This is a genomic window from Planococcus sp. VCh962 (assembly GCF_057748275.1).
The window spans coordinates 442,545-500,215 of the sequence record NZ_JBYLHS010000002.1 but is presented as its reverse complement, the minus strand read 5'-3'; the positions used below and the strand labels follow the sequence as shown (position 1 = coordinate 500,215).

General features: G+C 44.0%; 57 protein-coding genes and 1 other annotated feature (1 of these 58 only partly in view). Of the genes, 44 read left to right on the top strand and 13 right to left on the bottom strand.

Features of this window, described 5'->3' with window-relative positions; translation table 11 throughout:
• Window positions 1–280: 280 nt before the first annotated feature.
• The 4 genes from AC3AQ9_RS09810 to AC3AQ9_RS09795 all read left to right on the top strand — a co-directional run bounded on the left by AC3AQ9_RS09810 (window position 281) and on the right by AC3AQ9_RS09795 (window position 4,590).
• A complete protein-coding gene (locus AC3AQ9_RS09810; RefSeq protein WP_488307287.1) occupies window positions 281–961 on the top strand; it encodes a response regulator transcription factor in 681 nt (226 codons plus the stop codon).
• The gene (locus AC3AQ9_RS09805; RefSeq protein WP_488307286.1) at window positions 942–2,372 is read left to right on the top strand and encodes an ATP-binding protein; all 1,431 of its coding nucleotides are present in this window, start codon (window positions 942–944) and stop codon (window positions 2,370–2,372) included. The genes AC3AQ9_RS09810 and AC3AQ9_RS09805 overlap by 20 nt, the downstream gene beginning before the upstream one ends.
• A gap of 153 nt (window positions 2,373–2,525) precedes the next feature.
• Complete coding sequence (locus AC3AQ9_RS09800; RefSeq protein WP_488307285.1) at window positions 2,526–3,389, top strand: peptidylprolyl isomerase; 864 nt, start codon at window positions 2,526–2,528, stop codon at window positions 3,387–3,389.
• A gap of 13 nt (window positions 3,390–3,402) precedes the next feature.
• Complete coding sequence (locus AC3AQ9_RS09795) at window positions 3,403–4,590, top strand: S1C family serine protease (RefSeq protein WP_488307284.1); 1,188 nt, start codon at window positions 3,403–3,405, stop codon at window positions 4,588–4,590.
• A 74-nt stretch (window positions 4,591–4,664) separates the two neighbouring features.
• Here AC3AQ9_RS09795 and AC3AQ9_RS09790 read toward each other — a convergent pair whose 3' ends face one another.
• Window positions 4,665–4,871 carry a hypothetical protein gene (locus tag AC3AQ9_RS09790; RefSeq protein WP_488307283.1) on the bottom strand — a complete coding sequence of 69 codons (207 nt, stop codon included), beginning with the start codon at window positions 4,869–4,871 and terminating at the stop codon, window positions 4,665–4,667.
• A 54-nt stretch (window positions 4,872–4,925) separates the two neighbouring features.
• Window positions 4,926–5,630, bottom strand: coding sequence for a type 1 glutamine amidotransferase domain-containing protein (locus tag AC3AQ9_RS09785; protein ID WP_488307282.1), 705 nt, complete (start codon window positions 5,628–5,630; stop codon window positions 4,926–4,928).
• Between the two features lie 199 nt (window positions 5,631–5,829).
• On the opposite strand from AC3AQ9_RS09785, the gene AC3AQ9_RS09780 reads away from it, so the two are divergent.
• The 4 genes from AC3AQ9_RS09780 to AC3AQ9_RS09765 all read left to right on the top strand — a co-directional run bounded on the left by AC3AQ9_RS09780 (window position 5,830) and on the right by AC3AQ9_RS09765 (window position 8,311).
• On the top strand, window positions 5,830–6,246 hold the full coding sequence (locus tag AC3AQ9_RS09780) for an organic hydroperoxide resistance protein (RefSeq protein WP_488307281.1): 417 nt from the start codon (window positions 5,830–5,832) through the stop codon (window positions 6,244–6,246).
• Between the two features lie 170 nt (window positions 6,247–6,416).
• Window positions 6,417–6,647 carry a hypothetical protein gene (locus AC3AQ9_RS09775; protein WP_488307280.1) on the top strand — a complete coding sequence of 77 codons (231 nt, stop codon included), beginning with the start codon at window positions 6,417–6,419 and terminating at the stop codon, window positions 6,645–6,647.
• A gap of 86 nt (window positions 6,648–6,733) precedes the next feature.
• Window positions 6,734–7,558 carry a manganese catalase gene (locus AC3AQ9_RS09770; protein ID WP_488307279.1) on the top strand — a complete coding sequence of 275 codons (825 nt, stop codon included), beginning with the start codon at window positions 6,734–6,736 and terminating at the stop codon, window positions 7,556–7,558.
• A gap of 57 nt (window positions 7,559–7,615) precedes the next feature.
• Window positions 7,616–8,311: a YqjF family protein gene (locus AC3AQ9_RS09765; RefSeq protein ID WP_488307278.1), complete on the top strand. Its 696-nt coding sequence runs from the start codon at window positions 7,616–7,618 to the stop codon at window positions 8,309–8,311.
• A 49-nt stretch (window positions 8,312–8,360) separates the two neighbouring features.
• On the opposite strand, the gene AC3AQ9_RS09760 is transcribed toward AC3AQ9_RS09765, so the two are convergent.
• The 6 genes from AC3AQ9_RS09760 to AC3AQ9_RS09735 all read right to left on the bottom strand — a co-directional run bounded on the left by AC3AQ9_RS09760 (window position 8,361) and on the right by AC3AQ9_RS09735 (window position 14,533).
• The gene (locus tag AC3AQ9_RS09760; protein ID WP_488307277.1) at window positions 8,361–8,753 is read right to left on the bottom strand and encodes a DUF2512 family protein; all 393 of its coding nucleotides are present in this window, start codon (window positions 8,751–8,753) and stop codon (window positions 8,361–8,363) included.
• Window positions 8,754–8,892: 139 nt separating this feature from the next.
• Window positions 8,893–9,771, bottom strand: a complete 879-nt coding sequence (locus AC3AQ9_RS09755) for an SDR family oxidoreductase (RefSeq protein WP_488307276.1) — start codon at window positions 9,769–9,771, stop codon at window positions 8,893–8,895.
• A gap of 138 nt (window positions 9,772–9,909) precedes the next feature.
• Window positions 9,910–10,485 carry a superoxide dismutase family protein gene (locus AC3AQ9_RS09750; RefSeq protein ID WP_488307275.1) on the bottom strand — a complete coding sequence of 192 codons (576 nt, stop codon included), beginning with the start codon at window positions 10,483–10,485 and terminating at the stop codon, window positions 9,910–9,912.
• 128 nt (window positions 10,486–10,613) lie between these two features.
• Complete coding sequence (locus AC3AQ9_RS09745; RefSeq protein WP_488307274.1) at window positions 10,614–13,190, bottom strand: YfhO family protein; 2,577 nt, start codon at window positions 13,188–13,190, stop codon at window positions 10,614–10,616.
• 4 nt (window positions 13,191–13,194) lie between these two features.
• Entirely contained in the window at window positions 13,195–13,605 is a 411-nt protein-coding gene (locus AC3AQ9_RS09740; RefSeq protein WP_488307273.1) for a GtrA family protein, read from the bottom strand.
• Entirely contained in the window at window positions 13,595–14,533 is a 939-nt protein-coding gene (locus tag AC3AQ9_RS09735) for a glycosyltransferase family 2 protein (protein ID WP_488307272.1), read from the bottom strand. Before AC3AQ9_RS09735 ends, AC3AQ9_RS09740 begins: the two co-directional genes overlap by 11 nt.
• 343 nt (window positions 14,534–14,876) lie before the next feature.
• Here AC3AQ9_RS09735 and AC3AQ9_RS09730 point away from each other — a divergent pair, with 343 nt between their 5' ends.
• The 12 genes from AC3AQ9_RS09730 to AC3AQ9_RS09675 all read left to right on the top strand — a co-directional run bounded on the left by AC3AQ9_RS09730 (window position 14,877) and on the right by AC3AQ9_RS09675 (window position 28,300).
• A complete protein-coding gene (locus tag AC3AQ9_RS09730) occupies window positions 14,877–15,491 on the top strand; it encodes a TerD family protein (protein ID WP_488307271.1) in 615 nt (204 codons plus the stop codon).
• A gap of 14 nt (window positions 15,492–15,505) precedes the next feature.
• The gene (locus AC3AQ9_RS09725; RefSeq protein WP_488307270.1) at window positions 15,506–16,084 is read left to right on the top strand and encodes a TerD family protein; all 579 of its coding nucleotides are present in this window, start codon (window positions 15,506–15,508) and stop codon (window positions 16,082–16,084) included.
• Window positions 16,085–16,197: 113 nt separating this feature from the next.
• Window positions 16,198–17,343: an HpcH/HpaI aldolase/citrate lyase family protein gene (locus AC3AQ9_RS09720; protein ID WP_488307269.1), complete on the top strand. Its 1,146-nt coding sequence runs from the start codon at window positions 16,198–16,200 to the stop codon at window positions 17,341–17,343.
• A complete protein-coding gene (locus AC3AQ9_RS09715) occupies window positions 17,276–18,652 on the top strand; it encodes a phosphoribosyltransferase family protein (protein ID WP_488307268.1) in 1,377 nt (458 codons plus the stop codon). The genes AC3AQ9_RS09720 and AC3AQ9_RS09715 overlap by 68 nt, the downstream gene beginning before the upstream one ends.
• On the top strand, window positions 18,649–19,758 hold the full coding sequence (locus AC3AQ9_RS09710) for a cysteine protease StiP family protein (protein WP_488307267.1): 1,110 nt from the start codon (window positions 18,649–18,651) through the stop codon (window positions 19,756–19,758). The genes AC3AQ9_RS09715 and AC3AQ9_RS09710 overlap by 4 nt, the downstream gene beginning before the upstream one ends.
• A complete protein-coding gene (locus tag AC3AQ9_RS09705) occupies window positions 19,755–20,570 on the top strand; it encodes an HAD family hydrolase (RefSeq protein WP_488307266.1) in 816 nt (271 codons plus the stop codon). Before AC3AQ9_RS09710 ends, AC3AQ9_RS09705 begins: the two co-directional genes overlap by 4 nt.
• A 12-nt stretch (window positions 20,571–20,582) precedes the next feature.
• Window positions 20,583–22,196, top strand: a complete 1,614-nt coding sequence (locus AC3AQ9_RS09700) for a YceG family protein (protein WP_488307265.1) — start codon at window positions 20,583–20,585, stop codon at window positions 22,194–22,196.
• Between the two features lie 20 nt (window positions 22,197–22,216).
• Complete coding sequence (locus AC3AQ9_RS09695; RefSeq protein WP_488307264.1) at window positions 22,217–23,299, top strand: toxic anion resistance protein; 1,083 nt, start codon at window positions 22,217–22,219, stop codon at window positions 23,297–23,299.
• 18 nt (window positions 23,300–23,317) lie between these two features.
• A complete protein-coding gene (locus AC3AQ9_RS09690) occupies window positions 23,318–23,896 on the top strand; it encodes a TerD family protein (protein WP_488307263.1) in 579 nt (192 codons plus the stop codon).
• Window positions 23,897–24,153: 257 nt separating this feature from the next.
• A complete protein-coding gene (locus AC3AQ9_RS09685) occupies window positions 24,154–25,326 on the top strand; it encodes a M20 metallopeptidase family protein (protein WP_488307262.1) in 1,173 nt (390 codons plus the stop codon).
• A 117-nt stretch (window positions 25,327–25,443) separates the two neighbouring features.
• The gene (locus AC3AQ9_RS09680) at window positions 25,444–26,973 is read left to right on the top strand and encodes an AbgT family transporter (protein ID WP_488307261.1); all 1,530 of its coding nucleotides are present in this window, start codon (window positions 25,444–25,446) and stop codon (window positions 26,971–26,973) included.
• A 28-nt stretch (window positions 26,974–27,001) separates the two neighbouring features.
• Window positions 27,002–28,300 (top strand): amidohydrolase, encoded by a 1,299-nt coding sequence (locus tag AC3AQ9_RS09675; protein ID WP_488307260.1) that lies wholly within the window; start codon window positions 27,002–27,004, stop codon window positions 28,298–28,300.
• Between the two features lie 53 nt (window positions 28,301–28,353).
• On the opposite strand, the gene AC3AQ9_RS09670 is transcribed toward AC3AQ9_RS09675, so the two are convergent.
• Both AC3AQ9_RS09670 and AC3AQ9_RS09665 read right to left on the bottom strand, forming a co-directional pair.
• A complete protein-coding gene (locus AC3AQ9_RS09670) occupies window positions 28,354–29,616 on the bottom strand; it encodes a TRAP transporter large permease (protein WP_488307259.1) in 1,263 nt (420 codons plus the stop codon).
• Window positions 29,604–30,110: a TRAP transporter small permease gene (locus tag AC3AQ9_RS09665; RefSeq protein ID WP_488307258.1), complete on the bottom strand. Its 507-nt coding sequence runs from the start codon at window positions 30,108–30,110 to the stop codon at window positions 29,604–29,606. The genes AC3AQ9_RS09670 and AC3AQ9_RS09665 overlap by 13 nt, the downstream gene beginning before the upstream one ends.
• A 407-nt stretch (window positions 30,111–30,517) precedes the next feature.
• Between AC3AQ9_RS09665 and AC3AQ9_RS09660 the strand changes: the two genes are divergently transcribed.
• The 15 genes from AC3AQ9_RS09660 (at window position 30,518) to AC3AQ9_RS09590 (ending at window position 45,288) form a co-directional block, all read left to right on the top strand.
• Window positions 30,518–31,546 carry a DctP family TRAP transporter solute-binding subunit gene (locus tag AC3AQ9_RS09660; protein WP_488307257.1) on the top strand — a complete coding sequence of 343 codons (1,029 nt, stop codon included), beginning with the start codon at window positions 30,518–30,520 and terminating at the stop codon, window positions 31,544–31,546.
• Window positions 31,547–31,668: 122 nt separating this feature from the next.
• Window positions 31,669–32,064 (top strand): 4-carboxymuconolactone decarboxylase, encoded by a 396-nt coding sequence (gene pcaC, locus AC3AQ9_RS09655; protein ID WP_488307256.1) that lies wholly within the window; start codon window positions 31,669–31,671, stop codon window positions 32,062–32,064.
• A 266-nt stretch (window positions 32,065–32,330) separates the two neighbouring features.
• Window positions 32,331–33,257, top strand: a complete 927-nt coding sequence (locus AC3AQ9_RS09650; protein WP_488307255.1) for a hydroxymethylglutaryl-CoA lyase — start codon at window positions 32,331–32,333, stop codon at window positions 33,255–33,257.
• 53 nt (window positions 33,258–33,310) lie between these two features.
• The gene (locus AC3AQ9_RS09645) at window positions 33,311–34,105 is read left to right on the top strand and encodes an enoyl-CoA hydratase/isomerase family protein (RefSeq protein ID WP_488307254.1); all 795 of its coding nucleotides are present in this window, start codon (window positions 33,311–33,313) and stop codon (window positions 34,103–34,105) included.
• 116 nt (window positions 34,106–34,221) lie between these two features.
• Window positions 34,222–35,562 (top strand): MmgE/PrpD family protein, encoded by a 1,341-nt coding sequence (locus AC3AQ9_RS09640; protein WP_488307253.1) that lies wholly within the window; start codon window positions 34,222–34,224, stop codon window positions 35,560–35,562.
• Between the two features lie 29 nt (window positions 35,563–35,591).
• Window positions 35,592–36,119 carry a PaaI family thioesterase gene (locus tag AC3AQ9_RS09635; RefSeq protein WP_488307252.1) on the top strand — a complete coding sequence of 176 codons (528 nt, stop codon included), beginning with the start codon at window positions 35,592–35,594 and terminating at the stop codon, window positions 36,117–36,119.
• Window positions 36,116–36,961, top strand: a complete 846-nt coding sequence (locus AC3AQ9_RS09630) for a fumarate hydratase (RefSeq protein ID WP_488307251.1) — start codon at window positions 36,116–36,118, stop codon at window positions 36,959–36,961. Before AC3AQ9_RS09635 ends, AC3AQ9_RS09630 begins: the two co-directional genes overlap by 4 nt.
• Window positions 36,962–36,973: 12 nt before the next feature.
• Window positions 36,974–37,528: a Fe-S-containing hydro-lyase gene (locus AC3AQ9_RS09625; protein ID WP_488307250.1), complete on the top strand. Its 555-nt coding sequence runs from the start codon at window positions 36,974–36,976 to the stop codon at window positions 37,526–37,528.
• 35 nt (window positions 37,529–37,563) lie between these two features.
• Window positions 37,564–38,451 (top strand): NAD(P)-dependent oxidoreductase, encoded by an 888-nt coding sequence (locus tag AC3AQ9_RS09620; protein WP_488307249.1) that lies wholly within the window; start codon window positions 37,564–37,566, stop codon window positions 38,449–38,451.
• 88 nt (window positions 38,452–38,539) lie between these two features.
• Window positions 38,540–39,205, top strand: a complete 666-nt coding sequence (locus AC3AQ9_RS09615; protein ID WP_488307248.1) for a GntR family transcriptional regulator — start codon at window positions 38,540–38,542, stop codon at window positions 39,203–39,205.
• Window positions 39,206–39,247: 42 nt separating this feature from the next.
• Window positions 39,248–40,315: a tartrate dehydrogenase gene (locus tag AC3AQ9_RS09610; RefSeq protein ID WP_488307247.1), complete on the top strand. Its 1,068-nt coding sequence runs from the start codon at window positions 39,248–39,250 to the stop codon at window positions 40,313–40,315.
• A 293-nt stretch (window positions 40,316–40,608) separates the two neighbouring features.
• Window positions 40,609–41,301 (top strand): class I SAM-dependent methyltransferase, encoded by a 693-nt coding sequence (locus tag AC3AQ9_RS09605; RefSeq protein ID WP_488307246.1) that lies wholly within the window; start codon window positions 40,609–40,611, stop codon window positions 41,299–41,301.
• Between the two features lie 111 nt (window positions 41,302–41,412).
• A complete protein-coding gene (locus tag AC3AQ9_RS09600; RefSeq protein WP_488307245.1) occupies window positions 41,413–42,834 on the top strand; it encodes an SLC13 family permease in 1,422 nt (473 codons plus the stop codon).
• A 41-nt stretch (window positions 42,835–42,875) separates the two neighbouring features.
• On the top strand, window positions 42,876–44,066 hold the full coding sequence (locus AC3AQ9_RS09595) for a CaiB/BaiF CoA transferase family protein (RefSeq protein WP_488307244.1): 1,191 nt from the start codon (window positions 42,876–42,878) through the stop codon (window positions 44,064–44,066).
• Between the two features lie 46 nt (window positions 44,067–44,112).
• Window positions 44,113–45,288 carry an acyl-CoA dehydrogenase family protein gene (locus AC3AQ9_RS09590; RefSeq protein WP_488307243.1) on the top strand — a complete coding sequence of 392 codons (1,176 nt, stop codon included), beginning with the start codon at window positions 44,113–44,115 and terminating at the stop codon, window positions 45,286–45,288.
• Between the two features lie 63 nt (window positions 45,289–45,351).
• Here AC3AQ9_RS09590 and AC3AQ9_RS09585 read toward each other — a convergent pair whose 3' ends face one another.
• Window positions 45,352–46,785 carry a M20 family metallopeptidase gene (locus tag AC3AQ9_RS09585; protein WP_488307242.1) on the bottom strand — a complete coding sequence of 478 codons (1,434 nt, stop codon included), beginning with the start codon at window positions 46,783–46,785 and terminating at the stop codon, window positions 45,352–45,354.
• A gap of 237 nt (window positions 46,786–47,022) precedes the next feature.
• Window positions 47,023–47,252: a binding site (T-box leader), on the top strand.
• 69 nt (window positions 47,253–47,321) lie between these two features.
• On the opposite strand from AC3AQ9_RS09585, the gene AC3AQ9_RS09580 reads away from it, so the two are divergent.
• Window positions 47,322–48,476 (top strand): pyridoxal-phosphate-dependent aminotransferase family protein, encoded by a 1,155-nt coding sequence (locus AC3AQ9_RS09580; RefSeq protein ID WP_488307241.1) that lies wholly within the window; start codon window positions 47,322–47,324, stop codon window positions 48,474–48,476.
• Window positions 48,477–48,481: 5 nt separating this feature from the next.
• Entirely contained in the window at window positions 48,482–50,068 is a 1,587-nt protein-coding gene (gene serA / locus AC3AQ9_RS09575; protein ID WP_488307240.1) for a phosphoglycerate dehydrogenase, read from the top strand.
• Between the two features lie 22 nt (window positions 50,069–50,090).
• Here serA and AC3AQ9_RS09570 read toward each other — a convergent pair whose 3' ends face one another.
• Entirely contained in the window at window positions 50,091–50,897 is an 807-nt protein-coding gene (locus tag AC3AQ9_RS09570; RefSeq protein WP_488307239.1) for an HAD family hydrolase, read from the bottom strand.
• A gap of 136 nt (window positions 50,898–51,033) precedes the next feature.
• Here AC3AQ9_RS09570 and AC3AQ9_RS09565 point away from each other — a divergent pair, with 136 nt between their 5' ends.
• Both AC3AQ9_RS09565 and AC3AQ9_RS09560 read left to right on the top strand, forming a co-directional pair.
• A complete protein-coding gene (locus AC3AQ9_RS09565) occupies window positions 51,034–52,137 on the top strand; it encodes a nitric oxide synthase oxygenase (RefSeq protein ID WP_488307238.1) in 1,104 nt (367 codons plus the stop codon).
• A 13-nt stretch (window positions 52,138–52,150) separates the two neighbouring features.
• Window positions 52,151–52,390: a hypothetical protein gene (locus tag AC3AQ9_RS09560; RefSeq protein WP_488307237.1), complete on the top strand. Its 240-nt coding sequence runs from the start codon at window positions 52,151–52,153 to the stop codon at window positions 52,388–52,390.
• 28 nt (window positions 52,391–52,418) lie between these two features.
• Here AC3AQ9_RS09560 and AC3AQ9_RS09555 read toward each other — a convergent pair whose 3' ends face one another.
• Complete coding sequence (locus AC3AQ9_RS09555; RefSeq protein ID WP_488307236.1) at window positions 52,419–53,162, bottom strand: SDR family NAD(P)-dependent oxidoreductase; 744 nt, start codon at window positions 53,160–53,162, stop codon at window positions 52,419–52,421.
• 183 nt (window positions 53,163–53,345) lie between these two features.
• Between AC3AQ9_RS09555 and AC3AQ9_RS09550 the strand changes: the two genes are divergently transcribed.
• The 5 genes from AC3AQ9_RS09550 to rbsK all read left to right on the top strand — a co-directional run.
• Window positions 53,346–54,065 carry a YebC/PmpR family DNA-binding transcriptional regulator gene (locus tag AC3AQ9_RS09550; RefSeq protein WP_488307235.1) on the top strand — a complete coding sequence of 240 codons (720 nt, stop codon included), beginning with the start codon at window positions 53,346–53,348 and terminating at the stop codon, window positions 54,063–54,065.
• Between the two features lie 146 nt (window positions 54,066–54,211).
• Window positions 54,212–54,796, top strand: a complete 585-nt coding sequence (locus tag AC3AQ9_RS09545) for a TetR/AcrR family transcriptional regulator (protein ID WP_488307234.1) — start codon at window positions 54,212–54,214, stop codon at window positions 54,794–54,796.
• 20 nt (window positions 54,797–54,816) lie between these two features.
• Window positions 54,817–55,803, top strand: a complete 987-nt coding sequence (locus AC3AQ9_RS09540; RefSeq protein WP_488307233.1) for a quinone oxidoreductase family protein — start codon at window positions 54,817–54,819, stop codon at window positions 55,801–55,803.
• Window positions 55,804–56,044: 241 nt separating this feature from the next.
• Window positions 56,045–57,289 (top strand): dicarboxylate/amino acid:cation symporter, encoded by a 1,245-nt coding sequence (locus AC3AQ9_RS09535; RefSeq protein WP_488307232.1) that lies wholly within the window; start codon window positions 56,045–56,047, stop codon window positions 57,287–57,289.
• Between the two features lie 223 nt (window positions 57,290–57,512).
• Window positions 57,513–57,671, top strand: partial view of a ribokinase gene (rbsK, locus tag AC3AQ9_RS09530; protein WP_488307231.1) — the 5' portion only. The gene runs 723 nt beyond the window's last position; only the first 159 of its 882 coding nucleotides appear in the window; it begins with the start codon at window positions 57,513–57,515; its stop codon lies beyond the right edge, outside the window.

Here is a 57,671-nt window from a genome sequence, read left to right as displayed (position 1 = left end):
AGTGAATGATTGGAGACCGCTCTTTTTAAAGAGCGGTTTTTTATTTTCCTTGAATCCAGCGCTTGTCGGGGCTATACGGGCACTTGCGCTTTTCCTATGTCCAGCTCCAGTGCCCAGATTCTAGGGTCATAAGCCAACCCATCTGTACGGCAGAAACACGCCGTTTCGATGGGCCGTCTTATGCCCGTCGAATCTACATGGGCACTTGCGCTTTTCCTAATGGCTTGCGTCTTATTAAGATGTGTTTTACTTTTATAGAAAGAAGAGACGGAGGTTGGATATGAAAATTTTGGTGGTGGAAGACAACCCGAGTGTAAGTTCAATGCTGGAATTGTTTTTCTCGAAAGAAGGAATAACGGGAGATTTCGCTGCAGATGGACTTGAAGGATATAAGAAATACCAGCAGGGGGATTATGATTTGCTGATTCTTGACTGGATGCTGCCAGGAATGGATGGCATCACGCTTTGCAGGAAAATAAGAGAAGAAGAAAGTTCCGTACCCATCATTATGCTGACAGCCAAAGACAGTGAATCAGATCAAGTGATCGGTTTTGAAATGGGAGCGGATGATTATGTCACAAAACCGTTCAGTCCGTTGACTTTAATGGCTCGCATTAAAGCGGTCATGCGGAGATCCCAAAAAACAGAACCGGTATCGGATACGATTCAAACAAAGCATTTTTTGGTCAATAAAGAAACAAGAGATGTGCAGAAAGATGGCGAACAGGTTCAAAGTCTGACACCGAAAGAATTTGATCTGCTTGTATTTTTCCTGCAGCATCCAAAGCAGGTTTTTAGCCGTGAACAGTTGCTTGAACAAGTATGGGGCTATCAATTTTATGGAGATGAACGGACAGTCGATGTCCATATCAAGCGGCTCCGCAAGAAAATATCCGGCGGCGACACGTTGTTCCATACCGTTTGGGGAGTAGGGTATAAATTTGAAGAACACACGGATTAAATATTTCTATCAGCTTATTGCCAGCCATTTGAGCATTCTGCTCATTGCTTTTTTGATTTTGAGTTTATTGTTTGTCCAGTACGTCGAAGAATTTGCCTATGAGGAAAAAGCGGAAGAGCTCGAAAGCTATGGACAAAAGATTCTTGAAGAGCTTGAAAGCCCGCGGCCGGGTTCAGGACTGCAATCATATGTGTCGATTTTGGAGGCAAGAAACATCAATTTCATTGTCTTTGATCAGCAAAGCCGGATTCTTTACCCCTCTTCCGGAAATTTTCCGCCGGTCGTACTGACGCAGGAAGAATGGAACGTTATTGAGCAAGGAGAAACTTTGGTCGTCAACCGTGATGTCCAGCGTTTTGAATATACCGTTACCTTTGTGGCGTTGCCCTATGTAGAAAATGGCCGGTTGATTGGAGGCGTGCTTTTGGCATCGCCAATCAGCGGTACAAGTGAAATGATTTCAGAACTCAATAAATCGCTTCTGACCACCATTCTTATTGCACTAGCGGTAGCACTGCTGCTCAGCTTATTGCTGTCAAAACTGCATGTCAGCCGTCTTCAGCGCATGCAAAAAGCCGTGGCTATGATCAGTGAAGGCAATTATGCAGTCAACTTGCCGGAATCCCATTTTGATGAATTCGGCGATTTGGCAAAAGATTTCAATAAAATGGCGAATAAGTTGCAGCGATCCAATGAAGAAATAGAGCGGCTGGAAAACAGACGGCGCCAATTCATGGCAGACGTCTCCCATGAGATGCGCACACCTCTGACAACGATTGCCGGAGTGATTGAAGGACTTCGCAACAATATGATCAAGGAAGACCAGCGGGAAAAAGGCATCCGGCTCGTGAGCGATGAAACGAAACGCCTGATGCGCCTGGTTAATGAAAATCTGGATTATGAAAAGATTCGCTCAAACCAAGTAACGCTGGCGAAAGAAGAAATCGAAGCAGATGAACTTCTGGAAATCATCCAGGAACAGCTGCAGATGCAGGCAGCTGAGAAAGGCAACGTCATTGAAGTAGAAACAGAGCCGGACCAAATGATCTACGGCGATATGGATCGCCTTATTCAAATACTGACGAATATCGTGAAAAACAGTATTCAATTTACAGAAAATGGCCGGATTTTATTGAAGGCATTCCATGAACCGCAATTTATGGTCATCGAAGTGCAGGATAGCGGTGCTGGGATTGATGTGGAAGAAATCGATATGATTTGGCGGCGCTTCTACAAATCTGATTTATCAAGGGGGAGCGGCCAGTTCGGGCTTGGGCTTTCGATTGTCAAACAGTTAGTCGCATTGCACGACGGAGACATTCGGGTGGAAAGTGAAAAAGGCAAAGGCACAAAGTTTACCATTCACCTGCCGCATAAAGAAAAATCTGCAGCTCTGCCAGAAATAGAGTGAATCATCGAAAGACCTGAAAGCATTGTGCTTTCAGGTCTTTTCTAATTGACTTTTATTTGTGCAAACTTTACATATCTCTTAAAAGTTTGGTCATAGTTTATTCATAATTGCTTGTTAAGCTTTATTTAACGAGATGAAGGAAGAGGGTTGAGGATGAAAAAAGCATTATATATAGCAATCGGCGCAGTGATTGCCTCAGCGGTTTTTCTGGTAGCAAGTTCTGCACCGAGCGAAGCGGTGGCAACAGTGAACGGGCAAGAGATTGGACGGGATGCACTTTATGGAGAAATGGTGAAAACGTCAGGTGCTGAAACGCTCAATGCTATGATCACAAACGAAATTGTTAACCAAGAAGCTGAAAAAGCGGATATTGAAGTGACGCAGGAAGAACTCAAGAAAGAGATGGCAGTTTATGAGGAAGCTTATGGCGGAAAAGAAGCTCTTACTTCCGTATTGAAATCAAGCGGATTGACAAAGGATGATTTGATAAAGGAAATAGAAATGTATATGAAAATCGAAAAGCTGATTGGACCGGAGATTAAAATAACGGATGAGCAAATCAAAGCCTTTTTTGAAGAAAACAAAGATAGCCTTGATCAGCCGGCTCAAGTCGAAGCGAGCCACATCTTAGTGGAGACAAAAGAAAAAGCCGATGAAGTTGCGGCGAAGTTAGCAGATGGCGGAGATTTTGCTGCTTTGGCAAAAGAATATTCAGTTGATGCTGCTACTGCAGACAGCGGCGGTGAACTCGGTTGGTTTAGTACAGGGAAAATGGCACCTGAATTCGAAAAAGCGGCTTTTGCCATGGACGTGGATGAAATCAGTGAACCGGTAGAAACAGAATTCGGCTTCCATATCATTAAGGTGACGGATAAAAAAGAAGCGCAAGAAGCGACTTTAGAAAACAGCAAAGAAAAGATCAAAGAGACTTTGTTTAATGAAGCCTTAAATACCAAATTTGCTTCTTGGCTGACTGAGAAAAAAGAGACATATGAAATCGAAAACAAACTAACTTAAGGAGAGAGAAGATATGGGATATTATAATTCAAGTGAACCAAAGAAAAAACGGTCCGGCTATTTTGCTTCCAGTTTTACCGGATTGATTGCCGGGGCATTGCTGGTCGGGGTAGTGATTCCAGAATATACAGATGCGGATGTGTCAGCTGAAAATCAGCCGAGAACCGTAGAAACCGCTAATGGCGTCCAAAACGTTTCGGATATTGTGACAACGGATGTCACGGAAATTGTGGAAGCTACTTCGGGAGCAGTAGTTGGAGTGACCAATATGAAAACAGCCCAGCCGAACCCATTTATGCCAACCGCTGGATCAGAAGCGAAAGAAGCGGGAACTGGGTCTGGTGTAATCTATAAAAAAGATGGCGGAGCGGCGTATATCGTTACCAATAATCATGTGGTTGAAGGCGCGGAAAAAGTGAAGGTTACTTTAGCAGATGAAACTGAACTGGATGCAGAAGTGCTTGGAACTGATGTCTGGACAGATTTGGCAGTATTGAAAGTTGATGGCGATAGCATTTCAACAGTCGCGGAATTTGGAGACTCTTCGGTGCTGAAAGCGGGGGAACCCGTCATTGCCATAGGTAATCCACTCGGTCTTCAATTCTCAGGATCGGTAACAACCGGTGTCATTTCCGGAACTGAACGTTTGGTTCCAATCGATATCAATGGCGATGGAACGGAAGACTGGCAGGCTGAAGTCCTGCAAACTGACGCAGCAATCAACCCCGGGAATAGTGGTGGTGCATTGATCAACAGCCAAGGCCAAGTAATAGGGATCAACTCGATGAAAATAGCCCAAGATGCGGTAGAAGGGATCGGCTTCTCAATTCCAATCAATACAGCTATTCCGATCATCGAAGATTTGGAAACCAAAGGAGAAGTGGAGCGCCCGTCTATCGGAGTGAGCATCATGGACTTATCAGCTGTTCCACAGGAATACCGGAATGGCCAGTTATCGCTGCCGGCTGACGTGACAGAAGGCGTGGTCGTGAGTGAAGTGGCACAAGGTTCGGGTGCTGACAAAGCTGGAATTCAGCCATATGATGTAATTGTCGAAATGGATGGAGAACCGGTGAACTCGGTATTGGAACTTCGCCAGCATTTATATAATGAAACCGAAATCGGCGACACGTTGAAAGTAAAAGTTTACCGTGGCGGAGAATTGGTGGAAGCTGAAATTGAATTAACAGAAAGCCTGTAAAAAAAGCTTTTCGCATCGATGCGAAAAGCTTTTTGCTTGCAGCTGAAAATAGAAAACCAATTGAATGAAAGCAGTCAGCCAAAAAGTCCCCACATATTCGAACTGATGCCGATGATTACGATAATCAACACAATAATAACAAAAATGACGATGCCGATTTGAATGGGCTTATAGCCTGTGACTCTCGGTTCTTCCAAGCCTTCTTTCTTTTCGGGCGGGTGTTTTAACGTTTCCTTGCTGGCTTTCATATATTCTTTTTCTTTTGGCTCTTTATCGCTCATGCTACAACCTCCCCATTTTACTCTATATAAAATACATACCCTAAAGTTATCGGGTTAATCAAAAAATTTCTCTTCCTCCTTTTTCTCGATGCTTGTCAGCTTTTTCGCCAGTTCCTTGCCAAATAATGGGGAGGACTGAGGGTCCCGGCCGGTCAAGATTTGTTCACTGCCCCAGACGACGTACTCCTTTTCATGGGTTTCAGCTTTATAATTAGCGATTTTGCGCAGTTCATCTTCCAGGCTGAATGGAAGCAAGCCGCGCACTTCTTCCGGTTCCATGCTGTTTGGATAGCCAGTGACATCTAAGCCCTCCAGAATGCCGCGGCCATTTGGAAGTTTTGTATTGACCAGGGGAGCGGGTCCATGGCAGACTGCTCCTACAATACCACCCTGTCCGTAAACAATATTGATAATAGCATGCAGATCTTCATTATGGGCCAAATCGAACATGGCTCCATGCCCGCCAACGATAAAAATGGCGTCATAATCACTCGCTTTAACATCTACAATAGGTGTGGTTTTATCGGCAATGCCGGATTCGTACAGTTTTTTATATTTGCCTTCCGGATCATAATCTTCACTGAGACTTATTGGATCCACAACCGGTTTCCCGCCTTTAGGCGAAGCAAGACCCACTATATGCCCTTCTTCCTGCAAGGCAAGGACAGGTGCAAATAACTCCTCAGCCCACCAGCCTGTTACATAATTGTTTTCTTCGTCTGCGTATCCACTTGATAGAACTGCCATCACTTTTGCCATCGTATCTTCCTCCTCAGAGTATCTAATTGTCTATTTGTTCATTTACCCTCTCCGATAAACCTGAAACTTAGAAGGAGGAACGCTTCTTTTGGACTAAATTTCCAGCAGATAATCAAAACTATTGACTAGTTGATCTAAAACTAGTACGTTTGAATTGTTCGTCTAATTATTTGAAAATTAAAAATAAGGAGATGGTAAAATGACAGAATTATTCAAGACATCAGCAATAGCTACCGGGGGACGAGAAGGAAGAGTGGTTTCGGAAGATAATATGATTGATATTAAACTTGAAACGCCGAAAGAAATGGGAGGTCCTGGAGGAGGGACAAATCCTGAACAGCTTTTTGCAGCTGGATACGCCGCCTGTTTCGATGGCATGTTAAACGCTATCGCCAAAAAGGAAAAAACAGAGCTGACTAGCACTTCAGTCAAAGCGGACGTTAGCTTTCTGAAGGATGAAGCCGATAACGGCTTTAAACTTGCCGCTGTTCTAAATGTTTCAGTAAAGGGAGTGGACGAAGAGAAGGCCAGAGAGTTGGTAGAGAAAGCTCATGAAGCATGCCCTTACTCGAAAGCGACAAAAGGAAACATCGAGGTAGAATTGAAAGTGGATTAATTCAATAACAAACAAGAAGGTTGTTCATTTACCTTCTTGTTTTTTTATGGCAATAAAATCACAAGACTTTTGTACGATTCAGTTAGCGATAGACAGAAAATGGTTTTAAGTGAAAATGGCGGGGTATTCAGATAATATGCATTTCAATCGAAAGGAAGGAGGTTGACAACGTGGATAAGGAACAAAGAGAACATGAAGCAAAAATGAAAAGAATGGAAGATGACAGAAGAGAGTCAGGAGAGAACAGATATAGTTCTGAGGCTGACAAAACTAATTCCGGGAAAAATGGAGAACAACCAATAAATACTTCCTCTAAAGAAACCGTGAACGAGAAAACAAGCAATAAAAAATTCAATGCCGGTGGAAATGATTCTGACTACGACGGTGGTCATCCGGGATAAAAGGGATCTGACTGCGATGGCTGCATCGACTCCGACTCAACGAATTTCAAAGATAATTAAAAAAATCCATTCAGGAGGTTATGTCTATGTTTTTTCACAGAAGCGAACTTCAATATCATGCTAAACCGGAAGCTCCGGATCCGGTATTCGCCAAGCAAGTACAGGAATTGATCGGTGGACAGTTTGGTGAAATGACAGTAGCGATGCAATACTTATTCCAGGGGTGGAGCACAAGAGGAAACGAGAAATACAGAGATTTGCTGATGGATACCGGGACACAGGAGCTCGGCCATATCGAGCTCTTAGCCACTTTAGTTGCCCGCCTGCTTGAGGGGGCTCCAGTCTATGAACAGGAAAAAGCTGCAGCTGATCCGATTGTCGGTGCCATCATGGGCGGCATGAATCCTCAGCACGCAATCGTGCACGGACTTGGAGCTTCTCCAAAGGACAGCAATGGAGTTCCGTGGAATGCTGGATATATTGTAGCAAGCGGCAACTTATTGGCTGACTTCCGGGCCAACGTCAACGCTGAATCGCAAGGGCGCCTGCAAGTAGCACGCTTGTACAGCATGACGGATGACCGTGGCGTAAAAGATCTCTTCTCTTTCCTTTTAGCGCGCGATACAATGCACCAGAACCAGTGGCTTGCGGCAATTAAAGACATGGAAGCCAAAGAAGGGCCGATTGTACCGTCAACGCTGCCGCCTGAATGGGAAGCGACGGAATTCTCACATATTCTTTACACAAATACTGAAACGAGCACCGCTTCACAATTGCCATGGGTAAACCAGCCGGCTCCGGATGGCCACCCAATTACAGTTCAAAAACCTGAACCATTAAGTGAAAGACCTATTTTAAAACCAGCTCCACCGGAAGCCCATAATACGATTCCGGAAGAAGAGTTAAAATAAACAAAAACAAGCCTCTTCCAGTAAGAGGCTTGTTTCTTTTGCGGATGAGGTGATGTAGTGGAAAAAAAGCCATGGGCAATGACTCAAGAATGGCATGACGTGGTGTTTTTGCATTGGCCAGTAGAGAAGGAGTGGGTGCGTGCGCATCTTCCTGCTGAACTGGAACTTGATTTATATGACGGTTTTGCCTGGATTGGCGTCGTCTTATTTGAAGCAAAAGGAACTCGTCTGCGATTCACTCCGCCTATTCCAGGCGTCCGGTCTTATTTGGAGCTGAATGTAAGGACGTATGTAAAATACAAAGATCATCCAGGAGTTTACTTTTTTTCTTTGGATGCAGACAGCATGCTAGCCGTAAAAACAGCAAATACAGGAAGTTTTCTGCCGTACCGCCATGCACAAATGAAAATGCACAAGCAAAACGGAAAAACTGTTTTTAAAAGCAGAAGAACCCATAAAAATTCATTTCCTGAATCTTTGAGCTTAACTTATGAAATAGCATCCGGGTCCATCCGACGGACTTTCATTGAGAAATGGCTGACGGAACGTTATTGTTTGTGGACCAAACCTGTAAGCCGATTGATTCGAGTGGATATTGAACACTTACCTTGGAAGCTTCAATACATCAACGGGGAAATTTATAAAAATTCAATGGCCAGCTTTTTACCGAAAAACCTCCATCTTGAGCGTCCGATTGCTCATTATGGAGGAAATCAGAAGGTTCGTTTTTTCCCGCCGGTGCCAGAAGATTAAAAAGCAAAAAGAAGTGCGGAAGCTAAAATCTCTGCACTTCTTTTTAAAACTATTTACGATTCGGCTCCTGTTTCAGTGTGTGGGATGTCTCTTTATGTTCCCATAAGCGTTTAGTCAGATAAATATGGTAGAACCATTCTCCGGCTGCAAGAAGGACTGCCGAATAGATAGAGGCCATTACAATCGAAAAATCGGGATTCTCAATCCACAGCGCTGCCAAGAGCCAGATCAGGACGAAATCGAGAACTAAATCACCGGCAGTTGCAATTTTGTTGGAAGTCCGTGGGTAGACGATTAAATCACCAACAAATCCAACAGCTGTGACAACAAGGCTGATTAGGAAAATATCAAAAACTCCTGTGCCATAGGTAAGCCCGAAAATCATAAATAATACAGCGAATACCATCGCGAATTTCATGAGTAATACTTCAATAAATTTCATTTTGCCCACCTCCTTGTGTATAGATTTATATCTAATCTATACCCGAATTCAAACGGCAAAACCGCAAAAAATGGAAGAAAACATGGGAATTGTCATTAAAAAACCAGAACCTGAAAATCAGTTCTGGTTTTTTGTACGATTAAGATGAAATGAAATCCCCGCCATTGACATGAATTGCTTGCCCTGTGACATAAGTAGAATCTTTTGAAGCAAAATAGACATATGCAGGAGCCACTTCTGAAGGCTGTCCGCGCCGTTCCATAGGAGTATCGCCACCATGTTTGCCAACTTTTTCAGCGTCAAAGGTGGAAGGGATCAGCGGTGTCCAAATTGGCCCCGGTGCAACTGAATTGACCCGGATGCCTTTCTCGATCAAGCTTTGTGAAAGCGAGCGGGTGAATGAAGTAATGGCACCTTTGGTCGATGAATAATCAATAAGTGAAGACGAACCTCTATACGCTGTTACAGAAGAGGTATTGATAATAGAATCTCCTTTTTGCATATGCGGAACAGCTGCTTGCGATAAATAGAACATGCTAAAAATATTTGTTGTGAATGTCTCCATCAATTGATCGGGAGTGATGTCCAAGAAATCCTTTTGCGGAAATTGCTTTCCAGCATTATTTACCAGTATGTTCAGCTGGCCAAATTCTGAAATCACATCAACAATCAGCTGATTGCAATTTTCTACTTCGCTGATATCAACAGCGGATTTAAAACCTTTCACTCCGTAAGATTCAACCGCTCGGATAGTTTCCTCAGCGTCTTCGTGCTCATCAAGATAAGCAATCGCCACATTGGCACCTTCTTTAGCATAGGCCACTGCCACTGCCCGGCCTATTCCACTGTCGCCTCCGGTAATTAAAGCCACTTTGCCTTCCAGCTTGCCGGAACCTTTATATTCCTTGTCGTCATAAATCGGTTCAGGAGCCATTTCAGACTCATGGCCCGGCTGTTCAGGCTGCTCTTGAGGTTCTACTTGTTCATCAATTTTCTCGAATTTGTCTTCATTTGACATCGTATCGTCCTCCTTCTAAATAGTGTCTAAGGGTTTTATTCCCGATAGGGCAGTGACTAAACTTAGAAGACGGCGAGGGCCGCTGTGAAAAACGAAAATGCATAAAAAAGAAGCGGGCATCTGCCCGCTTTGATGCTGTTATTGCTGTGCGGTGATAACACCGCATGCCACAGACTCATTGTTGTCAGTTCCTTGAATGAAAAGGGAGGCTCCGCCTTCTTTCAGCAGAGAGTTTTCTTCTCCTGTTTTCAATGTAACACCTTCCACGACGAATTCTTCGGCAGCGGTTCCGTCATCTCCGACTTCAATATCCGGTATATCCCCACCGAAAGGCTCTCCAGTAGTTTCAAAATCCGGAGCTTCACATTTACCGGCATCCCGGAATTCAACAGAATGAGGACCGGTTTCAAGTCCTTCCAGGTTGAGGGCTACTCCGACACCGCTGCTTTCTGTGCTCAATTCTGCTGTGCCTGTAGCATTGCCATCGCTGTCCATCATTTCTACAGTAACAAACATAAGGTCTTCACTTGAGCCTTCATCCGAGTTGTCTTCCGCTTCTTCACCGTTTGGAGGATCTTCTCCGCCTTCATTTACGTTTTCATCTTCCACTTCTGTAGCGCCATCGGTTTCTGTGGGTGGATCTTCGGCATTGCCGCAAGCAGCAAGTATTAGAAGTAAGACAAGTGCAAATAAAAGCATGGGCCATCGCTTCATCAGTATCAACTCCCCATCTGAATTTATCGTTATTCTCTCATTACACATTTTAAACTGAAAATAAACGCAATTCAGACAAAGAGCAACTTTTGTAGGAGTTCTTTTCAAGAAACCATCCAAATTAATCCTTATCGCTTGATCCTGAAAACAAATAGCATGCCAATGATCAACGACAAGACGCTCACAATCAGTGTAACCTTGAAAAATGGAGGGCGGTACGTGAACGTTATTTCATTGATGCCTTCTGCTATCGGAACAGCTGTAAAAGCATAATTTGCTTTCAGCACATCCACTTCTTTGTTATTGACAGAAGCTTCCCAACCACGTTCGAATGGGATGTTCACCGCCAGGTAATCTTCTTTTTCTATATTGTCATATTCCAATTGCACGCGGCTGCCATCGATATTCAATTTTTTCAAGCCAGTATGTTTTTCACTTTGTTGTTCGAGAACTCGATATGGCTCCTCAAACACTTGAATTTCGGTAAGATGGTATTTACCTTTTGGCATACGAATTCTTACTGTGTCTTCTGCCGGAATCCGGACGGTAATATCGTCAACATAGGTTCTATAAATGGATGTGTTTGATTTTCGGGTAGTGTAATAATCATTGACGGTCAAAGGGAAGCCTTCATCCGGTTCAATATGTTCGAGGTGGAACGATACATATAAGTCACCCTCGGTAAAAGATGAATCATGCCGGACCAGATCAATGCCGCCGCTTTCCCCGTAGACCGTCAATAATCCGTCTTCATAAGAAGCTCCGGATTGCTGAACTTCAAATGCTTTGGTCTGCTCTTCAACAGAAGGAAGGGGATGGGCAGCTTCACTGCCATCAAGCACGAGTCCCGTGAGCATAGCATGTTCCCTGACAATCGCAGGCTGTCCGGACAATTGCTGTTCTTGGTAAACAGTTGAAGCAGCACGTGCGAAAGGCAAAGTGTTTTGATTCTCATAGACAATGTAATTTTCAGAAGACAAAATCTCGGTAAAACCGAACGGCACGTTCGAGTCTCCTTTTTCTTTTATGGAATATTTACCCTGCAGCAAGCCATGGAGATTGGCGCGGTTGCCCAAAGTCGCATAACGGCTGACGCTCTCGCGCCCCATGTCGATTTCTAAATCGTATAAGTAAAAGTACAGCAAATTTTTATTTAGAATACTGGAGTACGCACTTAAGCCGCGGAAGTCCTGTACAATCGGAGTGTTGTTCCGCACGCCCTCCATCCAATCGATGCGATAGGAAACTCCGTCTTCCTGTTTATGGATTTCTTCAATAAGCGCTTGTACTTCAGGGTCATTATATCCAGCGCTAGTCAGGAGTTCTTCATTTACATACTCAATTCGGCCAGCTTTCAGGAGTTTTTCAACTTGATAAAAGTTAACAAAAACAAGAATTGAAACGATTAAAAATCCGGTAAGCAGTAATTTAAAGCGGGTCTGCTTAAATTGCAGAACAGCCAGTACAAGCAACCAGGTAATCAGCAAACTGCTGATAGTGAACAGTGAAGACAGCGACTTCAATTCGAAAGTCTTGTCCATCATCGCCGCAATCCAATAGGCAACCGCAGTCAAAACTCCTGCAGCTGCAAATTGGCGGCGCGACAGCTTATGGAGATGATCCATGCCGACCGCCACCGCTCCTCCGGCAACCAGTGACAGAAAGTATTCCCAGCGGTACTGGGGAGCTGAAAAGCCGTTAAAGATGCTGCCTGCTACTGGGCTGTAGTGCAGCAGGATTCCGATAACTCCCAATGCCGCAAACAGCTGGAAGCCCTTATGGCGGTATAGGGAAACTGAAAAGAGAAATAATATAAAAATGGCTGGAAGCACAATGAACCGGCTTGTAAATAAAATATTGTCGGATAAATCTATCCAAGGAATTTCCTGCTCAAATGAAGGCCGGTGATTATTCAAAAACGCATAAACTGCGGGAACAAATGAGACGGCACTGATGCCGAACCCGATTATGCCAGTCATCAAAAAAGTGGTGACGGCTTTCAACCAGCCGGTTTCTTCAGGAGACAACCTTATAATTAATCGGACGAGTATGTATATTCCTGCCAAAAGAAAATTGATATAGGAAAAGTAGAAATTATCGATCAAAGAAATCGATACGGCAAACAGAAACCAGCCGGGTTTCTGTTCCCGCATGATTTTCTCAACGCCAAAAATCAGGAGCGGCAGCCAAAGAAACGCATCCGCGAAAAATTCCCAATAGACGGTATGCCGAAAATACATGCCTGATATTCCGTAGATGCTGGCTCCAAGAAGAGCGGAAAGCCGGGAAATCTTCATATACATAAACAAGTGGGCAGTGATGAACAATACCAAACTCAAACGGATTATGCTGATGAAGACAGCGGCATTTGCCCAGAACAGTACATCGGCTGATTGAATGGCGTTCAACGATTCTAAGATAAAAACAACCATCACGCTTAACAGAAATACGATAGAGGTAGAAAAATAATAGGAAAGCTCACTGAAAGTCCCGGCGCCAAGGCCGAAGTCGAACGAATAGAAAAATTCTCCGTTCGTGTACTGTTCATACAGCAAATGTTTAAACGGCAGCATTTGTGAGCTGCCGTCGTCGATTCCGACCATATAATGTTGTCGGGTCCATTGATAGAGAAAAACAAAATGGGCTAATGCAGATAAAACAAAACAAGAAAGAAACAATATGATATTTGGAGATTTCCTGCTCATAAATTCACCGTCTTTTGGCTTCAGCCGTTCTGACCGAGCCTTTTAAAATTTTGCTGGAGATAATAAATGTAATCGGGATTGTAAACAAAACCGCTGCAAACGGGGCGATATTGCTGTTGATGCGCAAATATTCCACGAAAATAAAAATCAGCGCAGTGGATACAGACATATTGACTACTTGGGTCAAAGGAAAATATAAATATTTTTTTAATGTCGGTTTAGTCCTGTACGTTACGTAACAGTTCAAGAAAAACGAAATGTTCAAAGAAATGATAAATCCAATGATGTGGGCAAATAAATAAGGCAGCGAGAATAGATTGTGTAAAACCAGATAAATGGAATAATAGGTCGCTGTGTTGACAACACCGACAAAGATGAAACGGGTAAACTCTGTGTTCAAAGCTTTAAGATTCATCGTAATCATCCGCATTGCTGATATCTATTAGAAAGTTAGGGCGCCTTTTCGTTTCATTGTATATCCGCCCTATATATTCCCCTATGACACCCAAGCTGATCAATTGAATTCCCCCTAAAAATAAAATAGCTGTGATGGTGGTGAAGTATCCTGGCGCGCCTACACCTTCTTTTAATATTTCGTAAAAAGTCACACCGATGTAAATAAGTGAGAGAAATAAAACGAGAAACCCTGTATAGAAGCAGACACGCAGCGGTTTTAAGTTAAATGAAATGATGCCGTCAATCCCATAATTGACGAGACTCCAGAATGACCATTTGGATGTTCCGGCAGCACGCTGGACATTTTCATAGCTAATGATCTTTTTGCTTAAGCCAATCCAGGAGTAAAGGCCTTTTGAAAAGCGGTTGCTTTCGCTAAGAAGCAAAATGGAATTGATGGCTTTCCTGCTAAGCAATCTAAAATCGCCTTCGCCATCCACAAAATCTACGTCGGTAACAGAATTCACAAACTTATAATATAAGGAAGATAAAAAGCTGCGTAATTTTGAATCCCCTGTCCGGGACCGTTTGGCCACTACTTGATGGAAGCCTTCCTCAAAGCCGAGGATCAGCTGGCCAATAAGTTCGGGGGGATGCTGCAAGTCGCTGTCCATTAAAATAGCCGCATCGCCTTTGATGCGGTGGAGTCCTGCCAGGATAGCGGATTCTTTGCCGAAATTACGGGTCAGGGAAATATATTTGACGTCAGCATGGTTTTCGGCAAGCTTCAAAATTTCCTGCAAAGTGCCATCACTGCTGCCGTCATTGATAAACATAATCTCATACTGGTATGGAAGCGGGTGAAGTTCCTGGACCAGCTTTTCATACATATAGGAGATATTCGCCTCTTCGTTGTAAGCCGGAACAACAATTGAAATCAGCTTCATCTATTACTTCACCTCCATGTTTACTTGTCGCACGGTCAAAAAAGGCTATTTGGATTTGTTTACCCTGCCTATTGCTGAAATATGCTGGAACAGCATGCTAAATACTGAAGAAATGTATCTTCTGTGACAAACGAAACTTATTGGAACATTAATCGTATATATTTATATCAGGATTTTTTCAATATTTCCACGGTTAGGGTTCTCCTATTCATGATAGGACGTTAAAAGAGACAGCGGGGTTCCGCATCACAGCTGTCGGCTATAGCCCTTAATGATTGAAATTTTCCGGATTTACAAATACTATTAAAACTAAGTACATAACGATGAATGGAGAGTGCGAAGAATGGCTATCAATCTTGTAAAAGGTCAGAAAATCGATTTAACTAAAGGACGTTCATCGCTTTCAAGCTTAATGGTCGGCCTCGGATGGGATCCGGTTGCTGCTAAAAAAAGCGGCGGTTTCCTTAGCGGATTGCTTGGCGGAGGCGGCGGCGGAGCTGACGTTGACTGTGACGCATCAGTCCTTCTGCTTGATGAAAACGGCAAATTGAGAGGGAAAGAAAACCTCATCTACTTCGGCAACAAGAAAAGCAAAGACGGCAGCGTTGTTCACTCAGGGGATAACCTGACTGGCGCAGGTGAAGGAGACGATGAGACGATTCAAATCAATTTGAAAAATATCTCTCCATCAGTCCACCGGCTGGTGTTTGTTGTAAACATTTACAATGCAAAACAGAAGAAGCAGGATTTTGGCATGATTCAAAATGCTTTTATCCGTTTGGTGGACAATCAATCCAAAGAAGAACTGATTCATTATAACCTGACTGACAACTATGCGGGCAAAATGTCGCTGATTCTTGGCGAACTCTACCGCCAGGGAACTGAGTGGAAATTCTCAGCTGTCGGTGAAGGCACTATCGATCCTGATATCGGTTCAATCGCAAACAAATACGCATAAGGAGTGAAGGAAGAATGGCAATCAATTTATCTAAAGGACAAAAAGTGGACTTAACAAAATCAAACCCAGGATTATCCAATGTAATCGTTGGTCTTGGCTGGGATACAAATAAGTACGATGGAGGGCAAGATTTTGACCTTGATTCTTCAGTATTCTTATTGAACTCAAGCGGCAAAGCATCGTCTGAAGCAGATTTTGTTTTCTATAACAACACTATTGGAGCTGCTGGTGCAGTTGAGCATACGGGCGACAACAAAACAGGCGAAGGTGAAGGCGACGATGAGCAAGTCAAAGTGAACCTGTCATCAGTTCCTTCGTCAATCGAACGCGTAACATTTGCTATTACAATCCATGATGCAGAAACACGCGGCCAAAACTTCGGCCAAGTCAGCAACTCCTATGTACGTATCGTAAATGGTGATACCAATGAAGAGTTGATCCGTTATGATTTAGGAGAAGATTTCTCAATTGAAACAGCGATTGTGGTAGGGGAACTTTACCGCCACAACAATGAATGGAAATTTAATGCTATTGGCAGTGGTTATCAAGGTGGGCTAGGCGCACTTGTTAAGGACTTTGGCTTAGACAGCTAATTACAAGGAAAAAAGCAAGGAGCACATCTCCTTGCTTTTTTAGCCTTTATTTACTCGAATAATGCTATCAATTTTTAGGGCTTGCTTTTTTAGCGGTGCCGGGAGGAACAATGATGAGACATTTTGACGTATTAACCGATTCTGAGCTAAAAACTTTTTTTAAATATTCCCCGGCAGAATTCAATCGGGATACGGAACGGGAAACTTTGGGATTGGCGCTGGGTGCGGCTCTTTATACCCCCGGTTCCAGACCGGATTTCGGGAAAAAGATTCTATCAGGACAGTATAGACGCGGTGCTTTTTCAGGATTGGCCACGCTAATCATTTGCCTGGAAGATGCAGTGGCCGATTCAGAACTGCCGCAGGCGGAAGCGAATGTGATCAAGCAGCTGAAACTGTTGGAAAGAGCCGAAATCTTTCAGCCGGATGCCGGACCAGCGCTTTTTTTGCGTATCCGCAATGCTGCCCAACTTGATAAATTGATCGAAGCTGCCGGGACCGCTTTAGGTGTATTAACCGGAATTGTCTTTCCAAAAAGCCGACCTGAAAATCTGCCTTCTTTTTTTGCGGCATTAGACCGGGCAAGCGAAGCCGCAGGGCGAAACCTCTTTGCCTTGCCTCTGCTTGAAACAAAGGAAGTGCTGTATTCAGAACTGCGTGAACAGACGCTTCGGGAAATCCATCAGATTCTGCTGGCGGAAGTGAACCGGGTTTTGACTGTACGGGTTGGAGCTACTGATTTCTCCAGTCTTTATGGTTTGCGGCGTCCTGCAGAGCGGACGATTTATGATGTCCATGTCATCCGGGATGGATTAACTGCCATTCTGAATCGATTCGGCAGAGCAGAAGACGGCTTTATCGTCTCTGGTCCAGTATATGAACATTTTACTTCGGGACGAGGAAATGCGCTGCTATCGAAACCGGAACAAGTATTGTGGCAGGAAGTACAGCTGGATGTCTTAAACGGCTTTAAAGGGAAAACATGCATCCATCCTTCCCAAATCCCGATTGTCAATGCAGGTTACATCGTTTCTCTTGAAGCTTTTGAAGATGCATCGCTAATCGTGTCAGAAAGCTTTGAACGCAACGGCGTTCTGCAAAGCCCGAAACGCAATAAAATGAATGAAGTAAAACCGCATTTAAGCTGGGCAAAGAAAGTGCTCGCCCAGGCGGAAGTATATGGGGTGCTGAATGAAAACTATAAACCGATCGATGTCCTCAACTATATTGGATCAACCCAATTATCAAATCAACTATAAATTGTGGCAGCAGCTGGATCTTTCGATTGCTGTCAATCACACATATAAAGGGCTTCCAGTGGAATCCCTTTTCTCTATGGCTCTCCGCGTGAACAAAAAGCGCCAGTTTTTATTTGTCAGCCCTTTGATTGCTAAACATTTAGCTGTAAATCCAGCCGTTGCGCTTGGTACAGGTACTTTACTGGCTTATTTATTGATGGAAGATGCCGGAATCGACTTTCCTTCGCATGCAGAAGAACTGGTTCAACTTATAAAAACTGGAGAAGCAGATTCAGAAAACATCAAGGAAACTTTTGCTTTTAAAACAGCACTTCCTGATAAAACGATTTTTATTGGAATGGCTGAAACGGCTACCGGTCTTGGGCATGCAGTGTTCCAGCATTTTGAAAAGGCGGCATATATCCATACAACCCGTGAAAAAGTCAGCGGGTTGACCCCTTCTTTTGTCTTCGAAGAAGAACATTCCCACGCGACTTCCCATATTGTATATGCTCCGAAAGGAATGTTGGAAGAAGCGGAAGTCATCGTGCTGGTTGATGATGAAATTTCGACCGGCAATACTTTTGTGAATTTAATCAAATCACTGGATGATCAGTTTCCTGGAAAGAAATACAAAGCATTGTCCATTTTGGATTGGCGAAGCGAAGAGCAGCAGGAAAAATTTAAAGAACTGGAAGCGAGCAGGGAAATTCAAGTGGATGTACTGGCTTTGGTGAAAGGACAATTCAAACTGCACCATAGCGAGTCGCCAAATGAAGCAGCAATCGATTACTTGACCGGCAGCGGTGCCGCTCCGCTTCAGGAACCAGTAAAAATCCGACAGCTTCCGCATAAATCAGCAAGCGGTCAAAGCTATCTTTCATTAACGGGGAGATTTGGCCTGGCGAGCAGTGAACATGCGGAAATCAGTCGATGGGCCGAGCAAATGGTCCAAGCAGTCGGAGGAACCAAAGTGGATGAAAAACCTCTGGTGATTGGCATCGGGGAAAATATGTATTTGCCGATCCGCTTTGCTTTTGCTTTGAGCAGCAATGCGCTTGTACAGACCACTACAAGAAGCCCGATTTTCGCCTCAACAAATGAAGATTACCCCATAAAGGAAAAAGTGAAATTCCAGTTGCCTGATGCAGAAGGGGTCGACCAGTTCTTGTACAATTTGAAAAAATTGGACATCGACAAAATTTACTTGATTGTTGAATCTGTAGTTGATGAAACTGCTTGGCAGCCGCTCATCGCCTATCTCGAGGAAAAAGCACCTGTTGAATGGATATCGTTGACGACAGCGAAAAGGAGAGACTCAGCTCAATGATTGCAACCGGATTGGTGAAAACAAGTTATCCAGAAGAAGATATCATATTTTTGTTAAAAGATGTCACGGAAGAATTTACGGAAAGTACATTGGAAGAACGTGAAAAAGCGGTGCGGACAGGCGGCCATTATGCAGAACGACTGCCAATGGAATATCGTCCATCCGTGGAATATACACAACTGTATCATGCAACGGTTGCAAAAACGAAACAGCGGCTGGGCTTTTTAATCGGTCTTCTGACACGCCGGATTGCAATGAATGCCGGCACTGAGGATATTGTTCTTGTTTCTTTAGCCCGGGCTGGCAGCCCTATCGGCATTTTAATCCGCAGGTACGCTTTACAAGTTTTGAAGATAGACTGGCCTCATTACAGTGTTTCAATTCTGCGGGGGAAAGGCATCGATGAAAACGCCATTAAAGCCATTCGCAGATTGCATCCGACAAGCCGTATCCAATTTGTCGATGGCTGGACCGGGAAAGGGGCCATTCAAGGAGAGCTGACTCAATCAGTCCGCAAATTGAATGCCCTTGATGGGATGAACCTGCATGATGATATGGCGGTGCTTGCAGACCCCGGGGCATGTGCGGTTTTATTCGGGACTCGTGAAGATTTTCTGATTCCGAGCGCTTGTTTAAATGCCACTGTGTCCGGTCTTATAAGCAGAACGATCTTAAATGGACAATTTATCAGCAAAGATGATTTCCACGGGGCGAAATTTTACGGCGATTTGCTTGAAGAAGACTTGTCCAATGATTTTGTCGACCAAGTCACGTCCTGTTTTATGGATACTGAAGAGGAAGTGCAAAAAGCCGCTTTGGCAGCTCCGGCAACAGCAGAACGGACATGGCAAGGCATGAAAGAAGTGGAAGAAATAGGTCAAAAGATGTATAATGAAAGCGACTATACATTAATCAAACCGGGTGTCGGGGAAACTACGCGTGTATTGCTTCGGCGAAGCCCTTGGAAAGTGCTTGTAAACGATTTGGAACATCCGGATGTTCAGCATTTGCTTGTTTTAGCCAAGGAAAAAAACGTGCCTGTAGAACTTGTGCCGGAATTATTTTACCGCGCAATCGGGCTGATCAGATCGGGGAAAGAAATATGACGATTTTATTTGCCAGTGACTTGGATCAGACATTAATTTATTCGCGCAGAACGATGGGCACTGAAGTTTCAGAAGCAGAATTGGTGGAAGTGGAGCGCATTGATGGCAAGCCGCAGTCGTATATGACGGAAAAAAGCCAGTCCGCTTTGTGGAACCTTGACTCTTCAATTTGTTTTTTGCCGGTGACCACCAGAACCCAGGCGCAGTATGAACGTGTAACCGGCATTTATGAAGGGAATGAACGTCCTCGATTCGCGATTGTTTCTAACGGCGCAGTTATTTTGGAAAATGGACGACCTATTCCAGAATGGTCGGATAATATCCGCCAGCAATGTGTCAGCCGGAAAACGATTGTCCATGAATTGCTTCCAGAAATTGAACGCCATTTTTTGGAAGACTGGGTACTTAGCGTTCGGGAAGCAGACGATTGGTTTGTCTATATGATTGTGGACCGGGAGCATTTTCCGGAAGAGAAACTCGATTTTTATACCCATACATTTCGGGAAATCGGCTGGTCGCTATCGCTTCAGGGAAGAAAGCTTTATTTCATGCCGGAAAGCATCACCAAAGCCGGTGCCATGGAATATGTGAAAAATCGCATCAACGCGGAATATGTAGTAGCAGCAGGAGATTCACTTCTGGATCTTGGATTGCTTGAAAAGGCGGATCTTGGTTTATTGGCTGCGCATGGAGAAGCGGTTAAAAGTAAAATTCCCGTATCCGAACATATTCAAATCACGGATCAAAAAGGAATAAAAGCCGGGGAAGAAATACTGAAAAAGGTTTCTAGTGTTTCCCTGCAGCATCGATGAGGAGGGAGTCCCATGGTTCAATTGCATCCGGTACGCGTGAGAACGTGGGATCCGGAAAAATTGACAGAATGGCTGACAAAGCCGATTGTTAATCATCCAGAAACAAAAATCGAAGAAGAAACCATTACGTATCCGCAGCTGCTTGGCCAATTTGTCGGAATGCCACTGGATGCTGATGATTATTTTGCTTCGATATATGATTTGATGGAAGAAGCGGAAGGCAGGCTGATCCGTCTTTCCGGCTATTTGAATAAACATATTACGCCAGACCGCCTGCGGCATTTGCAGGATTTGTTTGATATGAATAATAAAGAGCGGGGATTGTCTCCTAACCGGATCGTCGCTTTTCTGGATGGCAAAGGATTGTTGCCGCGATTGAAAGATGCAGGGTTGAATCGCCGCATTCGCCTGGTAATGATTGATATTCTAAAAGAATTCCAAACGAAAACGGGAGGAAGCACGACTCATTCTTCTTTCCGGCGCATTGCGACAGATTTGGTTAAATGGACTTTTAATCATATCGAACCGGAGCTTGAGAAACTGAATCTTGAAAAAGGGCTGCCGGCATTTTTATGGTACGGGAATACAACTGAAAGTGAAAAATGGTTCTTAAAATTTTCTGCTGCTTTCGGGTTTCATCTCGTCGTGTTTGATCCGACCGGAAAGCATTGGCTGGAGACGATACTGGAAGAGAAAGACTTGCCGACCCATAGTTTTCAAGTGACCGGGGAAGCAGTCCTGCCGTTTCCGGAAGAAAAGCCGGAGCGTGTCGGAACAGTGGCATACCGGGCGACCCAGGAAGTGGACCGGTTATTGCACCATGATGATTCCGGACTTTACAAGCCGTATCAATTCAAGTCGTATTTGACAAAATCAATCCGATTGAAGACGACCATTGATGAAGCGTTTATGCTGGCTAAAGAACGGGCAATGGTACGGCCTTCATTCGGAGTGGAACGTGGAAGCGTCATCATTCCGGTGGTTTTTGCCAAAGTGATGGGAATTGAAAAAGACCGGAAGCGTTTTTGGGACAATATCCACAACCTGACCGAACGGGAAGATACACTGTTGATCCGAAGTTTCCCATTTATAGAAGAGCGAAAAGGAAACCAGCAGTTCCATTACCGGGGGGCGCTTGGAAAAGACGGGCGCCTCGATCCGGAGAAAATGAAAGCGGCCAATTGGTGGAAATACAGCAAATTGCCGGATGGCTTGCAGACAGCCCTTTGTGAAGCCATCGCACGCCATGTGGAAAAGCCGATGCTAACTCCACAGGCCGGTGAATCTTTCGACGACTTGCAGCTTTATCAATTTTCCCAGTCGATGTCGATGCCTGATGCGGTCATTCAATTGATCCAGCAATTCGATTATCCGCAATTTGTGCCGACTCTGCTGTTCTACAATGAGGAAAAGGACGGCGAACTGAGCAGAGCAGATGCGAATGCCATCGCATTGATTCATACATTCGGGCTGGATGTCATCATCATCAACCCGCAGGGGCATCAGGATATTGAACGATGGATTGACGCAGAATCGATCGATACTCACTGGCTGGATGACAGAAGCTATAATGAGCCGTACCGGGAACCGTCAGTGGTCAAGAAATTGTTTAGAAAATGGCTTTAACCATTAAGGGAGGGATATCGATGAGCACAATGCCAAATCAAATCGAACAGCAAGAACTGGTCATGCAAGATGAAAATAACTTGAAAGTCCAGCTGAAGAAAGACCCTGAAGTGCTAAAACTGGCTTCCAGCATCAATCCGAAAAACCAGATTGAATTACTGGAATTCGGGCGCGAACCTGCCAATGAAATCTCGGCTTTTACAGGGAAAGTCCTAAGCTCTGTCCAGGCGAATAGCATGGAAGAATCCAGTGAACTCTTGAAACAGCTCGGCAAAATCATGGATAAATTTGATAAAAAGGATTTTGTTGAAAAGAAAGGCTTCCTCAATAAAATCTTCAATAAAGGCAATAAAGTGATTGAGCAATTGTTCAATAAGTACCAGACAATGGGAACGGAAATTGACAAAGTATATGTTGAAATCACGAAATACGAAACAGAAATGAAAAAATCGACATCGACCTTGGAAGAGTTGTACGATCAGAATTTCCATTATTTCATGGAACTTGAAAAGTACATCGCTGCAGGCGACATCAAGGTTCAGGAGCTGAAAGCGCAGGAACCGGAAGTGCGCAAAAGAGCGGAATCCGGCAACCAGATGGCTTTGATGGAGTTGAATTCCTTGCAGAATGCCATCGAATTGCTTGAACAGCGGGTTTATGACCTGGAAATGGCAAAACAAGTTTCTTATCAGGCAGCGCCGCAAATCCGTATGCTTCAGCGGGGCAACACAAAGCTGATTGGAAAAATCAATTCCGCTTTTGTTACGACCATACCTATCTTTAAGACAGGATTAATCAACGCCATCGCTGCCAAACGCCAGAATTTAGTGGCAGAAGGCATGAATGAACTGGATCGGCGCACCAATGAAATGCTGCTGAATAATGCCAATGATATTTCGCGCCAAAGCGTCGATATCGCCCGGATGTCAGGGCAGCCAAGCATCAAGATTGAAACCATTGAACAAACATGGGAGACTATTATGCAGGGCATGAATGACACGCGTGAAATCGAAGCGGAAAACCGCAAGATGCGTGAGCAAGGCCGTCTGCGTATTGAAGAATTGCAGAAGAAATACGAAGATACTCAACGAAAAGCGAATTAGTCGGGGGAGGAAATTAGTATGTCTACTATCAATTTAAAAAAAGGTCAGAAAATCGATTTAACAAAAACAAATCCAGGGCTGACAAAAGTGCTTGTCGGACTTGGCTGGGATACGAATAAGTACAGCGGCGGCGGAGATTTCGACTTGGATGCTTCCATTTTCCTGGTAGCTGAAAACGGTAAATCACGCGGCCCTGAAGATTTTGTGTTCTACAATAACCTGACAGGCGGCAATGGATCTGTTGTGCATGCAGGGGATAACCTGACAGGGGAAGGCGACGGAGACGATGAACAAGTGGTCGTCGACTTGCCGAATGTGCCTGCAGATATCCATAAAGTTGTCTTTACGGTAACCATTCATGAAGGTGAAAGCCGAGGACAGAACTTCGGCCAAGTATCAAATGCATTCATCCGTGTATTGAACGAAAGCACAAACGAGGAAATTTTGCGCTACGATTTAGGCGAAGATTTCTCAATTGAAACAGCACTTGTGGTAGGAGAGTTGTACCGCCACGGGGGCCAGTGGAAATTCAATGCCATCGGAAGCGGTTATCAAGGCGGCTTAGCGGCACTTGTCAGCGATTTTGGCTTGAGTTAAAAGATTAATAATGTTTAAAACGTCCATCAGGAATTGATGGGCGTTTTTTTATGGATTCCTATGAATTTTGCTGAAAGTTTAATTCTTAACAGCTGTTATTAAACGCTCTTTGTAAATTTTTAAATGTAATCTCCTTTTTTTCTTCATTTAAACCCTGATATCACAATTTTTTATTAATTGAAATTATTCGACATGAAATATTTAATTTATGCTAAGCTCAAAAAGAAGCTTAATCAGCAAGGAAAGGGTGTATAGGTATGACCTTCATAGAACGCGTAAAAGAAATCCGAAGAGATCTGCATAAAAAACCGGAACTCGGCGGCGAGGAATGGGAAACTTCCAAGCGTATACAAGAAGAGCTGGAAAAAGCAGGTATTCCTTACAAGACTGGCTATGCAAAAACAGGAGTGCTTGGCATTATCGAAGGAAACGGAAGCGGTGGGACGGTTGCGCTGCGTGCCGATATCGATGCGCTTCCAATCACTGAAAAAACCGATATCGAATTCAAATCTACTGTGGCAGGAAAGATGCACGCCTGTGGCCACGACGCCCATACATCGATGCTGCTAGGCACAGGGTTTAAGCTCCAGCAAATGAAAGAGCAATTGCCTGGCCGTGTGCTCCTAGTATTCCAGCCAAATGAAGAATCCACACCCATTGGCGGAGCTCGCCCAATGATGGAAGATGGCCTTTTCGATGAATACAAACCGGATGTCATTTTCGGACAGCATGTATGGCCGGACTTGCCGGTTGGCCAAATCGGAATACGGGACAAAGAAATGATGGCGGCATCGGACAGGCTGTCATTTACGATTAAAGGAGCAGCTGGGCACGCCAGCATGCCGCATCAAGGAAAAGACGCGATAGTGATTACTGCAGAATTCATTTCTTCGCTTCAATCCATTGTAAGCCGCAATACGAACCCTTTGGAATCCGCGGTTATTACAATTGGAACAATCAACGGCGGATATCGCTATAATGTAATTGCCGATCATGTAGAACTGAATGGGACCGTTCGGACTTACAGTAAAAAAGCAAAAGCGACCATCAAACGGAGAATTGAAAATTTGGTTAGAGGATTTGAGCTTGCATACGAAGTCAAAATTAATTATGACTACATTGAAGGGTATGATGCGACAGTCAATACGCCGGAATGGTCGCAATTGGTAAGGGACAGTGCAGGTGGACTGCTCGGCGAAGAAGCATTGCCGGAAGTGGATCCATCAATGGCAGGGGAAGATTTTTCCCGCTTCTTAGCGGAATATCCGGGGGTATTTTACTGGCTGGGCTGTGCAAAAGAGGGGGAGGAAACTCCGAAACCGCTTCACGATCCGGAATTCTATTTCAATGAGGATGCCATAGAAGTCGGAGTCAATACAATGGTGGAAGTAACGGTAAAGGCGCTGGAAAAACTGAAAGTGATTAAGTAATACTCCGAACATTATTAGTAAAATATACTTAAGTCCTTCGGGAACTCTTGAAAAACCGTTTATTTTGTGAATATAATATTAAGCAGTTGTATTATTATGCTTTAGAGGGGGCGCAAAATGAAAGAGCCAAAACAGAATGTTGAGAAACGGGGATTTTTTATCCGTTTTTTGAACGTTGTAGAAAAACTGGGGAACAGGCTTCCTGATCCTTTTATGATTTTCGTCTATTTAGCAATTGCTGTCATCATTGCATCATACATTTTTAGTTTGTTCAATGCATCGGTAGTCCATCCAGGTACTGGAGAAACACTCGCTATCCAAAATTTATTGTCATGGGCGGGCCTCCAGTATATTGTGACATCCATGCTTGAAAACTTTACAGGCTTTGCTCCGCTCGGAACGGTTCTGGCCATCATGCTTGGTATCGGTTTAGCTGAAAAAGTCGGATTATTGGAAATTGCTATCCGAAAAACGATATTAAAAGCACCTCGTGGCCTTGTCACATACGCCATTGCATTTGTCGGCATTATGGGGAACATCGCTTCTGATGCTGCCCAGATTTTGATTCCGCCGCTTGCTGCGATGGTATTTTATAAAATTGGCCGCCATCCGCTTGCTGGTCTTGCAGTAGGATTTGCAAGTGCCGGTGCCGGGTTTACCGCTAACTTGCTGATTGTCGGAACAGACGCATTGCTTTCGGGGATTTCAACGGAAGCTGCTGCAATCCTGGATCCTTCGATTGTTGTTACACCAGCAGATAACTGGTATTTCAATATGGTTTCAGTTTTCGTCTTGACAGTTGTGGCTGCGCTCATCACGGAAAAAGTCATTGAGCCGAAACTGGGGAAATACGAAGGGGATTCTGTCATTGATGTGGATGCTGAAGAGCATCCGAAAGCGAATAAAGGCTTACGAAATGCCGGTCTTGCCGCTTTGGCATATTTGGCCGTCCTTGCTTTGCTTATCGGTTTGCCGGGTTCATCGCTTCGGAATGAAGAAGGCGGTTTGATTCCTTCCCCGTTTCTGACAGGAATCGTGCCTGTTATTTTAGGCCTGTTTGTCGTACTGGCCGTCGCTTACGGAAAAACCGTCGGAGCTATCAAAAGCTCGAGAGATGCAGTGGGCTATATGAGTGAATCGATCAAGGATATGTCAGGATTTATCGTTTTAATCTTTGCTGCTTCACAATTCATCGCTTACTTTACTTGGACCAATATTGGGACTTGGGTGGCGGTTAACGGCGCTGAAGTATTAACGCAAATCAATTTCACAGGAATTTATCTGATCATCGGTTACATTCTCTTTACGTCAATGCTGAACTTCCTGATTTCTTCTGGTTCTGCGAAATGGGCGCTGGAAGCACCAGTTTTCGTGCCATTGTTCATGCAGCTTGGTTATCATCCGGCATTTACACAAATGGCTTACCGGATCGGGGACTCTTCAACAAACATTGTCACGCCATTAAACCCTTATTTTATCGTGGTTCTTTCATTTTTAAGAGAATATGATAAAAAAGCGGGTATGGGAACATTGATTTCATTAATGATTCCTTACACATTGTCATTTTTAATAGTGTGGATTATTATGTTCTTGATTTTCTTCTATACAGGTCTTCAGTTTGGTCCAGGAATTACACCTTACTTGTAAACATTAATAGATGAAAAGGGGAGAAGTTATGGCAGAGCAATTATTAGACGAAAAGTTACAGGAACAGATGATTAGTTGGCGCCGGGATTTGCATAAACACGCAGAATCGGGGTTTCTGGAGATGCGGACAGCTTCTCTTGTTGCAGCATACTTGGATTCATTGGGTTACGGATTGAAGATTGCCGGAGAAGTGATGAAAGCGGAAGCGCGCATGGGAGTGCCTTCGCAGGCTATTCTGGATGAGCATTACAAATGGGCTGAGCAAAATGGAGCCGATATCGACTGGCTGCCGAAGTTTCAAAACGGCATGACCGGTATCGTCGCCACGCTGAAGACCAATAAGGCAGGCCCAGTGCTTGCCTACCGGTTTGATATGGACGCGCTCGACATCCAGGAAGAGATGTCTCCGGGCCACATTCCATTTGAAAAAGGCTTCACGTCACTGAATGAGTTCAAAATGCACGCTTGCGGACATGACGGCCACACATCAATCGGCCTTGGATTTGCAAAAACCTTGATGGACAACAAAGAAGAGCTGGCCGGAACGATCAAACTGATTTTCCAGCCGGCCGAAGAAGGGACGCGCGGAGCCAAATCGATGGTGGAAGCAGGCGTTGTGGACGATGTTGATTTCTTTATCGCGATGCATCTTGGCATAGGCGTGCCAAGCGGTGAATTTGTTGCCGGAAATTCCGGATTTTTGGCAACAACGAAAATGGATATCACATTTAAAGGAAAAGCGGCCCACGCCGGCGGGAAGCCGGAAGAAGGCCGCAATGCGTTGATGGCAGCATCATCCGCAGTGCTTGGTTTATACGGCATTCCACGCCATTCGGCAGGTGCTTCACGGGTTAATGTGGGGGTATTAAATGCCGGAACCGGCCGCAATATCATTCCATCTCTTGCTGAACTGAAAGTGGAAACACGAGGGGAAACGTCGGAAATCAATGACTATATCCGTTCTCAAGCCATTTCTGTCTTGGAAGGCGCAGCTAAAATGTACGGAGTGGAAGTGAATGTGGACATCGTCGGGGAAGCGAGAAGCAGTATGCCAAGCAAAGAATTGGTTGAAACTTTAGCGGAAGTTGCGGAAAAGTCGCCGCTGCTAAAGAAAACAACCGCATGGTCAACCGATTCCGCTGGTTCTGAAGACGCGACTTACTATATGGAACGTGTAAAAGAACTAGGCGGTCTTGCCACTTATTGCGTCGTCGGCAGTGATTTAGCAGCTGGCCACCACAACGAACGCTTCGATTTTGACGAAAATTCGATGCTCGCAGCTGTTGATGTGCTGTATCGATCTGCTATAAGAATAAGCAATTCATAAGAAAAAGACGGAGAGATTGTTCTCCGTCTTTTTGTGTGTTGAATTTAATTTGATTAAGTAAGATATAAAGAAATTTGCGGGAATATGATGACAATCACAAGTACGACAATGAAGATTGCGAAAAAAGGGACAACGCCTTTTATGACTTCTTCCACTTTTTCGCCGGATATCCCGCTCACTACAAACAGGTTCAGCCCTACAGGGGGGGTGATCATCCCGAGTTCCATGTTTACTACCATGATAATGGCGAAGTGGATGACGTCAATTTCCAGGGCAGTGATGATTGGCAAAAGAATTGGCAACGTGATTAGAATGATGGCAGTCGGTTCAAGGAACATGCCAAGTACGAAAAACAGCAGTGAAACAATGAGCAGGAATGTCCACTTATTAAATCCGCTGTCACTGACCCATTGGGCAAAATCCTGCGGAACTTGCTCGGTTGTTAAGAATGTCCCTAGAACAAGAGCGGCAGCAATAATCAGGAAAATCATAGCAGTTGTATTGATTGACTCCGACAAGATGCTTCTGAACTGGAACAAATTCAATTCTCTGTATACAAAAACGGAGATGATGAGCGCATATAATACCGCCAGGAAAGATGCTTCCGTCGGTGTTACAATCCCGCTGTATATTCCTCCTAAAATAACAACTGGCATGATTAATCCCCAAATGGATTTGATTGTCGGTTTTATTCGGTCTTTTATGGGAACTTTAGGCAAACCGCCGTAACCTTTCCTATGTGCAACGATAACTGCATAGATAATTAATGCAAGACCTAATACCAATCCTGGCAAGATTCCGGCAGAAAACAATTTTCCAGTTGACTGTTCCGATACAGATCCATAAAGAATGAGCGGAATGGAAGGTGGAATCAAGATTCCAAGCGTACCAGCCGAAGCGACCAAGCCCATAGAATACTTTTTATCGTACCCAGCCTTAACCATCATCGGAATCATGATGGCACCGATAGCAGCCGCTGTTGCAGGGCTTGATCCTGAAATTGCCGCAAATATCATACAAGTAAGGACGGTAACGACGGATAATCCACCTTTTGTATGGCCAACCCAGGAGCGGATGGCTTCAATCAAATATTTCGATATTCCGCCTTGCGCCATAATTAGACCGGCGAATACGAAACCGGGAATTGCCATCAATGTCGTGCTGTTAATGCCGGTAAACATTCTTTGGATAACCGTATTAAGAGAAAAATCCACCAGGTAAAGTCCGATAATACTTGAAACTGCTAAACTTATTGCAATAGGCACGCGCAATAAAGCAAGAATGAATAATAAGCCAATTACGATTACTGTTTCCATAGAATATCATCCCCCCCAGTGTCATCTTCTTTTTTAATAAAGAACCTATATGCTTTCTCACAAAAACGGATAAATAACAGAAGGCCAGCGAGCGGCATAATTAAGTAATTGATCCAAATTGGAAAACCGAGGTCGATTGTCTTAATCTGCTGTTCATAAGCCGTCATAACCATATCCAGACCTGTCCAAAAAATAAATACACTAAAAAAGAGTCCTACTAAAAGTGTGATTATCTGAGATATCTTTCGGAATGTCGGCCCTGATCTGTCGTATAAAATATCAATGGCAATGTGCTTGTTTTCCTTAAGGGCAGTTGAAAAGCCGATAAAAATAGCCCATACCAAAAGCATCGTATAAATTTCAGTAGCCCAGCTTTGTGATTGTCCTATGACATACCTCATGAAAACGGAATAGAGACTGATGCCAATACCGAGCATAAAGAATAAGGCAGAGAAAGCGCTTTCAATCAAATCTAAAGCCCTTAAAACTTTCATTTCATTTCCTCCTTTAAGGATTAATGTATTTTGGATACGAGATTATAAGCTAAATCATAATATAAGATTAAGGGGATAACAAGAGCAAATATTTAAATAATTTAAAAAATATACCGTAAAACTATTTTAAAGGTAGAGAAACTACTATAAAAATATTAAGAAAAGAGAATTAATACCAGATAAAATAGAAGTTAGAAAATTAAAATTTTTCTTTACTTTAGGTTTTTTCTATGCTAATTTTGGGTTGAGTTGTATCCAAAAATCAAAGCAGAAGGAACTCGACTCTTAAACATCCATAAAATCCAGTTGGCAGGAGGGATGCGAATAGAAATGAAAACCCTTTCAAGAATCCACTTCTATAGAGGATTGATTTTATGTACAAAAACCAAACAAGGGGGAAATGCTGTATGAAGAAATTTGCATTATCTTTATTTTTATTGACAGCCAGCGCTTTTTTAACTGCTTGCGGAAGTGACGAGACAGCATCAGGTGGTGCAGAGAGCGACGGCGTACAAGAAATGACGATTAAGTTTTCACACGTTGTGGCAGAAAACACACCAAAGCACCAAGGGGCTTTGGCAATGAAAGAATACATCGAATCAGAATCGGATGGCAAAATCGAAGTGGAAATTTATCCAAACAGTTCTTTATTCGGTGATCAGGATGAATATCAAAATCTAGTATCAAATAACGTTCAGTTTATTGCGCCGGATTTATCAAAATTCGTGGGGAACAACCCGCAATTCAACGTTCCTTCCTTGCCTTTTATGTTTGACAATGACGAAGAAGCAATTGCTTTCTGGGATGGGGAAAAAGGACAGGAAATCTTGGGAAGCCTTGAAGGGGATGGTGTTGTCGGGTTGAAGATGTGGCCGAACGGCGGTAAACACGTAACAAATAACGAACGGGCAATTGATTCGCCGGATGATTTCAATGGATTGAAATTCCGTACACAAGGCGGACAGGTTCTTGAAGCGATTTACTCAACTTTAGGCGCAGGTTCTGAGTCAATTCCATTTGGTGAGCTTTATACTGCACTTGACCAAGGCGTAGTAGATGGACAGGAGAACACATTCAGCAATATTGAATCTAGAAAGTTTGACGAAGTCCAAAAGTATATGACTGTGATGAACCATACTCGTGTTGACTATGCAATTTTCACTAATACTGAGTTCTGGGATGGCTTGAACGAAGAAACAAAAGCAATTGTTGAAGCTGGTGTTGATGAAGGGACAAAAGTGGCCCGTGAAGAAGCGATTACATTAAACGAAAAAGCATATGAAACTCTCAAAGAACGCGGCGAAGTTGAAATCACTGAATTGACTCCGGAGCAAATCGAAGAATTCAGAACAGCATTGGAGCCGATTTATGAAGAGTTCGAAGAAGAAATCGGTACGGATGTTTATGAAGCAGCCCGTGAAGCAGCCGGTCAATAATTGATTTTTATACGCTTGAATTGAAAAAGTTGGCTGTTTTTTTTAGCCAGCTTTTTCAGTTTAATGGAGATTTTACATCCTTAATTTGAATCAACTCAAATAAATTAATGAGGAGAATGATGATGAATAAAGAAAAATTTGAACAAGGACTGGAAATTCGCAGAAGCGTTTTAGGAGCGGAATACGTCGATAAATCCATTCAAAGTGCAACGGATTTCAATATGCCCATGCAGGAATTAGTAACAGAATATTGCTGGGGAGAAATTTGGTCAAGACCAGGCTTATCAAGAAAAACGCGTAGCATTATAAACCTTGCGATGATTACGGCACTCAACCGGCCACATGAACTAAAGCTTCATGTAAGAGGAGCCATCAATAATGGACTTACAAAAGAAGAAATTCAGGAAGTATTTTTACAAACAGCGATTTACTGCGGAGTGCCGGCTGCCATCGACAGTTTTAGAACAGCCAAAGAAGTACTGGATGAGATAGATCAAGAAGAAATTAATCCTTCTTGAAGAGCACTCTAGAAATTTTGCAATTAAATGAAGGATGTCTGATTTTAAATATTTTCATCGTTAAATTTTTTTATTTAGTTTTGGATACAAAATACTAAATAGATTTAATAAAATATTTTTAGTCAGACACTTTTGTAAGGGTTTGATAAATCAAAATATTATTAAAAATAAACGTTAATTAGTAAGGTGAAATAGACAGCTTAAATTGGATACGATATCCTGTAGGTGAAAAGAAAACGGTTTCATTAAAGTGGAGGAGGATTTTCATGAAATTCCCTAAAAGCGTACGAATAAATGAAGTGGTTTTAAGAGATGGCTTACAGCTTGAAGCGAAAATTCTCAGTTTAGAAGAAAAAAAGTCTTTATATGATTTATTACTAGATGCGAACATCAAAACCATTGAATTCGGTTCTTTTGTACATCCTAAATTAGTCCCTCAAATGGCCAATAGCGGCGAACTTTATTCCGCTGTTTCAACAGAGCCTGATCACCCCACTTTAATTGCATTGATTCCAAATTTAAAAGGTGCAGAAAATGCTCAGTTGCATGGCGTAGACCAAGTGAATTTTGTTTTTTCCGCCAGCGATACCCACAATCAGCAAAACGTTCGAAAAAATACAGAAGAATCACTTGTTGAGTTAGAAGTGATACAGGAATTTTGCAATTCCCATGAAATTACTTTGAATGTCTCAATAGCGACTACATTTGGCTGTCCATTTGAAGGTGAAGTGCCGGTGGAAAGAATCCAGAAGCTGGTGCGCCGGCTGGTGGAGATGAATATTGGCACCGTTACATTGGCAGACACCACTGGAATGGCAAACCCGAAACAAGTCTATGATTTGCTGAGCTTGCTGCGAGATGAATTTCCAACTCAAAATTTCAATCTGCATTTCCACAATACAAGAGGAATGGGGCTTTCGAACATTCTAGCGAGCCTGCAAGCGGGCATAAACAGCTTTGATACTTCTCTTGGAGGTCTTGGTGGCTGTCCGTTTGCACCAGGTGCAACTGGAAATGTCTGTACAGAAGATGTCGTCCATATGCTTCACAATATGGGAATCGAAACCGGCTTGTCGCTGGAGGGGTTACTGAAAGCTTCTGCGGCTCTGGAAAAGATTGTAGAACATCAGACACCAAGTTATCTCTTGAAGGCCGGACCTTCTGACCGCAAATATCCGGTGCCGAGCAGCTGAAAAAGTAATTATAAATTGTGCTTATCGAACTAAATAAAACTGGAGGATGGATTATGGCAGAATGGCAGACGCTTTTACTGAACGAAGAATATGTTTCTGAAAACGTGTATATTCTGGAACTGAATAGACCCGATGCAATGAACTCACTGAATACATTGATGGGCATCGAGTTAATTGAATGCCTGAAGATTTTGCAGACGAAGCCTGATTTACGGGTCTTAGTTTTAACCGCATCCGGCGAAAAAAGTTTCTGTGCGGGAGCGGATTTGAAAGAAAGAAAAGGAATGACCAATGAGCAATGGAAACAGCAGCACGACATTTTTGAAGATGCCTACGCGCAGCTTCGGAATTTTCCATTTCCGGTTATAGCGGCAGTAAATGGCTTTGCTTTAGGCGGCGGGATGGAGATGCTATTGAGCTGTGACCTGCGGTACGCCGCAGACCATGCGAAAATGGGGCTCCCTGAAGTAACACTGGGGATTATCCCGGGAGTTGGAGGAACCCAGCTTTTGCCGAGAGCGATTCCTGTCGGCCTGGCCAAGGAATTTTTGTTTAGAGGAAATCAGATAACAGCTGGCAAAGCATTAGAGTCCGGAATTTTGAATGGCGTTTTCACTAAAGAAGAATTGCTTCAAGGCACTTTGGAGATCGCCAAAGAAATTGCGAAAAATGCACCTCTTTCATTGAAGTCCATTAAGAAAGCCATCAATACCGGACTTGAAACAGATCTCAATACAGCTTTGGTCATCGAACTCGACCAGTACTATAAATGCGCCAATTCAGAAGACCGGCAAGAAGGGGTTCTTGCGTTCAATGAAAAACGGAAACCACAATGGCAAGGAAAATAATAAAGGAATAATGCTGTCCATGGTATTTGGAATATGCTGAAATCGCCTATTCTTTGGCAGCGAACTGATTTTTGTAAATGACAGCTTGTTCATTTTTCAATGAGGGAGAGGAAACGATGGAGCTTAGCAGAAAATTAGCGGAATACAGCTTGGGGCTGACATATGAAAAGTTGCCTGCAAAAGTAGTGGAGTTTACCAAGCTTTGCATCTTGGATTATTTTGGATCGGCTATTGCCGGTTCGGAGAAAGTGCCTGTCCAAATGATTAGTGAGTTAGCAAAGGAAATGGGGGGAGCCGAACAGGCTCATCTTGTGACTGGCGGCCGTTCATCAATTTTAAACGCCGCATTGGTGAACGGCGCGGCAAGCCATGTGGTGGAATTGGATGACATCCATAAAGGGTCGATTATTCATGCTGCGACGGTCGTTATTCCGGCAGCACTTGCAGTGGCAGAATGGAAAAAAATATCCGGAAAAGAGCTAATTGCAGCAGTCGTTGCCGGCTATGAAGTTTGCTACAGAATCGGAGAAGCCGTTTCGCCTTCGCATTATTATTATTGGCATAACACGGCAACGTGCGGGACTTTTGGTGCTGCAATTGCCGCTGCCAAGCTTTTGGATTTAACAGTCGAGCAGACAATTTCCGCTCTTGGTAATGCAGGCACTCAGGCAGCGGGTCTTTGGGAATTTATTGAGGATGGTGCTATGACGAAACAGCTTCACACAGGCAAGGCAGCAATGAACGGGTTATTGGCTGCGCTGCTGGCACAAAAGGGATTTACTGGACCGCAGAAAATCCTGGAAGGCAATCGCGGATTTTTCAAAGCGATGAGCGAGGAATACGATGTTTCCCGCGTTACAGAAGGGTTGGGGGAAGAGTTCAAAATCATGGAAAACTCTTTTAAGGTCCATGCTTCTTGCCGCCATACCCATCATGCGGTCGACTTGCTGATCGATATTTTTAATGAACGGCATCCTGATCTTGAAGAAATCGAGTCGGTTACCGTACAGTCCTACCAAGTAGCCCTTAATATCACAGACAACGATAACCCACAAACGCAGTATGCAGCAAAGTTCAGCCTGCAGTTCTGTTCAGCGCTTGCGTTATTGAAAGGCAGCGCCACATTGGATGATTTTAGCGACTCTATGTTGTGGGACGAGGAAATCCGTCAGTTATTGAAAAAAGTCCAAGTGGTCACCGACCCGCAAATCGATGCCAGCTATCCAAAGCAGTGGGGAGCGGCCGTTGAAGTTCGCTTGGCTAATGGAGAAACCATCAAGAAACAAACAGATTTTCCAAAAGGGGATCCCGAAAACGCCGTAACGGCCCAAGAACTCCGGGACAAATTCCTGAACATGACAAGCAAGTATCCGGAACAAAAGAGGCAGCAGATAGCTGATGATTTGTTGGAACTGGAAAAGGTTGAAAATATCGAAAAAGTAATGGTGACTTTATAACATATCCCAATGACAAAGAGGGACCGCTGATGATTGATAAAAGAAATGAACAATTGAAATCGATTCAGGAACAATTAAATGCATTGAAAGATCATGAACTCAATGAAATGGTTCATATACTGTCTCTTTATCAGGAGCAGGACAACTCGCAAAATCATCCGAATGCGGTCCCGATGCATTTCTTAGGCAGATTTCTGGGGATCAGCCAAAACCAGGACGGCACTTCTGAGATGAAACTCGGTCTGCAAAACGCCAATACATATGGCGTTGCTCAAGGAGGGGCCATTTATACGTTGGCGGACGTGGCAATCGGTTTCCGTATCTTACAAGATGTAGAAGAAGGGCAAAAAGTGCTGACCTTGGAACTGAAAGTCAATTTTATTGAAAAAGGGCAAGGTTCCCGCCTCATCGCTTCCCCGGTTATTTTGCGCCGCGGAAAAAGCACGGTGGTTTCTGAATGTGCAGTGACGGATGAACACGGAAAATTGATTGCAAAAGCTCTTGGCACTTTTTACATTACCAGCTCCCGGAAAAGGCAAGAGGAGGGGAAAACATGAAAGAAATTCAGTATCAAGCGATTGTTGAAGAAGTAAGTGCCATGTGCAAAAGAGCCAATTACGACCTCGGAGAGGATGTTTACAGTGCCTTTAAAAAAGCATTGTCAGCCGAAAAGTCGGAAACTGGGAAAGAAGTTTTGACCCAATTGATCGAAAACGCTGATATTGCAAAAGCGGAGCGTGTACCGATGTGCCAGGATACGGGAACAGCGGTATTTATCGTAGAGTTGGGACAGGAATGCCATGTCACAGGTGGCAGTTTGGTAGACGCAATTAACGAAGGGGTGGCAAAAGGCTACGGCGAGGGATATTTGCGGAATTCCATGATCTACAATCCGCTGAACCGGAAAAATACAGGCAACAATACACCGGCAATTGTCCATATCGAACTTGTGGAAGGCGAAGAATTGACGCTTCATATGACTGCAAAAGGCGGAGGCGCGGAAAATATGAGTGCGATGAAGATGCTGAAACCTTCCGATGGCATCGAAGGGGCTAAAGACTATATCTTATCAATCGTCAAAGTAGCAGGCCCGAATGCCTGTCCGCCGCTGGTCGTAGGAATTGGAATCGGAGGGAATTTCGAGCGCTGTACGTATCTGGCGAAAAGATCATTGTTCCGTCCAATTGGGGAACGGCACGAAGATCCGGCTGTCGCAGAGCTGGAGGAAGACCTGCTGAACGAAATCAACCGGCTCGGAATCGGCCCTCAAGGAATGGGCGGCAGCACGACAGCATTGGATGTAAAGGTGGAAGTAGAGTCTTGCCATATCGCCGCTTTGCCGGTAGCCGTAAATATAAACTGCCATGCAAGCCGTCACCAAACGACTACGATGAAATGAGGAGAGCCGACTGTGCAAAAGAAAATAACACTTCCATTGACGGAAGCTGATTTAGATTCGCTGAAAGCGGGAGACCGCGTGTTATTGTCGGGCACTGTTTTCACAGCGAGAGACGCTGCCCATAAACGGATGATTGAACAAGAAAAAGAAGGCATTCCATTTCCGATTGATGTAGAAGGCCAAGTTATTTACTATACGGGGCCGACGCCCGCTAAGCCTGGAGAAGTAATTGGCTCGGCGGGCCCTACCACAAGCGGAAGAATGGATTTATACACGCCGAGGCTTCTGGAAAAAGGATTAAAGGGCATGATTGGGAAAGGCTACCGGAACGAAGAAGTGAAAGCTGCCATAAAGCAGCATCGTGCGGTTTACTTTGGAGCTGTGGGAGGCGCGGCAGCATTGATCTCACGTTCGATAAAATCAGTCGAAGTGATTGCCTATGAGGATTTAGGACCAGAGGCGATCCGCAAGCTGACGATTGAGAACTTTCCGGTGTTTGTCGTCAATGATGCGCATGGCGGTGATATTTACCAGGAAGGCGTTGCCCAGTTTAGACAAGAGCAGTAACACATGACCACTATTACAAAAGGGGGCGATTATTGATGAGAGCAGGAATTATTGGACTGGGCAATATGGGCGGAAGGATGGCCAAAAGACTGCTGGAACAAGGGGGGGAAGTCGGCGTTTTTGATTTAAATAAAGATTTTGTGCGTTCTTTCGTGGAAATGGGAGCCGAAGAAGCGGAAAGCCCGGCTGATCTGGCCTCGAAATTCCAGTACATCATCACCGTATTGCCGAACGTCTTTATTGTCAAAGAGACGCTGACAGGGCCTGAAGGATTGATGAAGGGCTTGAAACCGGACAGCCTGTTAATCGAAATGACGACTTCTATCCCTTCTGTCACTAAGGAATTAAGCGGTATGTTGAGAAAAGAAGGCTTCCGTATGATTGATGCGCCGGTAAGCGGCGGAGTGAAAAAAGCTGAAGATGGTACTTTGTCCATCATGGTTGGAGGAGAAGAGCGTGATTTCGATGAAGCGAAGCCGCTTCTCTCCTTAATTGGACAAAATATTTTTCATGTCGGAGAATCAGGAGCGGGCCATACCATTAAGGCATTGAACAATATGATTTCTGCTACCACTTTAGCTGCGACAGGCGAGGCGATGGCACTCGGGGTAAAACTCGGGCTGGACCCGAATAAAATGCTGGATGTTATCAATTCCAGCACTGGCAGAAGCTTCTCAAGTGATTTTAAATTCCCGAACCAAGTGCTGACGAGAAATTTTGAAGTTGGATTCACACTTGATTTGATGGTCAAAGATTTGAAGATTGCGATGAGCATGGCGGAAGAAGAGAAAGTCCCGATGTTTATCTCCAGTGCTTCTTTCCAATTATGGAAACATGCCTGGTCACAAGGCGGAGGAAACCAGGACCATACCGCCATAGTGAAATACATCGAAGAAATGTTCGGTGTTGAAATAAAAGGATAAACAGTTCATTCGTGCCCAATGCTTAGGAATAATGATAAAATTACTTCATTCTTTCTTTTATAGTAGAAAAGTATTTAAGGGGTGCAGCATGGAGAATATCAGATTAACTGAACAAGATAGAGCCACTTTGCAATTCAAGGTAACAACTAAATTGAGGGAACTGATTTTGAAGGGCGAATTCAAAATGGGTGAACGCCTCATGCAGGAAGAATGGGCACAGAAATTAGGGGTAAGCCGTATGCCGCTTCGTGAAGCTTTGCGTCAGCTTGAAGTGGAAGGCTTGGTGCGCATTGAACCAAGAAGAGGGGCGGTTGTGACTCCGGTCTCCAAGGAAGACATTGAAGAAATTTATCAATTGCGTGCACTTCTTGAAGGAGAAGCCGTTGTAAAATCTCTTCCATTTTTAGAAGAAGAAGATGTTCAAGTTCTTGAAACGATTTATGAAAAAATGCTCCAGTTAAAAGCAGATGAAACGGACATGGAATCTTATATGAAATTGAATACAGAATTCCATCGAATTATACGGGAAGGTTGTCCATGGAGAAGAATTCAGGGGTTTATCGAAACCTTATGGAAAGGCATTCCGCCATATACTCCGAGCCTTCTTGCCAATCATCTGCCGGAGTCTCATAAAGAACACGGCTTAATGCTGCAATATATCAAAGAAAAAGATGCAGAAAAACTTAAAGAAGTCACCATTAAACATATTCTTCGCACAAAAGAAAATTTGCTCCAAATGATTGGAAACAATTAAAAAGTTGTTCATAGCTATGAGAGAGCGGAGGGAGATTGGTTGATGAAGACATTGGAAATTGCTGTTATTCCGGGAGATGGAATCGGGAAAGAAGTGGTGCCGGAAGCACTTCGTGTACTGGATGCCATAGCAGAGATTCACGGGGAATTGACATTCAATTATACGCATTATCCATGGAGCTCTGAATATTACGTTGAACATGGCCGAATGATGCCGGAAAATGGGTTAGAGTTGATTAAAGAAAGCGATGCCATTTTTTTAGGAGCTGTAGGAGATCCTTCGTTAGTGCCGGATCATATTTCTTTGGCGGGTTTACTGTTAAAAATCCGGCGGGAATTCGAGCAGGTCATCAATGTTCGCCCTGCTAAACAATTGAGGGGGATGGTATCGCCACTATCAAATCCTCGGAATTTCGATATTATGATTGTGCGGGAAAACAGCGAAGGTGAATATAGCAGCATCGGCGGCAGGGTACACAGCGGGGTGGATGAAGTAGTGGTTCAGAATGCGGTATTTACTAAAAGAGGCGTTTCCCGTGTAATGCAGTACGGCTATGAAATTGCCCGAAAAAGGGGCGGCCACTTGACTAGTGCCACAAAATCAAATGGAATTGCCCATTCGATGCCGTTCTGGGATGAAGTATTCAAAGAAATGGCTACTGATTACCCGGATATCAACACGAACAGTGAACACATTGACGCGCTGTCAGCATTTTTTATCACCCGCCCGGAAACGCTCGACGTAGTCGTAGCCAGCAACTTGTTCGGAGATATTTTAAGTGATCTCGGGGCTGCTATTATGGGCAGCATTGGGATTGCTCCAGCCGGAAATATCAATCTTAACGGCAAGTTTCCGTCGATGTTTGAACCGGTCCATGGTTCGGCGCCGGATATTTATGGACGCGGAATTGCGAATCCCATTGGCCAGATTTGGACAGCAAAAATGATGCTCGATCATTTAGGAGAACCCGAAATGGGAGAAATCATCCTGAAGGCGATTGAAAACACATTAGAAGCAGGCATAAAAACTGGGGACATCGGCGGAAAATCCAATACAGTTGAAGTAACGGACGCCATCATTGCGGCTATGAAAGAACAAGCAGGAAAATAAAGAGAAGCCTCGATCAATGAATTTTTCCTTTTCCTCTATGTTAAAAGCGAGATAGAAGAAGCAAGGGGATCGGCTCGGTAATTTATCAGCAAAGCAGGATAGCTTTCCCCTCCAGATTCCCTTTTTTATATTTACAGTTATCTGAATTTTTAGTAGTATTAGAATTAATAATATTTTGTATCCAATATCCTTGGGGAGAAAGAACAAAAAATCATTACAGATTAGCTTGCATCACCTTAAGTTCGTCCAGAATAGACAGACATTCTATATTATGAAAGCCAGGAGTTGATGAGATGGCTGAAAAGATGGAGTTTGATTCAGGAATCGCACAAGAATACGATAAAGGGGTGCGGCGAACCCTTCCGACATACGATCCGATGCTCCGGCTTTCACAAACATTCCTTCGTGCCAATTTGAATCATGAGGCTTCTCTTCTGATTGTAGGAGGAGGGGGCGGAAATGAGCTGAAAGCGTTTGGTCCGGTAAATCCAGGCTGGACTTTCACGGCGGTGGATCCGGCAAAAGCAATGCTTGAAGTGGCCAAGATGAAAACGCGTGAGTTGAAAATGGAAGAACGCGTGGAATTCATCCAAGGAACGATAGCCGATGTACGGGATGAAGCAATCTTTGACGGTGCAACTTGCATTCTTGTTCTCCATTTTATTGCCAAAGTCGAGGACAAGCTTAAGCTTCTTAAAAAGTTGAGGTCGCATTTGAAGCCAGGTGCCCCTTTTGTGCTGGTCTCAAAGTTCGGAGATGCAGAAGATCCGGAATTTCAAGAACTCGTTGCTTTATGGAAAAACTACTGGCTCGATACAACCCGGATGACTGAAGAAAAAGTGGAAGCTTTGATGAAAGGAACGTTGACGGAATCGGTTATTCCTGAAGAAAAGCTAAGAGAATTATTGATGGAAGCAGGGTTCCATCGGATTGCGAACTTTTTCAAAACCAATCATTTTGGCGGCTGGATTTGCTACGCCAAGTAAAGCGAATAGGTTCAGCAAAAGAACTTTAAACGGAAGAGCGGAAGTGGAACATGTTAGATTCTTCTCTGTGCTCACGGCAACAAAGCCGTAGAACAGGAAAGGCAGGAAGCCATGAAGATATTGGAAAGTGAAGATTTTAAAATCTACGCGTCTTTTGCATTTGCCATTCTTTCCTTTGCCGTTGTTTATTACAGCTTGCCTGATGCCTTTTCTTATTCAGGAAAAATTATGACAGGCATTATTGTTTCCGGGGTGATTTTATGGGCATTGGAGCCGATTTCGTTAGGGCTGACGGCATTGATGATTTTATTGGCGATGCTGCTGTTTAATGTAGCCGATGCTGCTGTTATTTTCAGCGGTTTTGCTTCTCCGGCTACGTATCTTATAGTCGCAGGTATGATGTTGGCGACCGCTGTAAATGAAACATCACTCATTAAACGGATGACATACAAAATTTTGCAACGATGGGGAAGCCATTCTAAAGGGCTTCTTGGCAGCATTATTATCATTCAGCAGCTTCAGGCTTTCTTTATACCATCTACAGCTGTTCGTTCTGCTCTTATTCTGCCGGTCTCTTCGATGATTATCGAAACAACAGGAGCTAAAGCGGGCAGCAACCTCAGGAAAATGATTATGCTGGGAGTGGCTTTCGGTGGCATCATCAGCGGTACATCGGTCATGACAGCGGCAATCGGAAATATCTTGACGGTGGAACTGCTCAACCGTTTCGCTGGAATAAAAATTACGTATTTCCAATGGTTTTTCTATACGTTTCCATTATGGGTTATTCTTATTCCGGCTATTTGGATTATGTTAATAAAAGTATTCCCTTTGCCAAAAGAGCAGCAATATTTCCCGAAAATTGAAGAAGAAATGAAAGATAAGTTGGCAGAGCTCGGCCCTGTTAATCTACGGGAAATCCGCTGTTTCACCATCTTGCTGGTTATAGTGGTGCTATGGCTGGCTGAACCGCTCCACGGGATGCACCCGAGTATTCCTGCTTTAATCGGTGTAGTGCTGATGACTTTGCCGAAAATCGGAGTTGCCGATTGGGAGCCGGTTGTAAAGATCAACTATAATACAATTCTGCTGATCAGCGTCACGTTGTCGATGGGCTATTCATTTGTCGATTCCGGCGCTGCAGACACCATCAGCCAATACTTAAGCGTGAGCTGGTTTATGTCTTTGATTCAGAACCCATTATTGGCTGTTATCATTGTTACTTTCCTGGCTCAGGTATTCCATAAATTAATTTCGAATGTCGCAACAGCAGTGGTTGTGCTCGTGCCTATTATTATAAGTGTGGCTCAAAATGCCGGAATCGATCCTCTGGTCACTGGCTTTGCCACCGGATTGAGCTGCCTGTTCGGCTTTGTGCTGATTGTGGAGTCGATGCCAAATTTATTGGCCCACAGTACTGGAATGATTACCCAAAAGGACTTTTTAAAACCCGGTTTATATGCCACTGCTATTTCAATTGTCGCTACGATTCTGATTGCTTCTACTTGGTGGAGCTGGATCGGTTTGGTTTAGAGATAGATATTATCCATCACTTTTTAGAAGGAGGGAAATTTATGTTGCCATTGGAAGGAATAACCGTTGTCTCCTTGGAACAAGCCGTTGCTGCGCCTTTTGCTACCAGACAACTTGCAGATTTAGGGGCAAGGGTCATTAAAGTGGAACGGCCAGGACCGGGAGATTTCGCCCGCGGCTATGATCAAACAGTTAAAGGGATGTCCAGCCATTTTGTCTGGATAAACCGTTCCAAAGAATCGATTGCACTCGATCTGAAGCATGCAGAAGCCAAAAAGGTTTTGGAAGAACTATTGTCCAAAGCGGACGTGTTTATCCATAATTTAGCACCGGGTGCCGTTGATCGGCTTGGATTTAGTGCGGCGGAACTGAAAGAAAAATACCCGCAATTGATCATTTGCTCTATTTCCGGTTACGGCACTTTTGGTCCTTACACGAATAAAAAAGCCTATGATCTCTTGATTCAGTGCGAAGCGGGCCTTGTTTCGGTAACTGGAACAGAAGAAACGCCGTCAAAAGCAGGGATTTCCATCGCGGATATTGCAGCAGGAATGTATACGTATACGGGTGTGTTGACGGCATTGATCGCCCGGTCTAAAACCGGGAAGGGTTCCATCATAGAAGTCTCGATGCTTGAAGCGTTAGCAGAGTGGATGGGTTATCCGCTGTATTATTCCGCTTATGGAGAAGAGGAACCGAAACGGAGCGGCGCAAGCCATGCCACCATTTATCCGTATGGGCCGTTTAAGGCAGGAGATCAGAAATTTGTTTTCATGGGAATCCAGAACGAACGTGAGTGGGTGCGTTTCTGCGAAGAAGTTTTGAAAAACGCAGACATTGCGACTGACGCACGGTTCGACAGCAATTCCAACCGTGTTGCCAATAAAGAGGCATTGAAAGACATCATTGAAAACGTCTTCCAGCAACATGAAGCTAATCAAATCATTGAACTGCTGGAAGATGCAAAAATTGCGAACGCCCGTCTCAATACGATGAAGGAACTGGAAGATCATCCTCAGTTAAAAGCGCGTAACCGATGGAGCGAAGTGAATTCGCCTGTAGGTCCTTTAAAAGCATTATTGCCGCCTGTAACATCTGATGAAATTGATACTGTCATGAAACCGATTCCAGAAGTCGGAGAACATACGGCAGCGATATTGAAAGAGTTCGGTTTTGATCCCGGTAAAATGCTGCAATTTACAACTGTTGATGCTGCAGAAAAGTCCAATTAACTATCGCTTAAAGTAGACGATTCAATCCGAAAGGACGGAGAAGCTAGTGGCCAAGCTAAATGTGCAGGAAAGAGAACAGTTAAGAGAAAAAATACGCGAATTATGTTCGGAATATCCAAATGAGTACTGGAGAAAGCTGGATATAGAGCGAGAGTATCCTTATGAATTTGTAGATGCCTTAACGAAAAGTGGTTACCTGTCTGCGTTGATACCGGAAGAGTATGGCGGAAAAGGCTATGGTATGACGGAAGCGACAATTATTCTGGAAGAAATCAACCGTTCTGGCGGACATGCTGCAGGATGCCATGCTCAAATGTATACAATGGGTGCTCTTTTGAAACACGGCAGCGAAGAGCAAAAGCGCAAATATTTGCCGGATATTGCTACAGGAAGTCTCCGCTTCCAGGCGTTTTCAGTTACGGAGGAATCTGCGGGGTCCAATACGACGGCTATCGAGACGTATGCAGAAAAAACGGATGAAGGCTATATTGTCAACGGCCATAAAAACTGGACAAGCCGGGTATTGCAGTCGGATTTGCTGATGTTGCTTGCGAGGACCACTCCTGCAGAACAAGTGGGAGCGAAGAAAACAGAAGGGCTTAGTTTATTTTTAGTAGACTTGCGTGAAATACGGGAAAACCAGCCGGAAACTTTTGTGGTTGAACCGGTCCGTACGATGTTCAATTATGCCACCAATCAGGTTTTTTATAAGAATATGAAAATACCGCCGGAGTGTCTAATCGGAGAAGAAGGAAAAGGGTTCCGCTATGTGCTTGACGGCATGAACGCAGAACGGACTCTGCTTGCTGCCGAAGCCATTGGCGACGGATACTTTTTCATTGATAAGGCGGTTAACTATGCCAACGAGCGGGAAGTTTTTGACCGGAAAATTGGCACAAACCAAGGCATTCAATTTCCGATTTCCCGTGCCTACGCGGCTATCAAAGCAGCGGATTTGATGCGTTACGAAGCTGCACGAAAATATGATGAAGGTGAAAAGTACGGGGAACAAGCCAATTTGGCGAAGTATTTAGCAAGTGAAGCCAGCTGGCAGGCAGCCAATGTCTGCCTGGATACGCATGGAGGCTATGGTTTTGTTGATCAGTACGATGTAGAAAGAAAGTTTAGGGAAACCCGCATGTATCAAGTGGCACCGGTCAGCAATAATATGATTTTGGCTTTCCTTGGACAAAACGTGCTTGGCATGCCGAGATCTTACTAGCATAAAATGGAACTAGAAAAAGGATGCCGAATAGCTCTGGCATCCTTTTTGGGATGGTTTCAATTACTTCACAGCGGAAGGCTTAACTTCTTTTGGAATTGGGCAGAAGTACGGTTCTTTTGACCGTTTCTTTTCATGCTCTTCTTTTACTGCCTGCAGAGCGTCTTCGTTTTCAAATAAGTGAATGGCAGCGCCAGCCATTGATTGGGCGGCCAGCAGCATGCCGCTGTGGGCGAATGAGCTGAGACCTTGTGTTACCATTTGCCAAGTATGCAAAGGTGTGCCGATAGCGCTTGTGGCGGCCGTCAATTGAGCAGTCGGAACAACCCAGCTGACATCTGACACGTCCGTGGATCCAGGCATTACTTTATCGGCAGCTACATATTCAGAAATGATATCCGAAAGGAATTTGCCTTCAAACTCGCTTCCGTCTCCGAAATAGCCGAAGCTTTCCATACCGGATACAAAGTTTTTCTTTTCACCTTCAGACAAGCTATCCCAAATGCCTTTGGCAAATTTTATTTCTTCTTCGTTTGGTTGAATGGGACCGGCTTCCTGCAGTTTTTGGTACAGGATTTTTTCAAGTGCGCGATTCGGCTCGTAATTTGAACAAGCTTTGTCAAAAACAAGGGACATTTCTGTTTCAGTCATCAGTGCGGCACCTTCTGCAATTTGGCAGACACGTTTGTAAATCTCATCCACTTGCGCCACTTTCGGCGCGCGAATCAAATACAAAACTTCAGCTTCAGACTGAACAACATTCGGAGAAATGCCGCCGCTATTGGTGATGGCGTAATGAATGCGGGCTTCCTGTACGACATGTTCCCGCAGGTAATTGACACCGACATTCATCAATTCCACTGCATCCAGTGCACTTCTTCCGAGATGAGGAGAATTGGCTGCATGCGAAGCGATGCCTTTGAAACGGAAGTAAACCTGATAATTAGCTAAGCTGGATAAACTCATAATGGTGTTTGAGTAGGATGGATGCCAGGTTAACGCAGCATCAAGCCCTTCGAAAACACCTTCACGGACCATGAAAGTCTTCCCTGAGCCACCTTCTTCCGCGGGACAGCCATAAAATTTCACAGTGCCTTTGATACCATTGTCCTGGAAATAAGCTTTAACAGCATAGGCAGCGGCAAGAGCGCCCGTACCAAGTAGGTTATGGCCGCAGCCATGGCCCACTCCGCCTGGAATCAAAGCTTCTTGTTCAGTGCTGTTGGCTTTTTGGCTGAGACCGGATAAAGCATCAAATTCACCAAGAAAAGCGATGACCGGTTTGCCTTCGCCGAATGTTGCAATAAAAGCAGTTTCAATGCCTCCCACACCCCGTTCCACCTGAAACCCTTCTTTTTCTAGTTCATCTGCTAAAAAGCGGGCAGATTCAAATTCTTGGTAGCGTGTTTCCGGATGCTCCCAGATGTATTTACTGATTGACTCAAATTGTTCTCTGTTTGATGACAAATAATCTTCTACGGAAAAAGTCTTGATCATATTACTGCCTCCTTGTTAAAAAATCTAACTCAAGTATAACAAAAAAATGATGGTTATTTTAAATTATCCCCCTTTTCAGAATGATCAATAAAAAAATTCTAATTTTTTTATTTTCCGCAGACTCACGTGAACGCAGGATTTCGAAAAAATGAAAACGGTTGCAAAATAATCATAATATTTTTTATATATTGACAACTTATTGAGATTTGTTATGATAAATTCAATTCAAATTATAAATTAACTATTTTGACGGAGATAAGCTTTATGTATAGGAATCTTCAGAGAGCTGATGGGTGGTGAAAATCAGCGGTTCCGGCATTTGGCAGCACTCCTGAATAGATGGATTGAAACTAAGTAGGTCCATCCGGCTCGTGCCCGTTACGCATGTGAACCAATGAGACTGTTTCTGAAAAACGAAGCAGTGAATTAGGGTGGTACCGCGAATCGAAAGACTCTTCGCCCCTTGCATTTTATGTGAGGTGGCTTGGAGTCTTTTTTTATTGCTGCTTCCAAATACGAAAGGGGAAAATACCATTATGCTGACTGACCAACAAATTCTAAGAATTCCAGGGCCGACGCCAATCCCGCCGAGCGTCAACCGTGCTATGAGCCAACCGATGATCGGTCATAGAGGGCAAAGCACTTCGGACATGATCAGTGATATCCGCCCAAAATTGAAGCGTGTTTTCGGTACAAACCAGGAAGTGATGATCTTAACGGGCAGCGGAACGGCAGGCCTCGAAACGGCGGTCGTCAATACAGTAGCGCCGGGAGAAGAAGTGTTAGTGGTAGTTACCGGTGCTTTTGGTGACCGTTTTGCGAAAATCTGCAAAGCCTACCATATCAAAACTCATGTGCTGGATGTGGAATGGGGACAAGCGGCAGATCCGGAAACAGTAAAAGCATTCTTACAGGAGCATCCTGAAATAAAAGTGGTACTTGCAACTTTTTGTGAGACATCAACCGGTGTATTAAATCCGGTGAAAGAATTGGCTGCAGCGGTGAAAGAAGTATCGGAAGCATTGTTTATTGTCGACGGTGTATCTTGTGTTGGTGGAACAGAAACGAAAATGGATGAATGGGGAATCGATATTGTTGTGACGGGTTCTCAAAAAGCATTTATGCTTCCGGCAGGACTTGCCTTTGTAGCGGCGAGCGAGCGAGCCTGGGATAAGATTGAAGCGAATCCGCAGCCCCGTTTTTATCTGGACTTGAAAAAGCACCGCGACAATATTTTAAAAGATACCACACCGTTTACTCCGGCATTATCAATTTTGTTCGGATTGCAGCAAGTGCTTGAATTGCTGGAAGAAGAAGGACTGGAGCAGGTTTACGGTCGCCACCGGCTGATGATGAATATGACGCGTGCGGCATTCAAAGCATTGGATATCCCGCTTTTGACAACTGATGAAGCTGCTTCACCTACTGTTACGGCGGTTAAACCGGCGGATTTTGATTCAGAAGCGTTCCGGAAAATCATGAAAAAAGAGTTTGGCCTTGAAGTTGCCGGAGGCCAGCAGCATTTGGCAAAAACTATTTTCCGCATCGGCCATATGGGCTATTGTTCTCCGGCCGATATGCTGCAGGCGATTGCAGCAATGGAAATTGGTTTAGTTAAAGCAGGGAAAGAAATAGAACTTGGCAAAGGCGTCCAAGCCGCACAACAAATTTACCTGAATGAAGGGAAGTAATCATAATGACATACAATATCTTAATCAGTGATCCATTAAGTGAAGATGGAATTTATCCGCTGCGCCAGGCTGATGGCTTTAACCTTGTCATGGAAACCAATTTAACGCCGGAACAATTGGGTGAACGGATCAAAGATTTTGATGCTTTGCTCGTCAGAAGCCAGACGCAGGTCACACGTGACATAATTGAAAAAGCGACGCATTTGAAGATCATTGGCCGAGCCGGAGTGGGGGTCGACAATATTGATTTGGAAGCGGCTACGGAACATGGCGTCATTGTCGTCAATGCACCGGATGGCAATACCAACTCTGCTGCTGAACATACCATTGCGATGCTGATGTCGATGGCGCGTAAAATTCCGCAGGCGTTCTATGCTTTGCGCAATCAGAACTGGGACCGGAAATCGTATGTCGGTGTGGAACTTAAAAACAAGACACTCGGCGTTATCGGGCTCGGGCGGATCGGAACAGAAGTGGCGGCGCGGGCAAAAGGACAGCGCATGAATGTCATTGCTTATGACCCGTTCCTGACAGCTGAAAAAGCGGAAAAAATGGGCGTTGATTTCGGTACTGTAGAAGATGTATTGAAGGCTGCGGATTTTATTACAGTCCATACCCCTTTATTGAAGGAAACGCGCCACTTGATCAATGCGGAAGCATTTGAAATTATGAAAGACGGCGTACAGATCATCAACTGCGCACGCGGTGGCATCATCGATGAAAATGCTCTATATGATGCCATCAAAGGCGGAAAAGTGGCCGGAGCTGCACTTGATGTTTTTGAACAGGAGCCGATGGTTGATTTCCGCTTATTGGACTTGCCGGAAGTCGTTGCCACCCCGCATTTAGGAGCCAGCACTATTGAAGCACAGGAAAGCGTCGCAGTAGATGTCAGCAAAGACGTCATCAGCTATTTCACAACCGGCATTGTCCGCAACTCAGTCAATTTGCCGTCTGTTCCAAAAGAAATCATGGCGAAAATTGAACCCTATTTTGATTTGGCAGAACGGCTTGGAAGATTCCTGACGGATTTAAGCGATGGCACAGCGGAAGAAGTTCATATCCAGTATTCAGGTGAATTGGCGAACGTGGAAGTCGGCCCCCTGACACGCAATGCTTTGAAAGGCTTGCTGAAGCGCCACCTCGGGGAAAACGTTAACGATGTCAATGCTTTGTATTTGGCCAACCAAAAAGGAATTACGGTCAACGAAAGCAAATCTACTACTGCAAAAGGGTTTACCAATCTAATTACAGTAGAAGTGAAAACAGCTCACGGAACAAGAACAGCGGCCGGCACTTTGCTGAATGGACAAGGCGCACGCATCGTCAAAGTAGACAATTACCTGGTGGATATCGTACCTCAAGGACATCTTGTCTTTATTCGCCATAATGACCGGCCAGGTGTGATCGGGCGCGTCGGAACTTTGCTCGGTGAAGAAGGCGTCAATATTGCAACGATGCAAGTATTCCGCTCGAATATCGGCGGGGACGCCATCATGATGCTGTCAATCGATAAAATGGCGGAAGACAGCGGCTTGGCGCAATTGGCAAGCATGGCGGAGATTGAACATGTGACAGCTATCAATATGTAAGTAAAGCAGGAAGAGACCCTTATTAAAGGGTCTCTTTTGTGTTTCTAAGCTGTTCCAAAATCGGAAACAGTTCTTCAAGATGTGTGATTTCATATGTAGGAATGATGCTTTCGTGCGGCGCTTTTTGTTCCCGGTTGATCCAAACCGAGCGGATGCCTGCTTTTTCAGCTCCGATGATATCGGTCATTAAATTGTCGCCGACCATTAACACTTCTTCTGCCTGATAACCAAATTTGGCCAAGGCATGTTCGAAGATTTCTGGATCCGGTTTTCCTTTCCCAAAAGCGCCCGAAATGACGATGTGGTCGAAGTAAGGGGCGATTTCCGGAGTGATTTCAAGTTTGATATTCTGCAAAGTTGGCGAACCGTTCGTCAACAGCAAAAGATCATATTTTCCTTTCAGCTGATTGAGCACTGCAAGAGTTTCTTCATATAATATGGGGCTTTGCCTACGGGCTTCAGGAAAATATTCGGCAAGTTCCTGCCCAAGTCCGGGATCATCAATGCCAACTTTTTGCAATCCCCGCGTCCATGCTTCACGCCGGTATTCGGGCACGATTTTTTTCATTTCCTGAAAATCAGCACCTTCGTCATCAAATGTTCCCCATAACCCTTCAAAGGGGTTGATGCCAATCATTTGGGTGAAAGGATAAGTTGCATACGCTGCATAAAGGCGGCTTGCTTCCTGTCGAACTGCCTCTTCAAGTCCGGAGCAATCTTTCCCGCTTTTATCTGCTGCCATTTCACAGGTTTTCTGGAATGCTGTAGCCACACTTTTTTTGTCCCATAATAACGTGTCATCCAAATCAAAAAAAATAGCTTTTACCATCAATGATTCTCCTTGTGACTGTATTTTCACTCAATTCAAGTGTACTGTACCTCTTCTCAAAAAACAAAGGAGGCAAAGGTTTGCAAGTGAAAAAAAAGAAAGGATGATGATATGATGTTGACGAGGAGTGATGGACTTGAACGCTGTTGGGACACCCAATGCCTTACTCGATGAAGCAATCGAATTTTTATCCGTTTGCTACTATGAATTGGGGAAGAATGAGCAACAATTGAAAGACAGGATTGCTGAAATTGCCACTGAAATCGAAACTACTGAAACGTATCGACATACATTTGAAGAGCTTGAACATGGTGCACGGATGGCATGGCGCAATAATAACCGCTGCATTGGACGCCTTTTCTGGAATTCATTGACCGTTTTTGATGAACGCCGGCAATCCACTGCAGAAGGGGTTTATGACGCCTTGATGAACCACATTGAATTTGCGGCGAATAACGGCAAGATTCGGCCAACTCTTACTGTTTTTCCACCAGCTAAGAATGGTGAAGACGTAATGAGAATCTGGAATCATCAGTTGATCCGATACGCCGGCTATGAAAAAGATGGGGGAATTATAGGGGATTCAACTTCCATCGAATTCACCAAGCAATGTGAAAAACTAGGATGGCAAGGTGAAGGCACGCATTTCGACATTTTGCCCTTGGTCATCCAAATGAAAGGGGAAGAGCCCCGTTATTTTGAGCTGCCTAGAGAGTCCGTAATGGAAGTGGAATTGAAGCATCCGGAATTTGACCGTTTTACAGAGTTGCAGGCAAAATGGTATGGTGTACCGATTATTTCGGACATGAAATTGGAAATAGGCGGCATCCATTATCCGATGGCGCCATTCAATGGCTGGTACATGGGAACGGAAATAGGTGCCCGCAACTTGGCCGATGAAGACCGTTATGATTTATTGCCGGCCGTCGCGGAAGTGATGGGCTTGAATACTGATTCCAATCGTTCATTATGGAAAGACAAGGCGTTGGTGGAGCTGAATATTGCGGTTTTGGATTCCTTCCAGAAGGCGGGTGTCACCATTGTGGATCATCATACCGCTGCAAAGCAGTTTAAAAGTTTTGAGAAAAAAGAAGAAGCGGCGGGCAGAGACTTGACCGGCAACTGGGCATGGCTGATTCCGCCAATGTCGTCAGCGACAACGCATATTTTCCATAAGCCATATAAAAACGATATAGTCAAACCGAATTACTTTTATCAGAAGGCTCCGTATTCTAAATAAGGGGATGGCTGCTTTGAAAGAATTCAAAATCACCTATTTTTTTGATGAAGAACATTACATCCGCAGGTTTATTCATGTAGAATCACAGGAACAAGCGGAAGCACTGATCCACAGTGAACGGGACCAGTATATATCATTTACAGACAGCAGAGGCATTTATCACGAACTGCATACGGGGAATGTCCGCGTCATTCAGCTGTCGGAATATTTTCGAGTGGATAAAAACGAAACAAAGAAAGCTGCCTTTGATTGAAGGCAGCTTTTCTATTTGAAATTTTTCTTTATTTAAAGCTCAGGAAACCATCATCTACCGCAACAGTCGAACCGTTGATAGCAGATGCTTCTTCAGAGAATAAAAACTTCACTACATTCGCCACTTTTTCAGGCTGGATCAGCTGATTGTGCATATGCATCGCAGACAAAGCTTTTTTCATTTCTTCATTGTCTCCAAGAATCGGCGTATCGATAAACCCTGGAGCAACCCCGACTACACGGATGCCGTGTTCAGCCAGTTCCAAGGCTCCCGACTTAGACATCATGACCACAGCAGCTTTTGCCGCATTGTAGTTGAAGCTGCCCTTTGCAGCCATTGAACCGTAAATGGAAGCGGTGTTAACGATTGTCCCTTTGGCTCCGAGTTCCACCATTTTCTTTGCTCCATAATAGATGCCGTAGTAGACGCTGTGCTGATCGACGTCAATTACTTTATGATAAGAAGCTGGATCCATTTCAAGCAACGGTTTGACCAGGCCGATGCCGGCATTGTTGAAAATGCCATTCAATGTCCCGAATGTGTCAACCGCGAAATCGACCATCGCTTCAACTTCTTCGGCTTTTGATACATCCACTTTAAAAGCTGCTGCTTTGCCGCCTTGCGCTTCGATATTCGCTACTGTTTCATTTGCGCCTTCTTCGTTAAAATCGGCTACCACAATGGCATTTCCTGCCTCGGCTAATTGATAAGCGGCCTCCCGTCCGATGCCGCTAGCTCCACCTGTAATAATGATTGCTTTGTTTTCCGCCACCTGGAATTCCTCCTTTTGAATTTAATTCATCCTTCTCTTATAGTGTCTTGCCTTCAAGATAAAGATTTAAACCAATCGACGAAGTTTTTAAGTATATAAGTCGATAGAAATGCGGGGTTTATTATATAATAGAAGTTAGTGAACGTTCTTCACATTCAAAGTTGAAAGAAAGTGGGAAACCATATGGGACGCAAGTGGAATAACATTAAAGAGAAAAAAGCATCCAAAGACGCTAACACAAGCCGTATCTATGCGAAATTCGGACGGGAAATCTACGTTGCCGCTAAACAAGGCGAACCGGATCCGGAATCGAATCAGGCGCTGAAAGTCGTGCTAGAACGTGCGAAAACATATAGTGTGCCAAAAGCCATCATTGACCGGGCAATTGAGAAAGCAAAAGGCGGTTCAGAAGAAAGCTATGATGAACTTCGTTACGAAGGCTTCGGACCGAATGGATCAATGGTGATAGTTGATACATTGACGAACAATGTGAACCGTACAGCTTCGGATGTGCGCGCGGCATTTGGCAAGAATGGCGGGAATATGGGCGTCAGCGGATCGGTTTCGTATATGTTTGACCATACAGCTGTTTTCGCTATCGAAGGCAAAACAGCCGATGAAGTGCTGGAATTGTTGATGGAAGCGGACGTTGATGTGCGGGACATTATTGAAGAAGAAGATTCAGTGATTGTTTACGCTGAACCCGACCAATTCCATGTCGTACAGGAAGCGTTCAAGAATGCCGGCATTACTGAATTCAGCGTGGCTGAATTAACGATGCTTGCACAGAACGAGCTGGAGCTGCCGGAAGATGCACAAGTACAATTCGAGAAAATGATTGATGCCATCGAAGACTTGGAAGATGTGCAACAGGTTTACCATAACGTTGATTTAGGTGAATAAGAGAAATAAAAAGCCCTTCATTTCACGATGAAGGGCTTTTTTTCGCTTTGTTTAATTGGACATTCAAAATTGTTTCGGTAATTTATATTAGGGAAAAAGCATAAGAAAACAGGCAATGAGAAAATTAAGAAGTATGAGGTGCTGCGATGAATCTGAGAGAAAAAAAAGCGACTAAGAAAAGGGAAGATATACTTCGTTCGGCCAGTTTAGTCATCTCAAGGAAAGGGTTCCATAACACGACAATGGAAGATATTGCAGCTGAACTGCTGATGACAAAGGGATCGCTTTATTATTATTTTAAGAATAAAGAAGAATTGCTGTTTCAATGCCACGATTTAATCTTGTCCAATGCTTTTAATCAATTGGAAAGTATTTATGGAAAAGACATTTCCTCCGGAGAAAAAATGAAGGCCGCCATAAAAGTTCATCTGGATATCGCCATACAAGAAAAAGAAATATTCAATCTGACTGTAAAGCCGGAGCAGATTTTCTCAGCAGAATATATCCCTCCCATTGTAAAAAAAAGAGATGCATATGCGAGTCTTTTTGATCAAATGATTCAGCAAGGAATTCAAAAAGGAGAGTTTTCAGTAAACGAGAAAAAAATGGCCAGAATGATTATTTTAGGCGCAGCCAATTGGATTCAAGTCTGGTATTCACCGGAAGGGGAATTCAGCAAAGAAGAAATTGAACAGATTTACGCGGATTATTTACTTAAAATCTTAACTTGAAAACTTTAGGGGGGAAGTGGATGAAAGCAATCGTCGTGAAGGAATTGGGAGCACCTGAAGTTATGCAGTTTCAAGAAGTGGAAGAACCGAAAATTGCCCCGAATCAGGTGCTGATACAAGTGCAGGCCATCAGCGTAAATTTTGCAGACATTAAGGCACGCCAAGGGCAGTATCATGGAATTGCTCCGGGAGCCGCGTTTATTCCAGGGCTCGACTGTGCAGGAGAAATACTTGAAGTGGGCAGTGAAGTGACAAAGTTTAAGCCTGGACAGCGCGTGATGGCATTTCCGAAGGAAGGATCTTATGCCGAATATGTGGCAGCGGATGAAGCTTTGACTTATGCAGTTCCGGATAAAGTGGATATCGAAACGGCTGCGGCATCATTGACAGTAGGAATTACAGCATACAATGTCATTCAGAAAATGGCGAGGCTCGCTCCGGGAGAGGCCATTCTGATTCATGCGGCAGCTGGCGGCATCGGCTCGACAGCGATTCAATTAGCCAAAATCTTAGGTGCGGGAATGATTATCGGAACGGTAGGCAGTGATGAAAAAAAAGATATCGCCAAAAGTTTCGGGGCTGACCATGCAATCAACTACGTGTCAGGGGATTTTGTGGAAGAAGTGAAAAAATTGACAGGCGGTAAAGGGGTAGATGTCATTCTGGATACCGTTGCTGGAGAAAATTTTGAGAAAAGCATGAAATGCTTGGCTCCGTTCGGCAGAATCATTTCTTTTGGCCATGGCAATACAGGATCAGTGCCGGGCAATATCACAACTGCTGATTTGCATTCTAGCTGCCGAGCAGTCATTGGATACAGTACAGGGACTTACCGCAAACAGCGCCCTGAATTTCTGCAGGAAGCGGCAGAAAAAATAACGGAATACATGCTTGAGAAAAAACTGGAGATGGTCATCTCGAAACGCTTTCAATTAGCCGAGGCTTCAAAAGCGCATGCCCATATTGAAAGTAGAAAAAGTATCGGAAAGATTTTGCTGATGCCTTAATACAGTCAAAACAGCGGCTCTTCGCAAATAAGCAGCTGCTGTTTTTGTTTTTCCAGTGCTGAGGAAATATGCTTATGTTACCATAGTACTGCTGGGTTCAAATAACTTTAAGGTCTTCCAGGTCACTTGAAGTTATCGTAGCATATCAATTATTAGGCAGAAATGAATAATCTAACACTTGTAAATCTTTCAGTTCATCAGTTAAACTATTGCTTAAGTCTGAAAAAAAAGGAAGAGATGCATGAAGAAAAAAAGTTTGACTGTAAAAGTAATAACTGGACTTGTTCTGGGTGCTATTGTAGGCTTGCTTATCAATCTATTCGCGCCTGGAGCTTTCGAAAATTTAAATACATATTTATTTGTACCTCTTGGCCAAATATTCTTAGGTTTAATTAAAATGCTTGTCGTGCCACTTGTGCTTTTTTCCATTATTTTGGGAACAGCTGGACTCGGTGACCCTTCGAAATTAGGAAGAATTGGTTTGAAAACGGTTTCCTATTTCTTGGTGACGACAGCAATCGCCATTGTCATCGGCTTGTCGCTGGCAGCAGTTATCCAACCGGGGCTAGCCGGCGATTTTGATTTGGCAAATGCTTCTTTTGAAGCTGAAGAAGCGCCATCGATTGGTGAGACGCTGATGGATATTATTCCAGAAAATCCATTAGCGGCATTAGTAGAAGGCAATATGCTTCAAATTATTTTGTTTGCGGTATTTATTGGTTTGGCTTTGACTGCTCTTGGTTCTAAGACCAAAGGTATTGTCAGCCTGGTCGAGCAAGGTAATGAAATTATGATGTATCTGGTTGGTATTGTGATGAAGTTTGCACCATATGGAACATTTGGCTTGATTGCTACTGCTGTTGGATCCCAAGGTTTTTCTGCAATGAAAGCAATGGGGTCTTATATGATTGTTATTCTTGCTGCGCTATTAATTCATGCCGCTTTCACGTACGGTGGCACAATAGCATTTTTAGCTAAGAAAAATCCGATTTGGTTTTTCAAGAAGTTCGCTCCGGCTATGACTGTGGCGTTCAGTACATCAAGTAGTACCGCTACGCTTCCTGTCTCAATGGAAGTAGCGCAAAAAGAGTTAGGGGTGCCAAAACCGATCAGCTCATTTGTCCAACCGTTGGGTGCAACAATTAATATGGACGGTACGGCTATTATGCAAGGTGTTGCAACGATGTTCATTGCACAGGCATATGGCGTTGATCTAACAATGGGAGAATTGGCGACGGTCGTGCTGACGGCTGTGCTGGCGAGTATTGGTACAGCGGGAGTTCCGGGAGTGGGGCTCATCATGCTGGCTATGGTGCTTAGCAGTGTCGGCCTTCCGGTGGAAGGAATCGGCTTGGTCATTGGAATTGACCGCTTGCTGGATATGAGCCGAACAGCAATTAATATTTCGGGTGATGCTGCATGTGCGGTTTACGTGGCAGAAACTGAAGGCAAACGTGTATTGAAAACCGAAGAAGTAAATGCTTGATAACAATATTTGAATCGCATATTGGACAGACTTTCAAATGAAAGTCTGTTTTTTTTGATTGGAAAGATTAAAATAGCACACATTGCGATTCATAGTAAATATTTGTTCAACTAGTTACACTTTCTGGGAAAAGGAGTTATGATTGTACTAAAGATGACAGACAGGAATTTTTATAAGTGCCAGCAATATTTAAAGTACAGAGAATTGCAAGGAGCGTGGAAGGATGATTACAGTAGTGGGAAGCATCAACATGGATCTTGTCGTGCGCACGAGCCGTTTTCCAAAGCAAGGAGAAACCGCTTTAGGTGATTTGTACACGACAGTACCTGGAGGCAAAGGCGCTAATCAGGCGGTTGCAGCTGCTCGGCTAGGCAGTAAAGTA

Bases quoted from the DNA above. Each gene is read 5' to 3' on its own strand.
- AC3AQ9_RS09595 (WP_488307244.1), top strand. From the start codon at position 42,876: ATGTTGCCATTGGAAGGAATAACCGTTGTCTCCTTGGAACAAGCCGTT.
- AC3AQ9_RS09675 (WP_488307260.1), top strand. From the start codon at position 27,002: ATGGCAGAGCAATTATTAGACGAAAAGTTACAGGAACAGATGATTAGT.
- AC3AQ9_RS09770 (WP_488307279.1), top strand. From the start codon at position 6,734: ATGTTTTTTCACAGAAGCGAACTTCAATATCATGCTAAACCGGAAGCT.
- AC3AQ9_RS09730 (WP_488307271.1), top strand. From the start codon at position 14,877: ATGGCTATCAATCTTGTAAAAGGTCAGAAAATCGATTTAACTAAAGGA.
- AC3AQ9_RS09720 (WP_488307269.1), top strand. From the start codon at position 16,198: ATGAGACATTTTGACGTATTAACCGATTCTGAGCTAAAAACTTTTTTT.
- AC3AQ9_RS09605 (WP_488307246.1), top strand. From the start codon at position 40,609: ATGGCTGAAAAGATGGAGTTTGATTCAGGAATCGCACAAGAATACGAT.
- AC3AQ9_RS09550 (WP_488307235.1), top strand. From the start codon at position 53,346: ATGGGACGCAAGTGGAATAACATTAAAGAGAAAAAAGCATCCAAAGAC.
- AC3AQ9_RS09665 (WP_488307258.1), bottom strand. From the start codon at position 30,110: ATGAAAGTTTTAAGGGCTTTAGATTTGATTGAAAGCGCTTTCTCTGCC.
- AC3AQ9_RS09680 (WP_488307261.1), top strand. From the start codon at position 25,444: ATGAAAGAGCCAAAACAGAATGTTGAGAAACGGGGATTTTTTATCCGT.
- AC3AQ9_RS09545 (WP_488307234.1), top strand. From the start codon at position 54,212: ATGAATCTGAGAGAAAAAAAAGCGACTAAGAAAAGGGAAGATATACTT.
- AC3AQ9_RS09700 (WP_488307265.1), top strand. From the start codon at position 20,583: ATGGTTCAATTGCATCCGGTACGCGTGAGAACGTGGGATCCGGAAAAA.
- AC3AQ9_RS09760 (WP_488307277.1), bottom strand. From the start codon at position 8,753: ATGAAATTTATTGAAGTATTACTCATGAAATTCGCGATGGTATTCGCT.
- AC3AQ9_RS09645 (WP_488307254.1), top strand. From the start codon at position 33,311: ATGGCAGAATGGCAGACGCTTTTACTGAACGAAGAATATGTTTCTGAA.
- AC3AQ9_RS09620 (WP_488307249.1), top strand. From the start codon at position 37,564: ATGAGAGCAGGAATTATTGGACTGGGCAATATGGGCGGAAGGATGGCC.
- AC3AQ9_RS09650 (WP_488307255.1), top strand. From the start codon at position 32,331: ATGAAATTCCCTAAAAGCGTACGAATAAATGAAGTGGTTTTAAGAGAT.
- AC3AQ9_RS09690 (WP_488307263.1), top strand. From the start codon at position 23,318: ATGTCTACTATCAATTTAAAAAAAGGTCAGAAAATCGATTTAACAAAA.
- AC3AQ9_RS09585 (WP_488307242.1), bottom strand. From the start codon at position 46,785: ATGATCAAGACTTTTTCCGTAGAAGATTATTTGTCATCAAACAGAGAA.
- AC3AQ9_RS09755 (WP_488307276.1), bottom strand. From the start codon at position 9,771: ATGTCAAATGAAGACAAATTCGAGAAAATTGATGAACAAGTAGAACCT.
- AC3AQ9_RS09780 (WP_488307281.1), top strand. From the start codon at position 5,830: ATGACAGAATTATTCAAGACATCAGCAATAGCTACCGGGGGACGAGAA.
- AC3AQ9_RS09695 (WP_488307264.1), top strand. From the start codon at position 22,217: ATGAGCACAATGCCAAATCAAATCGAACAGCAAGAACTGGTCATGCAA.
- pcaC (WP_488307256.1), top strand. From the start codon at position 31,669: ATGAATAAAGAAAAATTTGAACAAGGACTGGAAATTCGCAGAAGCGTT.
- AC3AQ9_RS09540 (WP_488307233.1), top strand. From the start codon at position 54,817: ATGAAAGCAATCGTCGTGAAGGAATTGGGAGCACCTGAAGTTATGCAG.
- AC3AQ9_RS09785 (WP_488307282.1), bottom strand. From the start codon at position 5,630: ATGGCAAAAGTGATGGCAGTTCTATCAAGTGGATACGCAGACGAAGAA.
- AC3AQ9_RS09745 (WP_488307274.1), bottom strand. From the start codon at position 13,190: ATGAGCAGGAAATCTCCAAATATCATATTGTTTCTTTCTTGTTTTGTT.
- AC3AQ9_RS09790 (WP_488307283.1), bottom strand. From the start codon at position 4,871: ATGAGCGATAAAGAGCCAAAAGAAAAAGAATATATGAAAGCCAGCAAG.
- AC3AQ9_RS09535 (WP_488307232.1), top strand. From the start codon at position 56,045: ATGAAGAAAAAAAGTTTGACTGTAAAAGTAATAACTGGACTTGTTCTG.
- AC3AQ9_RS09600 (WP_488307245.1), top strand. From the start codon at position 41,413: ATGAAGATATTGGAAAGTGAAGATTTTAAAATCTACGCGTCTTTTGCA.
- AC3AQ9_RS09660 (WP_488307257.1), top strand. From the start codon at position 30,518: ATGAAGAAATTTGCATTATCTTTATTTTTATTGACAGCCAGCGCTTTT.
- AC3AQ9_RS09635 (WP_488307252.1), top strand. From the start codon at position 35,592: ATGATTGATAAAAGAAATGAACAATTGAAATCGATTCAGGAACAATTA.
- AC3AQ9_RS09580 (WP_488307241.1), top strand. From the start codon at position 47,322: ATGCTGACTGACCAACAAATTCTAAGAATTCCAGGGCCGACGCCAATC.
- AC3AQ9_RS09570 (WP_488307239.1), bottom strand. From the start codon at position 50,897: ATGGTAAAAGCTATTTTTTTTGATTTGGATGACACGTTATTATGGGAC.
- AC3AQ9_RS09710 (WP_488307267.1), top strand. From the start codon at position 18,649: ATGATTGCAACCGGATTGGTGAAAACAAGTTATCCAGAAGAAGATATC.
- AC3AQ9_RS09615 (WP_488307248.1), top strand. From the start codon at position 38,540: ATGGAGAATATCAGATTAACTGAACAAGATAGAGCCACTTTGCAATTC.
- AC3AQ9_RS09725 (WP_488307270.1), top strand. From the start codon at position 15,506: ATGGCAATCAATTTATCTAAAGGACAAAAAGTGGACTTAACAAAATCA.
- AC3AQ9_RS09685 (WP_488307262.1), top strand. From the start codon at position 24,154: ATGACCTTCATAGAACGCGTAAAAGAAATCCGAAGAGATCTGCATAAA.
- AC3AQ9_RS09715 (WP_488307268.1), top strand. From the start codon at position 17,276: ATGAAAACTATAAACCGATCGATGTCCTCAACTATATTGGATCAACCC.
- AC3AQ9_RS09795 (WP_488307284.1), top strand. From the start codon at position 3,403: ATGGGATATTATAATTCAAGTGAACCAAAGAAAAAACGGTCCGGCTAT.
- AC3AQ9_RS09705 (WP_488307266.1), top strand. From the start codon at position 19,755: ATGACGATTTTATTTGCCAGTGACTTGGATCAGACATTAATTTATTCG.
- AC3AQ9_RS09800 (WP_488307285.1), top strand. From the start codon at position 2,526: ATGAAAAAAGCATTATATATAGCAATCGGCGCAGTGATTGCCTCAGCG.
- AC3AQ9_RS09740 (WP_488307273.1), bottom strand. From the start codon at position 13,605: ATGAATCTTAAAGCTTTGAACACAGAGTTTACCCGTTTCATCTTTGTC.
- AC3AQ9_RS09610 (WP_488307247.1), top strand. From the start codon at position 39,248: ATGAAGACATTGGAAATTGCTGTTATTCCGGGAGATGGAATCGGGAAA.
- serA (WP_488307240.1), top strand. From the start codon at position 48,482: ATGACATACAATATCTTAATCAGTGATCCATTAAGTGAAGATGGAATT.
- AC3AQ9_RS09640 (WP_488307253.1), top strand. From the start codon at position 34,222: ATGGAGCTTAGCAGAAAATTAGCGGAATACAGCTTGGGGCTGACATAT.
- AC3AQ9_RS09750 (WP_488307275.1), bottom strand. From the start codon at position 10,485: ATGAAGCGATGGCCCATGCTTTTATTTGCACTTGTCTTACTTCTAATA.
- AC3AQ9_RS09810 (WP_488307287.1), top strand. From the start codon at position 281: ATGAAAATTTTGGTGGTGGAAGACAACCCGAGTGTAAGTTCAATGCTG.
- AC3AQ9_RS09670 (WP_488307259.1), bottom strand. From the start codon at position 29,616: ATGGAAACAGTAATCGTAATTGGCTTATTATTCATTCTTGCTTTATTG.
- AC3AQ9_RS09630 (WP_488307251.1), top strand. From the start codon at position 36,116: ATGAAAGAAATTCAGTATCAAGCGATTGTTGAAGAAGTAAGTGCCATG.
- AC3AQ9_RS09735 (WP_488307272.1), bottom strand. From the start codon at position 14,533: ATGAAGCTGATTTCAATTGTTGTTCCGGCTTACAACGAAGAGGCGAAT.